Below are 45,188 nucleotides of genomic sequence, written 5' to 3'. Positions count from 1 at the left end.
CGTACCGCCCTGCAGCGTGATTCTCTCGATTCTGTGTGTCCAATCTATTGACAGTGGTCCAAGGTTTACACAGCAATAAGAGGAGAATTACATGAGCTTAGATGGTATAATACCCTTACATCTTACAGATGTTACCATGTGGCTTCGCGTTTTTGGAGTTCGTGTCTCCGAAGAAAAGAGAATTTGATATAACAAACCTAGCTTTAAGGGGAAACAAAATGAAAAGAATGCCCATTAAAATATTCTATTTTTTTGTGATTTGGTTTGGAATTCATATTCTTATAACAACTATCGATGGTTTACATGATGAAAAACATTACGCGGATGTGGGAATTGTTTTAGGTAATAAGGTTGAATCTGACGGGAAGCCATCAGACAGATTAAAATCTCGATTAGAAAAAGCTGTTGAGCTTTATAGAGAAGGTTATTTTACATGTGTAATTGTTAGTGGAGGTGTCGGAGTAGAGGGCTATGATGAAGCAGAAATTATGAAACAGTATTTAGTTAAGCAAGGAATTCCTACTGAAAAGATAATAACCGATCGTATAGGGATAAATACAATGGCAACAGCCAAGAACGCACCCAAAATACTAGGGGGAGTGGAAGACAAGTCTGTTATGGTAATTACTCAGTTCTATCACATCAGCAGAACTAAATTGGCTTTCTACAAAGCAGGATTCAAAAATGTCTATTCAGCCCACTCAGATTATTTTGAGTTAAGGGATCTGTATTCACTTTCTAGAGAGTTTTTGGCGTACTACAAGTATCTTATTTTTGAATAATGAAATCTAAAAAATATACTATGTAAACTCTCAATGCCTTCCGTTCTGAATTCGAGGATATGGGCATTCGAGTACCTCGAGATCGAGAGGGTAATTTTTTTTGAGTCGACAATTGTTTAAAAAGCATCAGTCCAATGTTTCAGGGAGCGAATATCAAATTTTGGCCGTATATGCCAAAGGCGAATCCACACGTGAGACCCAAGACCATTGAAGTAGACCTATAGCATTGAAGTCTCACCAACACTTATGTCTAATGTAACGAATAAAGTTGCTCCGATGATCATAAGAGATAATCCGAACTATACTAAATGTCGAAATTGAGTTGCCGTTTATGGATTTCGATGATTTCCGACTTATCACAGGCAAGGGAGTAGTCACTTGAGTTCGTACTGTAATTTAGTCATTAGGAAGAATATTCGGGATAAAACCGAACATTCTTTTAATATACACGAAGTTAGTATAGTCGTTTAATTTTGGGCCGAACTAAATATATTTGGAATATCTAACTCAGGAATATTAACGATTTCATAAACAACAGTTTCGTCAGTACTATAACCATAGATTTTAAATAGATTTCCAGATAGATAAATCATTTCTACCAGCTCACCATTATTCTCCATTTCTATAAAGTACTTTTGACTATTCTTGCTTTCACTACTGCTATCAGATTTTTGGACATCAGCTGCTCTTTTCCTTTTGCTTACTTCCATTTTAGAGAAATCGTCAAATATTTTGGATATAGTGCTTGAATCTGTCACGTGTACTTCTTTTTTGTTGCTTCTGATGTATATTGAGGTTATTTTTTCTTTGTCGAACGTAATGATTTCATCGAAAGACCAAACTTTAAATCCAGGAAAATAAATAAGGTTGCTTATCACGTATATTATGAGAATTGCGGAGATTGGAATTAGTATTTTTTTCAAGGTGGAGACCTCCATACTTTATTTCGTATAGTAAGGAAATCATATTTTCTAAGTCAGGACAAGTAAGTGGCGTTAATCCCCCTAAATGGAAGATGAGGAAATCAATAAGTGAGTTACCACCCCCCCGATAATTCAAGCATTGCGTGATCAGGGAGATACAATGCGCTCAGGTCGTCTTTCGGGAAGAAGGAAGGAAGTGCCAAGCAGCAGGAGAAAAACAATGTCGGTGGTCTGAAATAAAAGCCGAGCTTCAGGAAATAGTGTAAACGCCTTTTCTCAAAGCGAGAGAGGCGTTTTTTCATGGGGAAATCGGTGTGATCGAGCCACGCCTTCAGGCTTTCAAAGATGCTCGGTTTTTGGCATGGATACAAGGCGATCCGTATTGTCAGCCATCGTAAATCCCGTTATTTAACTGTCAAAATCACTTCTTTCGTTTTACTCCCATGTTGATTCCACTCCGCCAAAGTTTCAAACGAATAATCCGTAGTATCCGGTATCCCGGCTTTCAGTGTTGCATCATTTACCCAATTCAGCGAAACGATCGGGATGGTAAATTCAGAGGCAGTTAATTTGCCCGCCAGCTCACTGCTGTATTGAAACTCCGCAAACGAGAAAGGTTCTGTCCGAATAACGACCACGTTGTTTCTGACAATTTCCGCAGCTTCATTTCTCCCCAACAAGATAGCCATATAATTTTCGTCAGGAGAGAAAATATGCTGCATAAAGATACTGCCGGAATATAAGGGAATAGTTCTTATTTGATCGTTTTTGATCTGTACTAAAGCGTGATCGCAAAGCTTTACGCCGCAAGCATATCGAATATCACCGTAGATATCGCCAGACTTTGAAGTGAAAGCGTCTGTCCGTATTCGTTCGAGTTCAATTTCTCGTTCCGTTTGGTCAACCTGATTAAGGTAATCGTTGAGAGGATCGATTTTATGAATAGGGATGGATACGGTTTTTGCTTCAAGAGACAATGTCACGATTTCTTGATCTTCCGATTTGTTTACATTCTGAATGATTGCCTGCTTAGGAGGTTCACTGACAGTCGGAGCACATCCTGAGAGGAAAAGTACAACTATAGACAAAGACAAAGCAAAATATGATCGAGGCCGTTTTTTCATAAAAGTTCTCCTAATGAATTTGGACAAGGGACACTTCAATCGGTTTTGGAGAGTGCCTTTCACAAGCTTCTGGTCAGCCTGCTTTTTTATTTTTGGGAGCTTCTCGAATTTTTCTCCAGTAAATCGATAAATCGCTGTTTGAGTGTCAGTTTGAGACCTTTGAATCTGCTTGTCTTTCTCTTCTTGTTTGTAGGAATGAGACAGATAATACAATATATCGTCATCCAGGTGGTAGGTACCGAGCGTTACGAAGTTCACTCCCTGGAAATTTGCTTTCCGTTTTAAACGTTCCTTCCCAAGCGATGACAACCTTTCCGTTGTCCAGATACCATAGATGGGCAACCTCTTCATGAAGACCTGTTCCGCCGCCGTAGTCAATGGTTTCAAAGATATTCTTGTGGTCGAAGGTTTCGTACGGAACGAAGTCATCAAGCTCATCCGGGCGAATGAGGTGGCTTTTTGGCACGTGCCAGTCTTCTTCAAACACCAGTCTGTATGCGCCATTTTGTTTGTCGAGCACAAAGAAATTCCCGATATGGCTCCCGCCTCGGAAAACACTGCGATACGTGCCGAATTTTCTTCAATACGTAAAAAATATAGAAGAAGACGAAGCTTCTTGAAAGAGGACAGGTGCCGCATGTTGTTTGATCAGCCCATGCAGCACCGCAACGCGCGCTGGTAGAGGCACACGCTCAAAAGTTCACGCAACAGCGACCATACTGGCAAAATTCGAGGACTGCCGGTAACAGGCCTCCAGCTTGTCTGCGTTTGTTATTGAAGAGCGCTTGCTATTCTCTTGCTTTTTCATGGAATCTCACCGCTGCTTCTGTCTCCACAAATAGAGCGCATAAAGGCCGTAATACGAAATGAACAAGCCCAAAATGAAAAAGGCCATCACGACCCCGTAATCCTGGCTGGATACCTCGTAACTGACAAAAGTTTGTACGCCATACCTGATTGCCATATAGGCCAAGATGAACAACAGCAAAACTCCGTATCGAAGCAGTTTGCTCTTTTGCTCCATTTCCTTTCTCTTCATTTTCATGAAATAGCGGAAATACCCGACGATTGCGCCGATCAATAATATCGCCACAAACAAATAGCGCAGAGGGTGAATATCTATAAAGGTCTTGAACAATGTCGACACGGCAAACACCAATAGGATTACCGCGGCAATCAAGTAAAAGCCAAGTGAGCGATTCTGCATGGGCGGACCTCCTTTCGAAATACGTTGGCCGCCTATTATCGTATCATAAATTAGGTGAAAATATGAAACCTTCGCCCGGTTTGCAAATGGTCGGGTAAATCCTCGGAATTCTGGCTCACAGAGACCGGCGATTAAAAAACTTATAAACCAAAGTCTTCTTTGCGGTCTTGAGAACGATCTTATGATGAATATAATTCCCCTTCAATGGAAATTCTGGCTAATAGCAAGTCAACTTATAATTTTGGGGGGGTCCTTATGTTAAGGAAGATGAACGTTTTGATGTTGGCTATGGTCCTGGTTCTTGCCATGGCAGTAACCGTTTCCGCTGAAACTGGCGGTGCGGCGAACCCAGGAGGAACCAACGCTCCGGCTACAGGCAACGTCGGTGTCACCAATGCAAACCAAGGCTACGACGGTACGTACAGAACGACCGCAGCCCCTAACCGTAACTGGGGATGGATTGGATTGCTGGGTCTGGCCGGCCTTGCAGGCTTGACGGGTAGAAACAGGGATCGCGAGCCCCAAAGATAGCCTGAATCGTTCCCTCTTGCTGCATGGAAAACGCACCTCTTAAAGCTGATAGTGGGCAGATTGCAACTGTAATCCGCTCCTGCTTTAGGGGGTGCATTTTATTTTCAGCTTTTATCCAAAGCGAATCGCATCTGTTGGCGCAATTCGAAATGGTTCTTCTACAGCTGTTGAAAAGAACGCCTGAGCAATGGCTTTTTTTCATGCTTGATTTGACCCGGCAAAATCTTGTTTGCCGCGGAGCTTTTGACTGGCAGGCGTCCAGTTCACCATAAAGATTCCGAGAAAAATCAGCAAGCCGCCGGCGTAGACGTACCACTCGACGATCTCATCCAGAAGCAGCCAGCCTGAGAGCACTCCAAAAAACGGCGCCAAGAACAGAAACGCGCTGGTCTTTCCGGGGTCTCCTTTTGCGAGCAGATGAAACCAGGTGGCGAATTGGACGATGGAGGCCATGATGGCAAGCCACAACACAATCGTTACGGAAGCTGGGGTAATGATAAGCTTTGGCGTTTCCAGGGTGAAGCCCATGGCGAGCAGGAGCAGCCCTCCGAACAGCATCTGGAAAGCGGTCAGCACCCATACATGAAAATCAGCTCCCCATTTTTTGACCAAGACGGTGGCGACTGACCAGGAAAGAGCCGCTCCCAATCCGAACATGGTACCGATTTCCCACTTCAGATGAAAGCCAAGCGTGATGTAGACGCCAACGATACCGAGCAATACTCCCAGCCATTGACGAAAGCGGTACCTGGTTCCGAGAAACAGGGTGCCCAGCATGACGACGAGGAGCGGATTCAGGAAAGTGAGGATCGATGACTCGCCTGCCGTAATCGTCCGTAAGCTGAGGAAAATACAGCCCATTACTCCTGCCGTTTGAAAGAACCCGATGAAGAACAGCTTTCCCCATTTTTGGGCTGAATCAGGGAGTGGCTTCTTCAGGACCCACAAGCCCATAAGCAAGCCGGCAAGCGTAAAACGGCACCCTACGAGGAGGAGCGGGGAAATGTAGCTCAACCCCATTTTTCCGACCGCGAAAGAAGAGCCCATCAGCGAAGTGGTAATGACCACAAGAACGCCGTAAAAAAATGGATTCATAGTTCCCTCAACCTTTCTTCCTATCTAACATTCCTCCAAAGCAGCGGGTTCACCTCCTGGTTATTTTCCATCTTGTCTTGATTTTACAATTCGATTACTATCGAAGTATGAATGCTGTGCGTCTGACCTTTGGTGTTCGCTTCCAGCATAGTCTAAAATCGCTTCGGCCTGTGTCGAAGTATGCTTGCAAAGGAAAGGAGGAGCAGAAATGAATTCCAGCCCCAATATTGTGGAAGTCGCCACGCTGATCGGGGAACCATCCCGTGTCGTCATCCTGCTCAGTTTGATCGGAGGAAAAGCGCTGCCCGCGAGCGAATTGGCCCGTTCCGCCCGAATTACTCCGCAGACGGCGAGCTCGCACCTTGCCAAAATGGTGGAAGGCGGTCTCTTGATCCAAGAGTCTTACGGACGTCACCGCTACTATCGGCTCGCGAGTCCAGAGGTGGCCCATGCGCTCGAAGCCTTGCAAGCGATTGCCGCTCCGAAGCCAATTCGTTCGCTGCGGGAATCGGAACAGATGAGGGCCTTGCATTATGCGCGCACCTGCTATGATCACCTTGCGGGAAAAATTGGCGTCGCCTTGACGGATCGGCTTCTCGAATCAGGTTTTCTCCGGGAAGCGGGGAAGGACTTTCTTTTGAGTCCGGAAGGCAGAGAGAAATTGCTGGCACTCGGGGTTGAAGTCGATCCCCCGCAAAAAAGCCGCCGTCATTTTGCAAGGCAATGCCTGGACTGGAGCGAACGCCGCCATCACGTAGCAGGAAGCTTGGGTGCTGCACTGACCAACCGGCTGTTTGAGCTGGGCTGGATCGAGCGTCTTCCGGATGGGCGGGCTGTCCGTGTGACGGCTGCGGGAAACAGCGGTCTGTCTGAAGCATTTGGATTAAAGCTGTAATTTGGTGACTTTTTTCAATTCGTACACTTTTCGTAACTTGCCTCCGATCGGGTTGCCAATGTGTATAAATATGGTAATGTAGGATGAAGAATCACAAGCAATTGCTCGTGCAGACCGCTGGAGCTTTCTTTTTTGCACCGGCGCATCAATAAAAAGAATCGGTGATAAACATGAGAACGGATGATTTTTCTTTCAAGCAGGGGGAGCAAAAGCAAAAGGGGCTTTCGCAGGAACAAAATGACAAGCTGAAAGAGGTTGAGCGAGAGCTGGCAGATATCAAGTACGCTCTTGACCAGTCCTCGATCGTTGCGATTACAGATTGTCGGGGAGTCATTCTTCACGCGAATGATCAATTCTGCGTGATTTCCGGTTATCCGCAAGAGGAATTGATCGGCAAGGATCATCGCATCCTGAACTCCGGTTTTCACCCCAAGGAGTTTTTCAAAAACATGTGGTCGACCATCGGCTCGGGCAAGATCTGGCGCGGGGAAATCCAAAACCGGACCAAGGACGGCTCGCTCTACTGGGTCGATACGACGATCGTTCCGTTCCTGGATGAAGCGGGGAAACCGTATCAGTACATATCCATTCGGAACGACATTACCGCGCGTAAAAAGATGGAGGAGGAGTTGAGGCAAAGCGAGGAAAAATACCGGTTGATCACGGAAAATACGACGGACATGATTTCGGTGATCGATCGGGAAGGAAATTTTCTTTACTTGTCTCCCTCCCACGAATTGATGCTCGGCTATGATATCCGCAATGTCGGGGTGAACAATCTGCTTGCCTGGATTGAACAAGAAGACCGGGAGATTATGGCAGAAGCCATTCAGCATACGTTTTCCGCCCGGAAAAGCAGGCAGATCGAGTACCGTCTGCGCACACAGGAGCAAAAACGCATCTGGGTTGAAACGACAATCACGCCTGTTTTGAGCGAAGCGGGAAACGTTCGAAAACTCGTTTTGGTTTGCCGCGAAATTACAGAGCGAAAGAAGTCGGAGCAGACCATCCATCACCTCGCTTATCACGATACGTTGACCGACCTGCCAAACCGCAGGCTGTTCGTGCAATATCTCAGCAAGGAGCTTAGTCAAGCCAAACGGGTCGGCTCCAAGCTGGCCGTGCTGTTTCTTGATCTGGATCGCTTGAAGGACATCAACGATACATGGGGACATGACATTGGCGATCTGATTTTGCTGGAGGCGGCGAAGCGGCTGGCAAGCTGTACGCGCAGGCATGACATGGTAGCCCGGCTGGGCGGCGACGAGTTCACCATCGTATTGCCCAACATCTCGGGGCGCGAAGAGGTGGAAAGCATTGTCACTCGCCTGCGGAATGAGCTGAACAAGTCTTTGGAGGTGGCTGGACAGAGCTTTAGCTTGTCAATGAGCATCGGCATCGCCATGTACCCGGATCATGGAGAACAGACGGATGATTTGCTGAAGCGCTCGGACACGGCTCTCTACGTAGTCAAATCGAGAGGGCGGAACGGTTACGAGTTTTTTGATCCGACGATGGAAGTAAAGACGCTGGAGCGTATCCTGATGGAAAATGAACTGCGCAAAGCAATAGAGCAGGAGCACTTTGAAATCTATTACCAGCCGAAAAAGGATTTGTCTACGGGGAAGCTGACCGGCATGGAAGCGCTCGTGCGCTGGATTCACCCCGAGTTGGGGGTGATTCCGCCCAACCGCTTTATCCCGATCGCAGAAGAAACAGGAATGATTATTGAGCTTGGCGAATGGATTTTGCGAAGTGCCTGTCTGCAAAACAAGCGCTGGCAGGATGAAGGGTTTCCGCCGCTGAAGGTGTCGGTAAACCTCTCGGCTCGCCAGCTTCACCAGAAAAATCTGGCCCAGGTGCTCGAAGCGGTGCTTCAGGAAACGGGCCTTGACCCGCAGTGGCTGGAGCTGGAGATCACGGAGAGCGTGCTGGTCAAATTGGAAGAAGCCATATCGATTTTGCAGACGATCCGGGAGTCGGGCGTTCAAATTTCCATTGATGATTTCGGTACAGGCTATAATTCTTTTAGTTATATTAAACATTTGCCGATTGACACGATCAAAATCGATGCTTCGTTCATTCAAGATATTCATCAAAATCAGGAGAGCCAGGCGATTGTAAAAGCAATCGTGACCATTGCGGAGAGTCTCAATCTCAACGTCATCGCCGAAGGTGTCGAGCTGCTCGACCAGGTAGCGGCGCTAAGCGAAAACGGCTGCGACCAAGGACAGGGCTACCTGTTCAGCAAGCCTCTGCCGACGAGAGATTTCGAGCATTATTTGCTGGCTGTCCAAAACAGTTAGCGGCTGCCAGAGACAGCAGCCGTCACAGGCTGCCGGGCAGGAAACGGACGGGAAAGCCGTCAAGTCGCCTGCTTTGCGACGTGTGGCGGCGCTTCCTTGATAAACCGCTCGTATGGCAAATAAACGGCTAGAAAAAACGTTGCCCCGTATAACAGGAACTCGACAGCCTCAAGGAAGCTGGAGACAAACCCGGCTCCCATCATAACCCCTATGGCGTAATAAAGCCAGGGGACCAGCCAGGTGATTACGCAGGCGCTTACACTGACTTTAAATGGCGCCTGCTTTACTTTTTTTCCCGAGAGATGGACGATCAGGCTGAAGACGACAAAGTTGCAAAGAATGTTGAGCACAACGGTGATCAATTGGCTCGTTTGCTCAGGCGGCAGCGAGGCGGCTCGCCAGAACGAGTCGAGCAACGGAGCAAGGGCTGGCTCCATGGATTGATAGGCCAGTACGCAAGCGGTAAACAACATGGAGCTGAACACGATGCCCAAAAGGGAGTACTGAATCAGCTTGCCCCAGGCCATTTTTCCTTCGCGGCCCCAGTGCTCCTTGATCAGGCTGCAGGATCGTTTCATACGGTTTCCCTCCAACGGTCAAGAAAGTGAAAAGCTGCCGATCAGGCTCAAAATCATCAGGACAAGCAAAAGGTTTGTGACCACGTACGATTCACGCCGCGCGATCAGCGTCAGCAAGAGCAGCGTGAAGAAAGCGTTGCTGGCCGTATTGAGCCATTCCAGCCGGACGCCAAACAGCGACAGCCCATGATACAAAAACAGAAAGAGAAAGAACAGAGCAAAAGAGAGCTTTTTGATCCACAGTCCCCCCAGCGCCCAAAGCGAGGTTTCACCCACTCGCCAGGCCCCCATGTAGTCCTCTACGCCGTCAGGCTCAGGCTTTGCGAGAAAGCGCACATACGCAGGCTGCAAAAAGGGAGCCGTCCCCCCTTGAGAACGGTATCCCCAGGCGAGCATTTCTCCTCCCACCATGAACGATTGGTAATTCTCCGGGACAGGCGGTTGGTCGTGGTCCGGATAAGCCGGGAAGAGGGGAAGGTTGCAGTCGTAGCTGAAAATGACCCGTTTCCCTTCCAGATTGCCAAAGTAGTACCGGCGGGAGCTTCTCGTACCGTAGCGGGTAACGCAAGAAAGCTGCGTCAGGGGATTTTTCATCGCCGCGGCGGTGCTCGCGTCTACCGGAATCCAGCCGACTCCTGCCGCAAAAAACTCGTTCCAGGCGTGAGCCTGAAATTTCCCCGTCGCCCATGCGCCCATCGCGATGCGGCAAGGGATGCCAAGCGAGCGGCAGTAGGCGGCAAAAAGAAAGGCGAACTCCCCGCAATCCCCTTTTTTATTGCACTGCATGGCGGCAGCGCCGCGCTCCTTCGGGGGCGATTGGTAGCGATAGTGCTTGACCAGATGGTCGAACAATCGGCGGGCCTGCTCGATAGTGTCCTGGCTGTCTCCTGCGATTTGCTCGGCCTCCTTTCGCATCTCGTCGTTTACCGGCACGAGCGGAGTGGAGCGGAGGTAAAAGCGGCGCTCATCCTCCGACAGCTGAGCCGCTTCGAAAGGCTGCTCCGCTTTCTCTGCGGGAACGAGTCTGGTTTCATACGCGTCAAAAGAAAAAGAGAGCATAGCCCGCTGGCCGACAGCCAATTCGTAATAGGCGAGCCGGTTGCCGGTCGGCAATACGGAGGTTGTGGCGGCGGGCGTTTGGGACAATATCTGAATGCTGCGCTGCGTGGAACCCGGTTCCGGCAGGGCCAGCCACACGTCCACCCGGGACTGCTGGCGGTTTTCATAATGGTAGTCGACACGGCAGGTTTTGGTCTTCTTGTAAACAAGCTGATACCGTGGCTTCATGGAATCCCTCTCTTTCCAAGGTCAGGCTGTCTTATCGGGCCAAGGCTGTTTATAGCGGGCCGAGGTCCTTGCTGCGCTGCAGGTACGGCTAGGATTCATGTTTGGCTGTCTGGACCCTCGGCAGATAGCAGCTGTCGTCGCAGCCGCCAGTTGGCATGATCGTCCGGCGGGCAGCGATGAAGTCGTAGACTTTTTGTCCGATGCCCAGGCGATTGGCGAGGCAAAGCAACGGGCTGATGAGCCACATCGGCACGATCCGCTTGCTGATTTGTATGAAGGCGTGGATGCCGCCATGCAAATCAGTGTCGCCGATTCGCTTGCTGTGCATGCGCTGTTCCGCTTTTTGCGGGTCCAGTCCATAGGCTTCGCATACGCTCTGCTCCCGAAAGGAAGCATAACGGAGCAAACCAAACCAGTCGAGCGCTTTCAAGGTGCGTACAGATGCCTGGCACATCGGGCACCAGCCGTCGAAAAAAACGATGACCCGCTGCGAACGCAACGGCTGCATCCGGCCGAGCCGGCGCGTACGGGTTCGAAGCGCAAGGCTGATTTTGCGCGCGAGCCTGGACATGTCTGTGTAGAGACGCTGGTACTCTTTGTCGGTGATCAGCAAAAAGTCAATCATGCACATGATCAGCGAGAAGGTGACCAGTCCCATGACAATGGCAATTCCCGTATGAAAACCGATCACTCCGCAGACGACGGCGTATTTGGTGTAGCGGTTGAACAGCAGGAAAGGAAACGCCAGCTTCACGAGGATGGAGGCGTATGTAGCCAGCACGATGGCAAAGTCGTTTTGCAGCAGCAAGCTCTGGAAAAACGGATGGCTGTACTCGTCCACCTGCAGGATGTAATAGACAGCCGTCCCGTTGTTCCAGACCTCCCCCATCACCTGGTACAGACCGGAGCTGAGATACATGATGCACAGGTTGACAATGCAGAACAGCACGGCAAAATTGTGAAAGACGGACTTGATTTTGTATAGCACTGTATGTTCTACGAGCGGCCGGCGCTGCCAGTACTTGTCGCTGTCGGCGGAGAAGTAGGCGGTCGCATTGGCGAACAACAGATAGAACAGGATCAGCCGCATGATATTGTCCCCGCCGTCCGAGATAAGGACGTTCCGATCAATCAGGGAAATGGTGAAGATAAAGTTCAGGATGGAAATAAAGCGCCCTTTCCAGCCTATAAGGTATAGAATAGCGACAACGATTCCCAAATGGTAGATCAGGTCGAAGTACCCGAGCGAGGGACTGAGCATGTACAGGGAAAAAGCCCCGTCTTTGGTGGAAGAAGCCATGTAGGTGGCGTGATCGATCAGCCCTGCATCCGACCACAATAGATAACGCTGCGCGTAGTGGATCAGGTACATGTACAGGAGGATAAAGCCAAACCCGATCCTGGCCAGGGAAGCTCCGATCAGAAACTCCTCCCGATAGAGCCAATCCAGCAAGGGACGGCGTTTTACGGACGTTGCACTGCCCATGACGGACACTCCTTTCTGCGTCAGATCGAAGGTACGACAGGTTGGTACTTCTCCCATTCAAACTCGACGTACTCTTTTTCGTTTTCGTAATGGGGATTGTGCCGCTCGGAAAACGGCTTGCTGGCGCGAATCAGTACGCGCAGCCGGATCGAGTCGACATTCTGGGAGGGGAAGTACTTCGGAACGTGGGAAAAGCTGTAGCGATACAACAGCCGCACCCCGACTTTGCGGTATTCATCCAGCTGAGCAAGATCCTCTTTCATTAGATTGAGATCTTCTTTGTTGCGATTTTTCTTCTTTTCTTCAAAAAGATTGATCACGTCGTCCTGATGGAATGCCTGCGTAAAGGCGCCTACTCCAAAGCGCAGCACGCGGTTTATCGGCGAAATGCGGTGCTCCCAGTTGGCCGTGATCAATGGAGTTGTAATGTCTACCCAGTCGCTTTCCACTAGGTTGCCGCTGGCGTCCCTGCTCTTGGCCTGAATGAAGATGGTATGGGTATGGCTGACAGGATTGGGCGCAAAGAGATGCCAGTTTTGCGAAAAAAGCGGATTGACGTAGCCATTAACGAGATCACGGTACTTGTTGGTCAAAGGATTGAACGGAATGACGTGCAGCAGGATCATGCTGAAGTGCCACAGCATCACAGCAATCAGAAGCAAGGGAAGGGCAGCGAGCAGACGCTTTTGCCATTTGCCGGTCTCCACGCGGATCAGACCACCTTTCCTTGAGGGTATTGTTCGGATAAAGAAGGACAAGGAAAAGAGAGGGAGGATTCCGTCTGTGAATGCTCCGCTCTCTTTTTGTTTAAGGAAACCGTGGACTAGTTGTCGAATACAACCTCCAGGTTTTTGTTGGCATGCATTGGGAGCTGTGACCATCGCTCCTGATATTTTTTATGAGCCCATGCGGCAGCTTTCTCGCCAACGTATTTCCCGACGCCTGCGGCTACACCGGTGAGAGCAGCTACACCTACAGCCGGAAGTACCTGCGGCTGAACGGAGCCGGCTTTGTTAATCGATGCGAAATTTGCAGAGGTTTGGACATTGGTGGACTCAGCTCCGACAGAAGCAGAGAGCAAGCCACCGGAAACGACGGCAAGGGCAAGTGCAACCGTGACGACTTTTTTCACGTAAACGAGACCTCCTTATAAAATACGGATAGAATACTGTTCCTTCCACTTCCTTTGCTTGCTCCATCCCGGTTGGCGGGCGGGCTGGCCAGCCTTTTTCAAGTGGGTACAAGAAAAACGCCCAGTCCTGAGTTCAGGAAACAATTTCCAGAAATTTCAAGAACAACTTCATTATATTTTGGACAACCAAATTTTGTAAATCTACTTTGCTGAAAATTAATATATAATAGTTTCCATTTGCATATCATTATATGTTTATGAGTGAGTTTAGACCTGAATCGAAGCATAAGATTAATAGAGAAATATAACAAATTACCTAATTTATATGATTCTTTCTTCCTGTGTCAAAAAACGGGAGGGGGAAAATCGCTTCGGAGACGCTGCGAAACGGAGGACGACTGGGAACTTATTCTTCCGGAAGGATACAGTTGGGCGCACCACCTTTTGGGCGGAACATAAGCTGTGGTATAGACACCTATACCGTCTGGAGGAATTTGGCATGTACCGATACCCCACCCACTATGCTCACTGGCCCTTGCCCGTCCAGGATGGAGGAAGGCGCAAGGCTGTTGATACGGCAGATCGAACGCTGGCAGAGGAAGTACTGAAGGCAGTCCATCGCGAGGAGAGGGCAGGCAATTTCTACACGCGGCTGGCGGAACTGGCCCCCACGGAAAGCGTGAGAGTGTTGATTACCATCATCAAGGACGAACGGCTGAAGCACTTGCAAAACTTTTCACGGCTCTACTCGCAGTTGACCGGACGCGAACCGCAGTTGCTGCGTGAGCCAGTCCCGACACCTGAGTCATTTCAACGAGGAGTGGAGCTGGCCATTCGCGATGAACTGGAGGCAGTCGATTCGTATCGGGACTTTGCCGAAAGAACTGCCGATCCCAGCGTCAGAAAAGCTTTTCAGCGTGCTGCAGCGGACGAACAGCGACATTCCACCTGGTACGCCAATATTTTGCTTTCTCAGCAAAGCTGACATCGTTGCAGTATCGCGAGTGATGACTTGTTGGACCTGCCCGGTGGAGAAAAAACGGGAGCTTGTCCGCCCCGCATAAACAAAGGGGGGAGGGCATGCGGAAGAGACTTCCAGAGAACACTTTGTTGACAACCGGCCGAGAACTTTTTATAATCTGAGACATTCCCGAACGAAAAGATGAACACCACATATCGCTTGGAAAAGGAAGAGTAAAAGAGGGCTCTGACGCCCAGAGAGCTGCCTGTATGCTGTAAAGGCGGCCGTCACCTCTCTTTGAAGCCGCCTTGGAGCTCTGCTTTTGAACCGTCCAGTAGAAAGCAGCGGACAGGTCTCCGTTATCAGCCGCAAGTCTGCTTGCAGACTTCAAGAGTCTGTTTTTCGTGAGGAGAACAGAAAGCTGAGTGGTACCGCGAAGAGATCGCCTCAGCAACCGACAATCCGGATAGAGCCGGGTCGGTTGCCGGGGCGTTTTTTATTGCGGACTTACAACATGAATGGAATGGAGTGGAGAGGAAATGGATCGACAGAAGCAACGTGAACTGCTGCGGCTCCTCGAAGAGGACAGCCGGCGCAGCGCTGAACAGATCGCCAGATTGATGGGGGTGTCACAGGCGGAGGTGGAAGAGGCCATCGCCGCGCTGGAGGGCGAAAAGGTCATCGTGAAATATCCGGCCCTGATCAACTGGGAACTGGTCGAGGACGATCCGTACGTCACCGCTATGATCGACGTCAAGGTAACGCCGAAGCGCGATGTCGGCTTTGACGAAGTGGCGGATCGCATCTGTCGCTTTCCCGAGGTACAGGCCGTCTACCTGATGTCCGGAGCCAGCTACGATTTGTCTGTGGTGCTGGAAGGCAGAACGATGCGGGAAGTGGCAGCATTCGTTTCGCAAAAGCTGGCGACAATGGATTCGGTCGTATCGACCGCCACGCACTTTATTTTGAAAAAATACAAGCATGACGGCATCCAGTTTGAGGACAGGGATGAGGACCGCAGGATGGTGGTGACCCCATGAGTCAGCAAACTGCGGTACGAAACCGCTTGTCGGAAACCGTTGCCTCGCTCAAGCCGTCCGGCATCCGCCGATTTTTTGATCTGGCGGCATCGATGGAAGGCGTCATCTCGCTCGGTGTAGGAGAGCCGGACTTCGTCACCCCTTGGCGCGTGCGGGAGGCATGCATCTCATCGCTAGAGCGCGGGTATACGGCCTACACGTCCAATGCCGGGCTGTTGGAGCTGAGAAAAGAGATTCACAAATACCTGGAGGAACGCTTCGCCGTTTCCTATCATCCGGAGACGGAAATGCTGATCACTGTCGGAGCCAGCGAAGCGATTGACATCGCGCTGCGCGCCATCATCAATCCGGGTGACGAGGTGCTGGTGGTAGAGCCTTGCTACGTATCGTACGAGCCGATCATCCGGCTGGCCGGAGGGGTGCCCGTCTTCCTCCGCACGACGGCCGAGCAGCAGTTCAAGCTGACGCCGGAGGAGCTGGAAGCCCGCATCAGTCCGCGGACCAAAGCGATTATCTTCTGCTATCCGAACAACCCGACGGGCAGCACGATGACGGCCGAGGAGTGGGGCAAGCTGCTCCCGGTGATTGAAAAGCACGATCTTCTGGTCATCTCTGACGAGATTTACGCCGAGCTGACCTACGGAAGGATGCACGACAGCATCGCGGCACTGCCGGGAATGAAGGACCGGACCATTTTGATTTCCGGTTTTTCCAAGGCGTTTGCGATGACGGGATGGCGGCTCGGCTACGTCTGCGCTTCACCCGACCTGCTTGCGGGGATGCTCAAAATCCACCAGTATACGATGCTGTGCGCCCCGGTGATGGCTCAGATGGCCGCTTTGGAGGCAATGCGCCACGGACAGGCAGACATGGAGCGGATGGTGGAGAGCTACCGCCAGCGCCGCAATTTTGTCGTCCAAGGGTTTCAGGACATCGGCCTTGCCTGCCATGAACCGGAGGGAGCCTTCTACGCGTTTCCTTCCATTCGCTCTACGGGCATGGAGGCATCCGAGTTTGCCGAACGGCTGCTGACGGAGGAAAAGGTCGCGGTGGTGCCGGGGGAGGTGTTTGGCGACTGCGGCAGGGGCCATATCCGCTGCTCCTACGCGACTTCGCTGGAACAGCTGCAAAAGGCGCTCGAACGGATGGGGCGGTTTGTCCAAAAGGTTTCTGCCCGATAAGGTTGGAGTGCATGAAAAAAGGCCGGGAGCTGATCCCGGCCTTGCATGTTGGATTGAGGTTCGATTTGCAGCGGAGTGACCGCTCTACTTTTGCTGGTTGGTGAAATCGACTTTGTGAAGCGGAACGACTTTGGTTTTCCTGGCGTATTTGTAGCTCAGCCAGACGAGGATGAAGAGCGGCAGGCCGATGTACGACACCAGCGCGCCATTCCAGTCGATGGTTTCGCCGGTAAAGGCGGAGTAGTTTTGGCCGAGCACGACGATAAGGCAGATGATAAAAGCCAGGATCGGTCCAAACGGGAACCATTTCGCCCGGTAAGGAAGCTGCTTCAGGTCATGGCCTTGGGCCACGTACGCCCTGCGGAAGCGGTAGTGGCTCACTGCGATTCCAAGCCAGGCGATAAAGCCGGACATCCCGGAAGCGTTCAAGAGCCAGATATAGACGGTGCCGTCCCCGAACAACGAGGACAGAAAGGCAAACATCCCGATCAGCGTAGTCAGCAGGAGGGCGTTGATCGGCACGCCGCGGCTGTTGACTTTGGCAAACAGCCTGGGAGCCCTTCCTTCTTTGGCCAAGACATACAGCATCCGCGTAGACGCGTACATCCCGGAGTTGCCCGCCGAGAGGACAGATGTCAGAATGACGGCGTTCATGACCGAAGCGGCAAAGGCGAAGCCCGCTTTTTCAAACACCAGCGTAAACGGGCTGACCGCGATGTCCGTAATGTCGCTGTTTACGAGATTCGGATTGTCGTACGGGATCAGCATCCCGATGACGAAGATCGCAAAAATATAGAACAGCAGGATGCGCCAGAAAATTTGCTTGATGGCCTTCGGGATGTTGCGTGCAGGGTCTTCGCTCTCGCCGGCGGCAATCCCGACCAGCTCCGTGCCCTGGAAGGAGAAGCCGGCGATCATAAAGACGCCGAGAATCGCCATGAAGCCGCCGCTGAACGGCGCATCGCCCTTGGTAAAGTTGTGAAAGCCGACGGATTCGCCGCCCATGATGCCAAAAATCATCAAAACGCCGACAATGATAAAGATGATGACCGTACTTACTTTAATCAATGAAAACCAGTATTCGGATTCGCCATAGCCTTTTACCGACAACATGTTTAAGCCAAACATAAGCAAGAGGAAGAGCGCGCTCCAGAGAATGGACGGCGTGTCTGGGAACCAGTATTTCATGATCAGCGCACCGGCCGAAAGCTCGACGGCAATCGTGACCGCCCAGTTGTACCAGTAGTTCCATCCGAGGGCAAAGCCGAGGGACGGATCGACAAACTTGGCGGCATAGGTGCTGAAGGAGCCGGATACCGGCATGAACGCCGCCATCTCGCCCAGGCTCGTCATCAGGAAAAAGACCATCAGACTGATCGCTGTATAGGCAACCAAAGCACCGCCCGGACCGGCAGAGTGAATGGAGCCGCCGCTCGCCAGAAAGAGCCCTGTACCGATCGATCCGCCGATGGCGATCATCGTCAGATGACGGGCTTTCAATCCGCGTTGCAATTGATTGGAAGACATAAAATGATGCACGACCTTTCTTTTGATTTGCGGGAAGGAAGGCCGGAAATAAAATACCACCACAAGCCAAAACGGCAAAAGGGCGGTATGATCCAATCCCCACCAAGCCTTCACGGAAGATAGCACACCACGCTTGCTCGGCTGGCAAACGTGACAGTTCTGTCCCTTTTCGGGTACAGCCCCAGCCTGTGTGTACAGAGAATACACGGCAGACTTCGGCAGCTTTTCCTTCTCCTGGAGTCATTGATCTTCTCTGGATCTCGTTCAGAATAATATAAAAGCCGCGACCTCTATCCTCATCGTGTCTGATGAGGATAATTGCTATAAGATTATGTTATGGTTAAAGTATATGGGTTTTTCCTTTAAAATCAAGTGTGATTTTGTGGCAGGCAGGTTCCGTGATATTCAGAATCTACTGAATATTGGTTGATAATACCAACAGGGACACAAAAATGCAAGCATCCAGAAAAATGTGTAACAGATGCTTCAAAACCATCTGTCCTTCTGAGCTTCCAAAGAGGTGCAGGGGGTTTTTCCTGAAGCAAAAGAAGCAGTAACCAGCAGAACCAGCAAGCACAGCTTTACAAGTTTCCCCGCTAGGAGAGAAGCCATGGAGTGCCTTATCACGTCCACCCTGTTTCTATTCGGCCTTGTATTTGGTTCCTTTTTCAATGTCGTCGGCAAGCGAGTGCCGCAGGGGGAGTCTATCGTCTACCTGCCGTCTCATTGCAAAAGCTGCAAGAACAGACTGCGCCCCCTTGACCTGATCCCCGTGCTTTCTTATGTTTTGTGTAAGGGAGAATGCCGCCGCTGTCAGGCAAAGGTATCGCCGCTTTATCCGGTCATGGAAGGCATTTGCGGCCTGTCATTCGCACTTGTTTACCTCAAGCACGGATGGAGTGCCGAGATGTTGATGGGCTTGCTGTTTGTCTCGCTGCTCGTCATTGCCAGCGTTTCCGACATCGCCTACCGGCTCATCCCGGACAAGGTGACACTGCCAGCGCTGGCCCTGTTTCTCATCCTCCGGCTGTTGATCCACCCGACACAGCCTTATTGGATGTACCTGCTCGCCATGGCAGTCGGATTTGGCATGTTCTTCCTGCTCACAGTGCTGTCCCGCGGCGGAGTTGGCGGAGGCGATATCAAGCTGTACGCCGCAGTCGGCCTGTTTCTGGGCCTGCCTTTGCTGGCGCTTTCCATCTTTTTGTCGGCGCTGTTGGGGGCGCTCTTTGGCGTCATCCTGATGCTCTTTTGCGGAGCGGGGAGGAAAACGCAGGTTCCATTTGGGCCGTTCATCGCTGCAGGATCGCTGCTTGCCTATTTGGAGGGGGACGCGATCATCGGGTGGTATCTGCACATGTTTTTCTGACGGCAAAAAAGTTGTACCGCTTCCTCAAAAGAGGTGCAAGGATTATCCCGGTATTAGCAGGTAGATGAATTTACCGTCGCTACAGCGGAAAAAGAATTTATTATCCCAAAGGACAGCAGGATGACAGAGACGATTAAGCTGACCAGTTACTACGCCCCGGAATTCAGGCAGGTCGTCGGCAAACTGCCCCCTGTTGAGGTAGATGCTCCATCGGGAAAAGGCAATCCATTTCAGTATGGAATAACTCCAAAGCCTGACGATCCGATCAGCGAAGGGGGAACGCCTTGATGAGAAGAGTGCTGATTCATGGAATGGAAACGATAAATGAAGCCGTTGCTGTCATGAGCAACGGCTTTTCTTCATTTCTTAGTCTTTTCCTGCCGCTCCTGCACCAAGGCCAATAGCGCCAGAAAGTCTCCAATTAAAACGAATACAGCCGCTAGTAAAGCAAGATCGTCAGCAGACAAACCTCCCGATTGTTTACTCATGGAATCGCCTCGCTCCGATAATCTTCCCTACAATGTATGAGGGGACAGCCGAGCGGGTTTGGGTATTTGTCTAGAGACCGATTTCTTACTCAAAAGATCTGCGGGCAGGCCAGGAGCCCTGCAGCTTTCTGATCTGCACAATCTGCCCGGTATGAAACGCGTCGTGCATGATGATGCTGAATACGCTTACCCCCAACGTTTTGACGGGGGACGGCTGATCGAAGGAAGTCTCCGGAATAGCAGCGAGCACATCCCTAATCTCAGCGTGAAGGGTCTCCATCCGTTTTACGTCAGCCTGCCAGGCCTCTTCGTCTTCCGAGCCGCCTGATGGGATGAAGGTGTCGTCGTTGGTGGAGGCGGAAGCCGTCTGCTCAGTCCCCCGCAAACGGGAAAGCAGCCTTTCCTTGTAGTACAACAGGTGACTCAGGTTCTCCCAAATGGTGTTGGCAGCTTCGCCGGGCGGCCGCCAGCTTGCTTCGGCTGCGGTAAGTCCTGCCAACGCATCTTTCAGAGGCGGATACCAATCTTCTTTGGAAAAGGTACAATCCCACTCGTGCAACAGCAATTCCATACGGTTCATGCAAATCCTCCTCAACTGGGAAAGAGTGTTTGACGGCGGTATAATGAAGGGAGAGTTTGGTGAACACCGCCTGTAACTATCTATTTTAATTTAAGTGGTTACGATGAAATCATACCATATTTTAGCGAGCGGTTCAAGAGAGGAGATAAAACTCCGTGGAGTGGATATGCCTTGATTTTATCAATAGCGATTGCAGGAACTGGCGCGGTTCGGGACAGCGGGAGGACCGGCTGACCAAGCCTGAATGGTGGCAGTATTTTGCGAACAAGTGGGAGCTGCAGGTTCCGCTACCTTCAGACCCGAAGCTCCTCCTCGCCTTAAGAGAGCTGCGGCAGCAGATGCGAAACGTGGTAGAAGCAGTGGCAAAAGGGGAGCCGCCGGATGCGGGCGATCTCCACGGCATCAATCAGGCGATTGCGGCAGTGCCCAGCTACCGCCGTGTCGTGCATCAGCCGGATGGCTTTCGCGTAGAAGAGGTCGTTTTGGGCGAAGGATGGGACCTGGTCATGGGGAGAATCGCCGCTTCCTTTGCCGAGCTGCTCGCGGACGCAGATCTGAGGCGTCTGAAAATCTGCGAAAACAGAAGTTGCCTCTGGGTGTATTTTGACGAAAGCCGCAATCGCTCCAGCCGTTGGTGCGACGATAAAACATGCGGCAATCTGATGAAAGTGCGGCGTTTTCGAGAAAGGCAAAAAAACAAGGGCGAAGGCGACTGAATGCAATCTGTTGAACTCCTTAGAATTGCTTTTGGCTGTTGCTTCAAATATTCAAATCGAAAGCACACCAGGAGTAGCGTGAAGGATTGTGCGTCCGGAGCAAGTGTCAGGAATGGCCCAATGTGGTTCGACCACCGCCAGCAGCGCCGCAACGTGCCACGGGAGAGGCGCACGTTTCGCCAATCGAATCAATTAAGGATAGAGAGAGGGAGAAGAGAATGAATGCTGCCAAACAGCGTGGATTGCGGATGGACGAGCTTACCGCTGAAGATATTCCGGGACTGATCGAACTGTCCGCCTCAGTAGGGTGGGATTACCACGAAGCAGAGCTGGCGACCCTCCTTACCGCCGGAAGAGTTTTCGGACACCGGGATGACCAGGGAAAAGTGCGTTCAAGCGCTGCCATTATTCTATACGGAGAAACGCTTGCTTCCATCGGCATGGTCATCGTCCATCCGGAGTGCAGAGGGATGGGACTGGGGAAACAAGTCACACAGGCTTGTATCGATATAGCCTCCAGCAGCGCTTTGGCGAAGTCTCTGCCAGGAAACAGCGGGACCTCCGAAGAGAGCGGCTCAGGAACAGCGATTCGTATAAAAACAGTCACGGAAAAAGCTTCTCCTTCAGAGGAGACGGTCCTGATGCTGATCGCCACGCCGGAGGGAAAACCGATGTACGAGAGCATGGGCTTTGTGTCCGTAGATTGCGTGCACAAATACTTGTGCGAAGCGTATCAGCCTCCACAGCGTTTGCGGGGGCCGGAGAGCGATTTATCTGTTCAGGAGCTGACCGGAGAACATCTGGAGCAAGTCATTCGTCTGGACAGGGAAGCGGTCGGAGCCGAGCGCAGGAGATTTTTGCTTCATCGTATCCGGCAGGCGAAAAAGAGAGTGGTCCTGAAGGGCAAGGACGGGGCTATCGTCGGCTACGGCCTGGCAGTCGAGGGGCCGGTGAACATAATACTGGGCCCGATCGTCGCTTTCGATTCGCAGGGGGCAGAACAAATCGTGGAGGAGCTCGCCAGCGGATACCGAGGCAGACTGAGGATCGATGTGCCATCTGGGCAGGAGCAGTTTCTGGCTTTTCTTGAGCGGTGCGGATTTCAAAAAGCGGGCCAACCACCGATCATGATCCGAAATGCGGAAAAACTCCCCGAGAGGAACGGACAGCTGTACGCCATTGCTGCACAGGCATTCGGCTAGGCAAACATCCGAAGCGGAGCGCGGCAAGCAAAAAAACCACGCAGGAGCGTTCTCCGGCGTGGTTCATTTTTACGATTGATTAACTGGAAGCCTCTTGCCCTGAGCCTGCCTGCGAACGCAACAGCGGTACGATAAAGAGCAGACCGACAACGAACAGGGCAGCAGCCAGTTCAAAAACAGAGACCAGCGACAGCTGTTTTTTCAAAGGTCCGGCAATACTCATCGTAAGCACCATGGCTCCGGTGAAGAGCGGGCTCAGAATCCCCATAACCCGGCCGACAAAGGCGCCCTCCGTATACTTCAAGATCATCGTGTTGATCCCGATCTGGATACAAGGCAAAAACAGGCCGGTAAGCAGTTGAGCCGTCAGCGTCAGCCAGAGATTGGTCGAGACGCCGGCGATGCCCATGGCGATGGCATTGACCAGCATGCCGATGACCAGAAGCTTTTGCGGCGAGGCTTTTTTGGCAACCACCATCGTCAGAGCGCCGCCGACGATCATGCCGACCCCGTTCACTGTCATCAGCCACTTGAGTGCTTCCATAGGCAAGCCCAGTCGTTCAGTGACGAGAAATATGCTGAGAGGCTGGATCAATCCGATGCTCAGGCCCGCTGCCAAAAAGCATAAGCCCAGCTTTGTCAAAATGTTGCTTTTCAAAACATAGCGGATACCGTCGGCCATTTCCTGCCAAAGAGTCGTGGGCTGCTGCGCCTTTTCCTCCATGTGGTCGGCGGGCAGGCGTACGAGAACGGCGGCGGAGAGCAGGAAAGCAACGCCAGTCACGGCAATTGCAACGCCGATTCCGAATGTTTGATACACAAATGTGCCGAGGACAGGTCCAAGGATCATGAAAATGGCAAAAAGCGTCTGGTAGATGGACATGCCGGCCTGCATCTGTTCGGCAGGCAGGTGCAGTTTAAACAGCTTCATGCCGGACGGCTGCGAAAACTGGGAGAGGATCGCCGAGATCAGCGTCGCAAAAAATACGGCTTTCCAGGTTCCGAACACAAAAGCAAGCAAGACAGCAAATATCGACAGCGCACTTAAAATATCGCACCAGACCATGGTTCGCTTGGGGCGCCAGCGGTCAGCGAACGTACCTCCGATAAACGAAAAGATAAAGATCGGGGCGTATTCCGCCACGTAAATCATCGAAACAGCCAAAGGATCGCTGCTTGTTTGTTTCATGACAAACAGCAGAATGGCGAAGTTGCGGACCCATATCCCGATTTGCAAACAGGGCGGACAGCAGAATGGTCTGTATGACTTTATTGCGAAAGATTCCATTTTGCGGCATAAAAAAGCCTCCTCATCCAAGTTCCTGGACAGGAGGCGAGAGATCTTGATCGCAGGGAAGACATAAGCCCCAAAACAGAGAAAGCCGGGCTTGCTTCTGTCCTAAGGATGTGCCATGCTTCGGAGATTCCGGGAAGCAAGTTCACCCTTCAATAGCGCATCCTCCTTCCGACGACAAAGAAGCCTGTCAAGGCGGAAAAAAGATGCATGGCGACTATGAACACCCATACCAATCCTATCCAGAAACCGTTTCGTTTCCCACAGACATGGTTTTTTCCAAACGGTTGTTTTCATGGAGACAGGATTAGATGTCCATTGTTCATAAGTCACCCTTCCGATTTCGTATGGGTAAGATATTATCATGCTGAAAAAAGTGAGTCAAGACTGATTTAAAAAGCTTTCCGGACGCTCCCCAAACAGACCGGCCAGTATGTTGCGAGCAGACTTGACTGCCATTTTTCCCCGCGTCTCCCTCGTGGCGCTGCCGATATGGTCCCACCATTCCGCTGATCCCGTCGCAACGTGAACGTCCAATCGAGACATCTGACTGGGGAATCATTCATTTTATTGCAAGAGAGATGATTTGGAGCAGGGGGAAGCGATTCGGACCAACTTTCAGGGGTTCATGCACATAGGAACAGGAAAAGCGCATACTAGTGATAGGAAAAATAAGTAAATCCGAAAGAGCGGAGGACAGCGATGAGGAAAAACTTTATTCGCTACTTGACCTACGTATTTTTGGTCGTAGCTTTGCTTGTAGCTCTTGCTGCCTGGTATCTCGATCCGTATAACCCGGATGATGCTGCCATGCAAGCCATGCGGGCCGGGGATGGCGTCAGCGTGATCGAACAAGGAGGGCTGCTCGTCTTTAAAGGAGGCGAGACAACACCTCCCGGAATTATTTTGTATCCCGGCGGGTTGGTCGGACCAGAGAGCTATGCACCGCTTGCCAGGCTGCTCGCGATGTCCGGCCATCGGACCGTCATCGTCAAAATGCCGTTGAATCTGGCCTTCACCGGTGTTGACAGAGCAAGCGATGTGCTGAAGGCTTATCCGGAGGAGCCGTTTGTGATCGGCGGGCATTCGCTAGGCGGTTCGATGGCTTCCCGCTATGCCGCAAGCCACCCCGAGCGTATCCTGGGGGTTTTCTTTCTGGCATCGTATCCCGATCAGAAAGGGAGCCTGAAGGACAAAAAACTGCCGGTACTGTCTCTGATCGGGTCCAGAGACGGCGTGGTGAACAGATCGGAGTATGAAAAAGCCCGCCAGTATCTCCCCGATAACGCGATGTACATGACGGTAGCAGGGGGCAATCACGCCCAATTCGGAAGCTATGGCGCCCAAAAGGGGGACCAGCCTGCCGTGATTCTCCCGGGGGATCAATGGCAGCAGACTGTGGCAGTGATGAAGGAATGGATGAAATCGACCGTCGCCGGATTGGAGCGTTAAAGAAGGCAGCCGGTTCTTACCTAAGGGCAGTATAATGAATCACCGGTTCTGAAATGATCCCCGAAACCACTCCTGCAATGCGAATGTTTTCAGAGGGGAAGATCAGCGCAGGCTGTTCGTCTGTACAGGAAAAGACGCACTCGACCGGATTGACATCCTTCGCGATACGGATGATGTATTGTCCCTCTTGACGTATCAGGACGGGCCTGCCCTTGATCGGCTCCAGAGAAAAGTCCGAGATGAGCAAGGCGTCTCCGCTGGAAATGCCAAGACCGGCAAGGCTGTCGTCCCGCATCAGCAAGGCAAAGCGGGCTACATGATAGCTTGCTGCAGCAATCCAGGGCATCAGGGAAAGCTCTTCTTCATCCAAAGAAAGATCAAAAAAGCGGGAGCTGTAGGCGTCGCCGGCCAAAAAAACTTTTTTCATGTGGTACTCCTTTACAGCGAGGTTATGCTTCTTTTATACGAATGTACCGCTGGCGTCATGAAAGCGGACAAGTCTGAGTGGCAAAAATGCCTTGTACAAGAGAACAGGAGAACAAGAGAACAAGTGTAACAGGTGCACAAAGAGGCACCAGCGGCGTTCTCACAGTCCTTGCCGGCATACCTCTGCGATATTCCTCGCCATTCCGATTCCCCCCTCTGCATTGCGTACAAAATCATTCTGCGTTGTTTTCTTAAATCGCGTAAGCAACGTCTCTCCAGACAGAAACAGCCGTGGCGGCTTTCTGTCGGAACCCGTCGCTCACCAGCTGATGGGATGTCCCTTGGCGTAAAGCCTCCCCAGCAAACGGTCAAATCTCTTTTGCGCGAGGGAGAGCGGGACGCGAAAAATTTTCGCCAGCAGGAAAGGGGCCTCAAAACGGGTGCAGTTTTCCAGCAGCGGCACAAACATCGGAAACGGCATCAGCAGGTGCTCGGCGAAGTGATTCGCCTGCGCTTCCTGCCAATGGATCATCGCCGCGCTTCCGATGGGCTGGATTCCTTCATGCAGCAGCAAATGTCCCAGCTCATGCGCAATTTTTTCCCGCCGCTCGGGCAAAGAAAGGCGCTCGTTCACAGCGATAACATAGCGGTTGGACAGGTATGGGTGCGGATGAGCCCGGCTGCGTCCGCAGATGTCCCACACCTCGATCCCGTAGGCTGCACACAGCTCGGTTAGGCGGATCTCTTCCGGCTGCCGCATGTCGTGAAGCTCCAGTAGATCATAGACGCGCGACTCCAGCCAAGTCTGCGGCTCGAAGACGTCGGAGACAAGAGAGAACATGTGTGACGACCTCCTTGATCAGGAACGTTTGTTCGTTTTTTCGGCGGAAAGAATGCCCCTCGCCAGGGGCTTTTTTATTTTCCTCTTTTTCCTTTTTCCGTAATCGCATACAGGGATGGCGGGCGGGATTCGTTCACCTGATGAACCCGCATCTGTTTTTTCAGATCATACCAATATCGGCGAATTTCTTTTTTCTCTTCTTCGGACGCTTCCAGATAACCGTCGAGAAAATAATAGTCATCGGGATCATCGATTTTTTCCTGCAACAAATCCTCAAGCGAGCGTTTGTCGTTCTGGACGGCGGCAGCAGAGGATGAAGCAAGCTCATGGTCCACTCGGCCAAGCAGCCAGTCTGTAGAGACCTGGAGAATGTCGGCGAGCTGCGCCAGCATCTCATTTGGCGGTGAACTGTGGTTGTTTTCGTAATTGCTGATGGTGCCTTTGGTTGTCTGGACTTTTTCCGCCAGTTCTTCCTGCGTCAGTCCTTTTGCCTTGCGGGCTGTTCGTAAGCGCTGGGAGAGCATGAACGAACCAGTCCTTCCTGTTAGTGGGTACAAATATATTGTACATGATTGGTGATATTTAGGGAAGCGTGTATGAAAAAATTGTGTAAAATGACTTGACTAACAAGATACTTGTACTTTATGATCGGATTGTCCTGTATGAATGTGGAAAAAGTACAAAAATCCTGTAAGCAAGGAGTGAAGATGATGGAAACATGGTTGGCATTTTCTCCAGGAAAAGTAAATGGGCCGGCTACACAGAGGAGGGTGAAAAAAGCGCTCGATTTGGCGCGCGATTTCATCCGCATGGGCTTCCATCCGGGGTTTGAGGCACGGACGACTGCCGGCTGGCACACGACACCCGCCACGGCCACCAACAAGTTCCGCAGCAGCACAGAGGAGACAGCCGTCCGCAATGCGACGATCGAACAGGAGCGGCGGGAGTACGTCGAGCGTATCCTCACAGCCGTCAATCGCCTGTCCTCCAGAGAGCGGGAGCTGATCTTGACGCGCTGGTTTGACGGTGAGGACCGAACGGATATCGAGGCGTACATCATGCTGAATATGACGCATTCCTCGTACTACCGGACCCGCAACAGCGCGTTCCGCAAATTGGCGGGCGGTCTCGGCATGGAGGTATATGAGGAAGAAGAGAGTCCCGCGTGAAACGATTTCGAAACGGAAACGGAACACATGTTTTCTCTCCGCTTGTTACGATGGCAGTGTGACATTCCGTGAAAGGAGGGATAAGCGATGGAGGAATTGCATCTGGAATCGCTCTTGCAGCAGGGGCCGTTCGCGGCTCTTTTTGTTTGGCTCTTGTTCTACGTGATGCGAGCCAACCGGGAGCGGGAAAACCGCTTGCAAGACTTGCTGGACAAGTTCAGCGAAAAATACGACGTGATCATCGGCGAGCTGCGCGATATCAAGGAAAAGGTGGGAGAGTAAAGTGAGACCAGCACGCATCGGAGCGTGGAGGCGTCTGGCTGTTTGGGGATGCTTGATCCTGGTGATCATGACGATGCCCGGCTTTAGCCAGATGGCCCGCGCGCACGAAATCATCGAATTGTTTCAGAGGAGCTACAATCCAAATCCTGAGCCTGAAAGCCCCGAAAAGGTGCAAAAGGCGCTCGATTACATTTTCAAGAGAAAAAAGGACAGGATGTCGCACAACAAGGCCAGTACGGCACGGCAGTCCATGGCTGGTGCGGCTGCAGTCCGCGATACGTTTGAACCGAATGACAATTATTCCGACGCCTACCCGGTAAAGAACGGGTTTGCTTATTTGTCGCTTCTTTCGTCAGAGTCGGATATCGATAATTACCGCTATGACTACGGAAGCTATTCCGGCCCAATGTCGGTCAAGCTCACGGTTCCAAAGGACAAGAACTACGACCTGGTCGTCATGGAAGGGGGCAGCAAGCTTGTCGGCTCCAGCCTGAACAGCGAGCCGGGGGCGGCGGAGAAGGTCACGTTCCAGGCGAAAGCGGGCACTTCGTATTCCTTTGTTGTCTTTAGCACCAACAATGAGTTCAGCACGACAGACAGATACAACCTCATTGTCGGCAACCCGTCCGAGCTCGCGTGGGGCGATCCGGTAGATATCGATGTTCCGGAAGGCGTGGTGCCAGGTTATCGGATTACCGCCCCGGCGACGGGAAATTTCCGTTTCTTCACATCTCCTTACAAAAAGACGGGAGCGCCAAACGACACCATGCTTCTTCTGTTCGGGGATGAGCTCATGCAAAAGCTGGTGGGCGGAAATGACAACGCCTCGGAGGATACCGTCTTTTCGGAGCTTGACGTCAAGCTGACCGAAGGCGCGACCTACTACCTGTACGTAGCCCCTTCGGCAACCGACGGCCAGGTCCACGCCAGATTGACGGCAGCTTCCAAGCCAAATTTGACCGCAGAAGTCCCGATTCTGCACGAAACCGAAGCCAATGACGGCAGCGTGGCGGAGCAGCAGATCATAACAGTAGAAGGAAGCGTGTTTACTCCAAATGTTTCCTCGCGCCGAGTCAACTTCAACAACCTTCCGGAAGGATTGGAGACCGAGGTGGTCAGACTGAACGATAAACAGCTGGCAATCCGTTTCAGCGGAAAAGCGCTCTCGCATGAAAACAAGGATTCCGGCGAAGCATCCGTGACCATCTCCAGGGAGGCGATCGTCGGGGCCTTGGAGGAAGTGACGACGAATCCGTTCTCCTTTGCGTTTACGGACACGCCAGCTGTCACCCTGCAGACACCCCGGGACCTGGACGTCGCTGCCTCGCAGTATCAGCTCATAAAATTCACCCCGCCCGCGACGGGCACCTATGAGATTTACACCGACTATTTTTCGGGAAATCCGTCGGAGGGCACCAGCGATACGATCCTGTCAGTCTACGAGGACTATGAGCGGACCCGCCATCTGGCGACCAATGACGACGGCAAGAAGCCGCCCTTTTCCAGTGTCACTCTGCTTCTGAACGGAGGACAGAACTACTTCCTCAGCGTGTCAGGCTGGAACGGGAAAGCGGTTCACGCCAGGCTCGCCGTCCGCTACCTCGGCGTCGAGTACGTGTACAACGAAAAAGGGCTGCTTGTCCAGATGAAGCAGGACGGCAAAGTGCTCGTCGATTTTTACTACGACAATAACGGAAATTTGATACGAAAAGTCGTTCGCTAGAAGAACGAAAAGGAGGCAAACCATGAGACGAAACAAGTCAATCGGCATCGGCTTCAAGCTGCTTCTGTCGGCGGCTTTGCTGCTTCCAGGCGTCGTGCAGGCCCAAGGTGCGGCGCAAAACGGGCTGCTCCAAAGCGGCAAAGCGAATGCAGCCCCAGGCGCAACGAAGCTGCCGAGTACAAAGGAATGGCTGGCGCAATTCGCCAAGGCCGCCCAGGAGACAGCCGAAACGACGCTCGGACCGGCAGAAATTCCGGCATACAAGGACGAGGAGATCAGAGGAATGGAGTGGGACCCGTTTTCAGCCGACTCGATCATCCGCATGAAGTCCGAACGGGATCGCGCCAGTATGAAAGTTGTGGCCTGGTTCTATCCCCAGGTAGATCGGCTGCTGTCCCACAATGAAAAGGTGGAGAAGTACGGCTGGACCGATCGGGAAGTCATGGCCGTCATCGCAAAGCTTCCGGCTGATGCGTACAACCGGCTGGTAAAGGAAGCTCCGGTTATCGGAGAGCATTACAGCAAATGGAAAAGCGTACAGGCAAAGCAGGCCGAACCGAAACAGATGAAAGAAAAAGCGTCCGTTGCGAAGCAGGCGAAAGAAGCTGCTGCCGGGAAAGCGCCAAGCGCAGGGACCCTCAACTCCGACCTGCCGGATGCCGTGTACGATCCGACCGGGCTCACGTATCAGTACAAGCGCTCGGTTGATTCGCCGGTAGACGAGGTACGTCGTTCATCCACGATTTCGGAGACGGACCTCGTCCTCGAAGGCAAGCACGGGATGGATTTGAAGATCGTGCGGACGTATTCGCAGATGGACGCCATGAAACAACGTATTTACTACAGCAAGAGCGGCAACAAGACTGCTGCCAACAATCATTTGGATAAGTATCACCTGCCGCTCGGGTGGACATTGAACATCCCGATGGTAGAAGAGATGTACGAGGATGCTTTGGAGTGCGACTACCACGATAGCAGTGAGCCAACGTATTTTTGCGGGAGAACATCCGGAAAATTCCGTTATATTTTCACCCTGGATGACGGTACGGTACTGGAGTCTTCCTCATCCTCCGGTCAAGAATGGGTAAATTACCCCTACAAAGGTGCGGAGATGAGTTATTATCCAGTAGGCCGTGATCCGATAAATGGCGTCAAGTCGATTGCCTGGCTCGATTACAACGGCTACCACTACAGTTTCAAGAGGGAGGGAGTTTACGATCCTTCACCTGTTGACGTTATTACCAAACGAAACGTATACGGCGATACGATTGTTTACAAAATTCCGTATGACGGTCCGACACAGATTATCGATAGTGTCGGGCGATACATCGAGATAACGGCCAGACACATGAAAGTGTACGCCGATTCCTCCAAAAGCAAGCTGTTGAAGCACATCGAATATGATTGGGGAACAGGCAAGGACCCAGACCGGGTCATCGAGCATGATGTCAACGGCGGGGGCAGCAAGGTCATTGCGGAATACTCCTATCTTGATTCCGAAGTCTTTGGAAAAGCCGAGTTTAATCTGCGCCCCAACTACTCCCTTGCTGCGAGGAATAAAGAGGTTATCTTGGACTATAAAGGAATGGAGAGCTACGATTATCTGGATGTGGACGAGAAAGAGCGGGGGTACGTCTATTACGAACTCCTGCATCAAGTCAAGTACCCTGTGGAAGGCTTGACCATGACCTATGCCTACAGCCCCTATGATTCTAATGTGTCCAATTTCTTGAACCGAGGCGTCGTGCGCAATTACTTCGATAAGGAACAACTGACCTACGCCACATACCATCCGGTCACTTCCGTAAACATCAATTTTGCCAAGACGCCTCACCCGGACCGTCCGGCCGCCGAATCGTATTCGAAAACGATCTACTACCCCATGACGAGTAAAGAGATATGGAAAACGAAGAAGGATGAATCCGTCCGATTGAAAAATCAGACGAAGCGGGACGGGGGAGTGGCCGTCACCCGGATCGTACAGGACGGCTTGCCCAGCCAGGAAAAGACGTTTGCCGTCAATTCGGATAAAAACTTCTTGCCCCGTTCGGTCGAAACCTATATCGGTACGGGTGCAGACACTGACAGAATCGAAGGCCGTCTCAACTTGACCGCAGACGGAAACACGTACCGCTACCACCCGGTATCGTACGTAAGCCACATGTATCGCGGCAGGGAAACCAAGCCCAGCTACACCTACGAATTTTTGGGAAGGCCCGCTTCCATGACGAAAGACGCCGACGTGTATCAGTACCTGCTCGCGCCGGAGGCGAAGAATCTGGAACAGGTGAAAAACAGACTGGCCGATTACGCTCAGGTGACGGAATACAGATACAACGATTACGGCGATCTGGCAAAGCTCGTCGATCCGAAAGGAAATACGACCAGCTGGACGTATTTGCCGCCCGCAACATATTACTTGCGCCTGCTTTCGGAGATGAACCGCACCGCCGCAGACAATCCGAAGCATTTTCACAAGGAATCGTTTGCGTACAACAGCGACAAGCTGCTTGAGGGAGAATCGATCCTCGATTCCTACCCGGATGGTGCCGAAATCAAGACCGAGAGCATCGGACGATTCTATACCTACGAGAACATGCGGATTTCCTCGATTCAGCATATGACGATCGGGCTGGACAACAAAAATCTGGTCCAGAACTTCCCGGCCTATGACCGGTACGGTCTGAACCCTACGGAAATCAACATGCAGGCAGAGACTTCCCCCGGCGTCAAAACAAAGCTGACGTACCGTTTCGCCTACGACGAACTGGGCAGAGTCACACAGCGAACCTATCCCGACCAAAGCCAGGCCGCCTACGAGTACGATTTCCTCGGACGGCTCTCGCGCGAGCAGTTTGCCAATAAAGGAGAAACCCGCGCGATCACCTACAGCTACGACGACGACAAACGCAAGGTGACGATGACCCTGCCGGACGGCACGAAGAGGTTCACCCATTTTACCCCGGGCGGCGAAGTCGAATACGAAGGACAGATCGGGACCAACGGCCAAATCCGTCCGCTGCAGTACAACACCTACTCGCCGGATGGAGAGCGTTTGCTGTCCAGCGCCCCCTACGCCATGGACAACCGGGCGACCACGTATGTCTACAATGAGGACGGCTCGCTTTGGAAAAAAGAGGAACCCATCGGCACGACGATCTACCTGCGGGCAAACACTTTTGCCGATTCGCTCAAGAACCAATATCTCCCGATGGAGACGCTCAAGACCCTGGGGCCAAACGGCCTGGAAACGATCCAGTTTTACGACAGGCACGGACAGCTGGAAAAGGAAGTAAACGAGGCGTGGGCGAGCGGGCAAAAACGCACCACCGCCTATGGCTATAACGCATTCGGACAGTTGGCGAGCAAGACGGAGCAGGAGAAGGACGGGGCGAAGCGCACTTGGTCGTACCGCTACAACCCGAACGATAAGCTCGTTTATTTGCTCGACCCTGAAAAGAATGAGTACCGCTACGGCTACGACCCATATGGAAATCTCGTGCAGGTAACGGAAAACAACACCCAGACGACCAAGTACCACTACAATGCGCTTTCCTGGAAAATCAGCGAAACGGACGTTCCATCTGGAGCCGCGGAGACATTTGGCTACACCCCGAACGGCAAAGTTTCGGCGTTCACAGACAAAGCGGGGAACCGCCACGAGTACGCCTACACGCCGTTTTACGAACTGTCCGAGCTGACGACGAAAGACAAGGCCGGTACGGTGAAAAACCGGGAAACAAAAGAGTATTACCCGAATACGTCATTGGTAAAGAAAGAAACCAACAGCAACGGCCCCAACATCCAGTCCAGCAGCCCGCTGCATCGCGAGCTGTTCTACACCTACGATCCGTTCCTGCGGATGAACAGCTTCACGGCGTTTGGAAGACTCTACCAGATTCGCCATACGGACGCCGACGACCAGATGGATCAGTTGATCTATCCTGGCAATACAACGGTTTCCTACAGCTATGATGACGCGATGCGGGTAAAAGAGGTGACGATTCCGGGATCGAATGGTTCGACTCAGACTGTCCGCTATGACTACCAGCTCAGCGACGCGGGAGACACCTACACCCTGACCTATCCAAACGGCGTAAGCCTGGAGCGCAAGCGGGATTCGTTCGGTCAGGTGGACACGTTGAATCACTTCAAGAACGGCACGTCTGTATGGCAAGAGAAGAACAATTACTCTTTTGGCAACGTGACGAGCATCGAGCGAAACGGCACGACCTACCGCTACGAGTATGACAAAGTGGACCGCTTGACGAAGGAAAATGTGCCAGCGGGAGAGAATCGTTATTCGTATAACGGCCGGGGAAGCCGAATGACCTTTGAGGGCACACTGCCTACAATGCCGAACACGGCCAGCTACACCTTTGACGAGCGCAACCGTCTGAGAGGCGTCACCAATGAGAAAACGGGGGCTAAAGCGGAATATACGTACTATCCGGACGGGCTTCGCGCGACCAAGACAGCGGATGGCGGCGAAATCCGTTACGTCTACCTGAACGGCAGAGTCATCGAGGAGCTGGACAAAAACGGCCAGCTGAAAGCCCAGAATATTTGGGGGAATGAGCTGCTCTCCCGAAAGGATGTTGCGGCGAACAAGCGTGGCTACTATCTGTACAACAGCCACGGCGACGTCGTGAAGGTTGTCGAGGAGAACGGCGAAGAGCTGAACCGTTACGAGTACGACACGTGGGGAAATCTCACGGCGAAGACGGAGGGGATGTCCAACCCGTTTACCTATAGCGGGGAGATTTTTGACGGCGAGACCGGGTTTTCCTATCTACGGGCGAGGTATTACGATCCGACGGTGGGGCGGTTTATTTCGGAGGATACGTATAAGGGGCAAGTGGATAATCCGCTGAGTTTGAATCGGTATGCGTATGTGAGTAATAATCCGCTGCGTTACGTTGATCCATCCGGTCATAGACAACTCGAATTTTCGGATGGCGGATATGAAAGAATTAATTCGGCAGGTTTAAAATTTGAAGATGCGGCGCTATACTGGGCGAAAAAGACAGTAGAATGGGCAGACGCAACGGGTGCGGTCCCTTATGATGTTGTACATGAAGTGGTGCCAGCAGAATATGTAGAGGAAGTAAAAACGATTGTCGGTTGGGTTGGGGCTGCGAAATGGGGCCGTGAAGCCGGAGATATGCATAATCTGGGAACGGGAGCTGCTGGAGCGGGGGCAGCAGCAGGGGCAATTAGAAATACGGGTAAAAATGCTTCAAAAGGAACTGCAAATGTAAAACGTTCTCAACATTCTCTGGAGAGAAAAAATCAAGGAAGGCCGACAGGAACTGCATTTAATGATGTACAAAAAGCAAGAGACGCAGATATACTCATTCAGGACGATGGACGGTGGATTGTGAGAGGGCAAAACGGAAGAATACATGTATTTGAACCAAATGGACAACATCTTACGACATTTAAAAATCCTGATAATAATACAAAGATGAGGATTCAAAGAGGGCAGTGGACGAGACCCTCACATGAACAGATCAATCAATTTAGAGACATCATAAACAACTTACTGAAATAGGGGTGAGTAGGATGGAGTATAAAGGTCATAAAGAAATAGCCAGCGTTACTCTTTTTGATCTAAGACTCTCAGAAGGAGAACTTATGGTATACGAGGGTTGTATTGAATACGTATTGAAAAACTGCGATGAAAGTGAAATTCATAAAATAACAGGCTGTTCATCTAAAGAGGAATTGCAATCGTATCAAGACGACTTGAAAGATTTGATAAAAGCATATGTTTGGAAAGAGTATTTACCAGATAAATTCAAGGAATAAAGAGCTAATTATCAAGGTTTGTAATGTATTACCCCAAACGAGATGATCTACTCGTCTGGGGTTTCTTATTGCCCTTGTAGCCGCCTACGAGGGAGAGAAGTTAGGGAATGTAAATTTTTTTGTGTAAATGGGTTTTTAACAAGTGAATGGTTACGTCAACGGCTTTACATGGAGGGGCGGGCATGATAGGCTCGTTTGCCATGCGATGCATGTCTTACTGGCATCGCCCAATCGTAAGAAATCATGCCCGCAGAGGCTCCATGTCAAGCCGACATATCAGCTGGAATTATGCGGACAGTTCTCCTTGCAAGCGGTCTCCAAAATGGATCGCAAGTTGTGATATACATTCTTTCCAGCTCCGAAGCGGCATAGTCCACTTCTTCGACGCCTCAACGGTAGCCAGATAGATGATTTTCCGTAGGGCATCGTCGGTGGGATACGCCGTTTTTGTCTTTGTGACCTTACGGAGTTGTCGATGATAGCCTTCGATAATATTCGTTGTGTACATCATTTTGCGGATCTCTGGGGGATAGCTGAAATAGGCGGTCAGTTCAAGCCAGTTGCTTTCCCAGGAGCGAATAATAATGGGGTACTTCTTTCCCCATTTGTCTTTGAAGGCGGAAAATGCCTGTTCTGCTTCTTCCAGTGTAAGAGCTTGATAGACCTTCTTTACATCTGTCAAGACAGCCTTTTCTTCTTTGAACGGTACATATTTCATCGAGTTGCGAATCTGGTGAATCACGCACAGTTGAATCTGGGTTTGTGGAAACGCAGCGTTGATCGCTTCCGAAAAGCCAGAGAGTCCATCTTTGCAGGCGATCAGAATGTCTTTTACGCCACGGCTTTTCAGCTCTGTACACACATTGAGCCAAAAGCTGGCACTCTCATGCTCCCCGATCTAGATACCCAGGATATCCTTATGTCCAGACATGGTAATGCCCAAAACACTGTAAGCTGCTTTGTTGACAATCCGATTTTCTTGCCGAACTTTAAAGTGAATAGCATCAAGGAACACGATAGGATAGACTCGATCAAGCGGTCTGCACTGCCATTCCGTTACCATCGGCATGATCTTGTCCGTCACTTTGCTGACCATCGTTGGAGACACGTCAATCCCGTACAAATCCTTCATGTGCTCCTCAATGTCACGGGTGGACATCCCTTTCGCGTAGAGTGCAATTATCTGCTCTTCTAAGCCATTTACAGTGGTCTCATGTTTTTTCACAAGCTGAGGTTCAAACTCACTGTTTCGGTCACGAGGAACACGCAGTTCCGTATTGCCGAACTTGGTCTTTACTGTCTTCTTGCTATATTCGTTGCGACTATTCCCTGTGTGATCGCCATCAGCACTATGTTTGGCATAGCCCAGATGGTCGTCCATTTCTGCTTCAAACAGCTGATGGATGGTGTCACGGAAGAGGTTCTTGAGCATCTCATGAACATTCTCGATGGTTCGGCAATCCTTTGCTAACTCCTTGATCGTCATGTCTCTTTTGTCTTGCATAAATGATCATCTCCTTAATGGAAAGTTTAACCATATTTACTCAAAACTTTTTACGCTCTCTCCCCATTTGTTCCGGTAGTAGAAGATAACGAGTAAATGTTCATCATTATTTTCGGCAACGTGACGAGCATCGAGCGAAACGGCACGACCTACCGCTACGAGTACGACAAAGTGGACCGCCTGACGAAGGAAAATGTGCCAGCGGGGGAGAATCGTTATTCGTATAACGGCCGAGGCAGCCGGATGACCTTTGAAGGCACGCTTCCCGCCATACCAAGCACAGCCAGCTACACCTTTGACGAGCGCAACCGCCTGAGAGGCGTCACCAATGAAAAGACGGGAGCCAAAGCGGAATACACGTACTATCCGGATGGACTCCGCGCGACGAAGACAGCAGATGGCGGCGAAACCCGCTACGTCTACCTGAATGGCAGAGTCATCGAGGAACTGGACAAAAACGGCCAGCTGAAAGCCCAGAATATTTGGGGAAATGAGCTGCTCTCCCGAAAGGACGTTGCGGCGAACAAGCGCGGCTACTATTTGTACAACAGCCACGGGGATGTCGTGAAGGTTGTTGGGGAGAATGGAGAAGAGCTAAACCGCTATGAGTATGATACGTGGGGGAATATCACCGCGAAGACGGAGGGGATGTCTAACCCGTTTACCTACAGCGGCGAGGTATTTGACGCAGAAACCGGGTATTACTATCTGCGGGCGAGGTATTATGACCCGACGGTAGGGCGGTTTATTTCGGAGGATACGTATAAGGGGCAAGTGGATAATCCCCTCACACTGAATCGGTATACGTATGTGCATAATAATCCGGTGAGGTTTGTGGATCCGAGTGGACATTTAGCTGCTGAAGGAGCAGGCGGGTATTTTGGTGGCAGTTACGAAGATCTGATGCTGTACTGGTCAGATGTAGCCGTGACCTATGCTGATGCTAACAGATTAGACTTTATTGATGCTGTCGATATTGTTGTGCCAGTAGAACATAGGGCGGAAGTTAAAACCATTGTAAGTTTTAATGGTGCTGTGAGGGCAAACTATCAAGCAGGGGATGTGCCAGATTTAGGATTGGCAGCCCCGTTTATGGGGATAGCGGCAGCTGGTACGACTGTTTCTAAAGGGACGAGTAATTCTGGAAAGATACCAAGAACAGGTGCAGAATGGAATGAATACTACAAGAGCAAGTACGGAAACGGAAATGTTGAATGGGTTACACAGTTAAAATCTTATGATGATATTGTTAGTAACCCTAAAGCTTTATGGGGAAAATCAGCTGATGAAGTTGGAAAGGCTCTTGGAGCTGGATGGACGAAAGGCAAATATGGATCTGCCGGTACTGGTTGGAAATTTACAAACGGTGATAAGTCAGTATTCTACCATCCAGGAGAAGGGGTGCATGTGGGGTCTTATGTAGGATTCTCAAGTGGGCAAACAGGTAAAGTCAAGGTAGTGGGTTCTGACTATAAACCGCTGCCCGGTGATAAAGCTATAATTATTTATAAGTAAAGGGGATTTCTTTGGTGGAGAAAATTTCTATAGGAAAACTTATGGAGCTATATGTTGATACTATTGGTAAATGTGGGTTATATTTACTATCTGAGGATGATGAAGTGATTGGGTATAACATTTTTGAGGAATTTGATATTGGGGTAAATTCATTCTTACACACTGATAACTTACAAAAGCTTAAGGATGCAGGACTTATCAACGATGAGATCATGCAAAAAAGTGTTACTTTAAGAAATTTAGTTCAAACAATACAACAAGGAGATAACTGGAATATTAATGCAGTTAGGAATTCCCTTGAATGGAAGAAGATACTTGAACTCGCTGATGAAATCCAAACAATGTTAGAACGTAATTTTTGAACGATAAGGTGGTGTGGCTGACCGTCAGTAGAATCGGTGATGAGAAAGAAACACTGTAAGAATTTGTGCAAACTACTCTCAATTTTAACAACAAGACGGTAAACCAAACATTAACAGTTTGACAAACTCTTTAATATACTTTCAAAGGCTTATTCCAACTTGAAATATGAAGGAATAAGCCTTTTTTCATGTCAATTGGTACGACGATTTACCTGCAGGTAAACGCTCGCATTGATTCGAATAACAGCCGCTACCTTCCTGCGGAGACGAGTAAGAGCCTGGGACCAAATGGACTTGGAACGACCCAGTTTTACGATAGACACGGCCAACTGGAAAAAGAGATCAGTGAGACGGCGGACTGACAGCAAAAGCGCACGCTGCCTTTGAGTACAACGCATTCGGACAGCTCTCGCGTAAGACCGAGCAGGAACAGAGCGGAGCGACGCGCTCCTGGTCGTACCGCTACAATCCAAACGATAAGCTCGTCTATTTGCTCGACCCTGAAAAGAACGAATACCGCTACGGCTACGACCCATATGGAAATCTCGTCCAAGTAACGGAAAACAATACCCAGACGACCAAGTACCACTACAATGCCCTTTCCTGGAAAATCAGCGAACAGGACGTTCCATCCGGGGCCACGGAGACATTCAGCTACACCCCGAACGGCAAAGTCTCGGCGTTCACGGACAAAGCGGGGAACCGCCACGAGTACGCGTACACGCCGTTTTACGAGCTGTCCGAGCTGACGACGAAAGACAAGGCCGGTACGGTGAAAAACCGGGAAACAAAAGAGTATTACCCGAATACGTCATTGGTAAAGAAAGAAACCAACAGCAACGGCCCCAACATCCAGTCCACCAGCCCACTGTATCGGGAGTTGTTCTACACCTACGATCCGTTCCTGCGGATGAACAGCTTCACGGCGTTTGGAAGACTCTACCAGATTCGCCATACGGACGCCGACGACCAGATGGATCAGTTGATCTATCCTGGCAATACGGCAGTTTCCTACGTCTACGATGACGCGATGCGGGTAAAAGAGGTGACGATTCCGGGATCGAATGGTTCCTCTCAGACTGTCCGCTATGACTACCAGCTCAGCGACGCGGGAGACACCTACACCCTGACTTATCCAAACGGCGTAAGCCTGGAGCGCAAGCGGGATTCGTTCGGACAGGTAGACACGTTGAATCACTTCAAGAACGGCACGTCTGTATGGCAAGAGAAGAACAATTACTCTTTTGGCAACGTGACGAGCATTGAGCGAAACGGCACGACCTACCGCTACGAGTACGACAAAGTTGACCGCTTGTCGAAGGAAAATGTACCAGCGGGAGAGAATCGTTATTCGTATAACGGCCGAGGCAGCCGGATGACCTTTGAAGGTACGCTGCCGGCAATGCCGAACACAGCCACCTACACCTTTGACGAGCGCAACCGCCTGAGAGGCGTCACCAATGAAAAGACAGGAGCAAAAGCGGAATACACGTACTATCCGGACGGGCTTCGCGCGACGAAGACAGCAGATGGCGGCGAAACCCGCTACGTCTATCTGAACGGCAGAGTCATTGAGGAACTGGACAAAAACGGCCAGTTGAAAGCCCAGAATGTTTGGGGTAATGAACTGCTCTCCCGAAAGGATGTTGCGGCGAACAAGCGCGGCTACTATCTGTACAACAGCCACGGCGATGTCGTGAAGGTCGTTGGCGAGACCGGCGAGGAACTAAACCGCTACGAGTATGATACGTGGGGGAATATCACGGCGAAGACGGAGGGGATGTCCAACCCGTTTACCTACAGCGGGGAGATCTTGGATGGCGAGACTGGGTTTTCCTATCTGCGGGCGAGGTATTACGATCCGACGGTGGGGCGGTTTATTTCGGAGGATACGTATAAGGGACAAGTGGATAATCCGTTGTCGTTGAATCGGTATACGTATGTGGAGAATAATCCTTTAAGATATAAAGACCCAACAGGTCACTGGAAAGATGGAGACGGATATATTAAAGGCTCAACTAGAGATACTATTACTTTTTGGACAGATGTTTGGGAAAAGGCAAATAAAGCTGGAGACAAACAACGTATGCAATTTGCTGAGACCCAAGCAGATAATGCAAGGACTGCATACTGGAGTAATTTAGGTGCTTCTATTGCAAAAGACCTTGAACTAAGACCCACCGCTGTGTTTTTTGCAGGAACTACTGCAACGATGCCAAGGTCTGGTTCTGGTTCAGTATCAGGTGGTGCAATAGGATGGGCGGGTGTTGTGGCAACGATATTGACTATTGCTACGCAGGACACCTCGACAATCACTACGACTTATAATTATAATGGACAGACCCTAATATTCCGTGATGGTTCGGGTACAAACACTAACCTTACCCCAAGACCAGTGGATACAACAGGATTATCATACTTTTTAGTACCAGGGTCTAACAAATATACATTCACTTCTATAGATGCAGTAAACGCAACTGGAGTTTTAAAGGCTGTGGTTGACAACCCTGCCACTGGGCACGTCAGTGTCTTTGCAACAAACCCTGCCCACCACAAAGCGTGGATTGCATCAAGACCTGACGCAGAATCAAATCCTTATTATTTAACCATTGTGCTAAAATCTATCTCAATTAAGGGAAGGTAAAGAAAGGGGGGAGAGAATGAACGAGAAGACTCTTATTACTAAACTAATTAATGGTAAGGGACAAAGTCAGGATGCGAATCTTTATGTCCGATTTAGAGAAAATGATACTGTTCATATGATTCTAATAGGAAAATCTCTGTATATTGAAAGCGAAGCAGGAACATATGTCCAGAGTCTGCTTGAGTTGATGACGAATTTACCAGAGAGTTATTCACTAAAGTTCTTAAATAGTGTACAAACCACAAATGGTAATTCCATCGAAATTGTAACGGTAGAGGAATACATCGTCGTTACCAGACAATACGACCCTGATGAACCTCAACTGAAATTCAAACTCGTATGTGAATACAGAGGTAAAACCTTTGAAGCCAATGCTGTTGAGGATTTCTCCATAGCATTACAAGCACTTCAAGACAAAATGGACGTATCCTTTAACATTTGTGCTTATTGCTCAAATGCTGATTTCAGGTCAACTGGTGGAGAAGACTTGAGACAGGGGTGGTTCTGTTTACGAGATGTATCAAATCGTCATCCTGATTTACCTTGGTTTCAGCGAGAAGATGAATTTCAAGAAGCGTATTCAAACGTCAATGCTTTCCACTGGTGTCCAAGTTATATAAAAGCAGTGAATAGAATGTTATAAACGTGTTAGCAAAGAACCCCAACGAGTAATTAATGCTCGTCTAGGGGTTCTTTTTGTCCTTGTATGTGTTGTCCATAGAATAGGGAGGAAGAGTAATCATAAAAAATGATAATTGGGGGATTCCCCTTGTAGTACCTCCTAGGGAATGAACAATCCTGCTCGATCCCGAAAAGAACGAGTACCGCTACGGCTACGACCCATATGGAAATCTTGTTCAAGTAACGGAAAACAACACCCAGACGACCAAGTACCACTACAATGCGCTTTCCTGGAAAATCAGCGAAACGGACGTTCCATCTGGAGCCGCGGAGACATTTGGCTACACCCCGAACGGCAAAGTTTCGGCGTTCACGGACAAAGCGGGGAACCGCCACGAGTACGCCTACACGCCGTTTTACGAGCTGTCCGAGCTGACGACGAAAGACAAGGCCGGTACGGTGAAAAACCGGGAAACAAAAGAGTATTACCCGAATACGTCTTTGGTAAAGAAAGAAACCAACAGCAACGGACCGAACATCCAGTCCACCAGCCCGCTGCATCGCGAGCTGTTCTACACCTACGATCCGTTCCTGCGGATGAACAGCTTCACGGCGTTTGGCAGACTCTATCAGATTCGTCATACGGACGCCGACGACCAGATGGATCAGTTGATCTATCCTGGCAATACAACGGTTTCCTACAGCTATGATGACGCGATGCGCTTGACGGAGGTCACCAGTCCGGGACTGGACGGCACCCCGAAGACTGTCCGCTATGACTACAAGCTCAGCGACTCCGGAGACACCTACACCCTGACCTATCCAAACGGCGTAAGCCTGGAGCGCAAGCGAGATTCGTTCGGCCAGGTGGACACGTTGAATCACTTCAAGAACGGCACGTCTGTATGGCAAGAGAAGAACAATTACTCTTTTGGCAACGTGACGAGCATTGAGCGAAACGGCACGACCTACCGCTACGAATACGACAAAGTGGACCGCTTGACGAAGGAAAATGTGCCAGCGGGGGAGAATCGTTATTCGTATAACGGCCGGGGAAGCCGAATGACCTTTGAGGGCACGCTGCCTACAATGCCGAACACGGCCAGCTACACCTTTGACGAGCGCAACCGTCTGAGAGGCGTCACCAATGAGAAAACGGGGGCTAAAGCGGAATATACGTACTATCCGGACGGGCTCCGTGCGACGAAGACAGCAGATGGCGGCGAAACCCGTTACGTCTACCTGAATGGCAGAGTCGTCGAAGAGCTGGATAAAAACGGCCAGCTGAAAGCCCAGAATATTTGGGGGAATGAGCTGCTCTCCCGAAAGGATGTTGCGGCGAACAAGCGAGGCTACTACCTGTACAACAGCCATGGCGATGTCGTGAAGGTTGTCGGGGAGAACGGCGAAGAGCTGAACCGCTACGAGTACGACACGTGGGGAAATCTCACGGCGAAGACGGAGGGGATGTCCAACCCGTTTACCTACAGCGGGGAGATCTTGGACGGCGAGACCGGGTTTTACTATCTGCGGGCGAGGTATTACGACCCGACGGTGGGGCGGTTTATTTCAGAGGATACGTATAAAGGGCAAGTGGATAATCCGCTGAGCTTGAATCGGTATACGTATGTGCATAATAATCCGTTGCGATATGTTGACTTTAGTGGGAATGTGATCAGTGAGCCGTGGGGGAACGGCGGAATTCGGAAAGACTCAACAGGTATTTTGAGGACTAACGACGGTAAAGGTAATGTCTATTGGGAGTTTTATAGGAATGCTTCTGTTGATGAAGTCCCCGAGGAAATCAGATGGGAAGTTCACGGAAACACGCGGGAGCCAGAATGGTATGAAGATCCTTTTACCTACGTAGCTGGTGCTGGAGGAGTAGTAAAAGCTGTAGCTGGCAAAGTGGTAGGATCAGGAGCGAGAACCGTTGAGAAGGGGATAGTGAAAAAGCTTTTTGGATGTAATTGCTTTACAGCAGGCACAAAGGTTCAAACAGACGAAGGGGAGAAACCTATCGAGGAAATCGAGGTGGGGGACAAAGTTCTAGCCAAAGACGATGAAACGGGAGAGATGGCTTACAAGGAAGTCGAATGGCTCTTCCAACGTGATGTTGAGGAAACGTATAATATTACAGTTGGCGGTGAAGTCATTACGACTACTGATGAGCATCCGTTTTGGATTGTAGGAAAAGGTTGGGTGGAATCCAAGAATCTTGTGGTGGGCGATGTTCTGACAACTTCGGATGGCAAAGAATTAGTCATTGAAAAGATTGAGGTTAAAAAGGAACATAAGACTGTCTACAACTTTAAGGTAAAGGACTTCCATACGTACTTTGTCTCCAATCTTGGAGTTTGGACGCATAACAGTTGTGGTTATAAAACTAATGATAAAACTAAAGGTGGACTAGTTTTCACTGAACACGGTGCAGAGAGAGCAAATGAGAGAGGTTTTACTGCAGATATAATTGACAGTATCGTTCAACACAATAAAAAGAACAGAGTTAGCAAAGTGGATGCTCAGGGAAGAAAAACGTGGGAGTATGTTGATTCTCGAGGGAATAAAGTTGTATTGAATGAAAAAGGTGGAATTGTATCTGTTCATTCACCTGCTGAGGGTGGAGTATACATCCCAAAACCGAAAAAGAAATAAGTAGGGAGTTGAAGAAAAACGACATGAATAAACAACTGCTTTTAGAAATTGCTAAATCAATTAACTGCGAATATGAAATTGGCATTTGGTCAGAAACAACTGATTTTTTAGAACGTCAACAAAATATATCATTCTTTGAAATTAAGTATAATGATGGACACTTTCAATTGAATATCAAGTTAAGTAATTATAACTTGAATGAAGTGAAGTCAATATTTGCATCTTTAGTAAGGTTTCTCGAGTATAATTCAACGTTCTACGTAAGAGAAGATAAAGATTCTTCTACTGAGTATTATTTTCTTTCTTCAATGCTAAACAAGAAGGGATTCTTGTTTCACATTACTTTTCACTAACAATTTTGAGGCTTGAAGGACTACCCTCCTTCAAGCCTTTTTTCATTTACCCCACACAGTACGGAATGAAATGGGTGGTACGCCCTAAAAGAACTTTACAACTTTACCCTTATCGTCCCTTTAGTG

40 protein-coding genes, 3 pseudogenes, 1 riboswitch and 1 other annotated feature are annotated in these 45,188 nt (G+C 50.4%); of the genes and pseudogenes, 24 read left to right on the top strand and 19 right to left on the bottom strand.

Going from position 1 to position 45,188, the window contains the following annotated elements; genetic code table 11:
* Positions 1 to 161: 161 nt before the first annotated feature.
* A complete protein-coding gene (locus Q3F21_RS23010; RefSeq protein WP_340258254.1) occupies positions 162 to 782 on the top strand; it encodes a YdcF family protein in 621 nt (206 codons plus the stop codon).
* Between the two features lie 41 nt (positions 783 to 823).
* A pseudogene (locus Q3F21_RS27535) lies at positions 824 to 1,064 on the top strand (transposase); the annotation flags it as partial.
* Between the two features lie 185 nt (positions 1,065 to 1,249).
* On the opposite strand, the gene Q3F21_RS23005 reads toward Q3F21_RS27535, so the two are convergent.
* The 4 genes from Q3F21_RS23005 to Q3F21_RS22990 all read right to left on the bottom strand — a co-directional run bounded on the left by Q3F21_RS23005 (position 1,250) and on the right by Q3F21_RS22990 (position 4,036).
* The gene (locus Q3F21_RS23005; RefSeq protein ID WP_340258252.1) at positions 1,250 to 1,705 is read right to left on the bottom strand and encodes a hypothetical protein; all 456 of its coding nucleotides are present in this window, start codon (positions 1,703 to 1,705) and stop codon (positions 1,250 to 1,252) included.
* A 404-nt stretch (positions 1,706 to 2,109) separates the two neighbouring features.
* Positions 2,110 to 2,829, bottom strand: a complete 720-nt coding sequence (locus Q3F21_RS23000) for a hypothetical protein (RefSeq protein ID WP_340258250.1) — start codon at positions 2,827 to 2,829, stop codon at positions 2,110 to 2,112.
* Positions 2,830 to 3,049: 220 nt separating this feature from the next.
* Positions 3,050 to 3,349 carry a hypothetical protein gene (locus tag Q3F21_RS22995; RefSeq protein WP_340258248.1) on the bottom strand — a complete coding sequence of 100 codons (300 nt, stop codon included), beginning with the start codon at positions 3,347 to 3,349 and terminating at the stop codon, positions 3,050 to 3,052.
* A 294-nt stretch (positions 3,350 to 3,643) separates the two neighbouring features.
* On the bottom strand, positions 3,644 to 4,036 hold the full coding sequence (locus Q3F21_RS22990) for a hypothetical protein (protein ID WP_340258246.1): 393 nt from the start codon (positions 4,034 to 4,036) through the stop codon (positions 3,644 to 3,646).
* A 255-nt stretch (positions 4,037 to 4,291) separates the two neighbouring features.
* Here Q3F21_RS22990 and Q3F21_RS22985 point away from each other — a divergent pair, with 255 nt between their 5' ends.
* Positions 4,292 to 4,567 carry a WGxxGxxG family protein gene (locus Q3F21_RS22985; RefSeq protein ID WP_340258244.1) on the top strand — a complete coding sequence of 92 codons (276 nt, stop codon included), beginning with the start codon at positions 4,292 to 4,294 and terminating at the stop codon, positions 4,565 to 4,567.
* 198 nt (positions 4,568 to 4,765) lie between these two features.
* On the opposite strand, the gene Q3F21_RS22980 is transcribed toward Q3F21_RS22985, so the two are convergent.
* Positions 4,766 to 5,662 carry a DMT family transporter gene (locus Q3F21_RS22980; RefSeq protein WP_340258242.1) on the bottom strand — a complete coding sequence of 299 codons (897 nt, stop codon included), beginning with the start codon at positions 5,660 to 5,662 and terminating at the stop codon, positions 4,766 to 4,768.
* 208 nt (positions 5,663 to 5,870) lie between these two features.
* Here Q3F21_RS22980 and Q3F21_RS22975 point away from each other — a divergent pair, with 208 nt between their 5' ends.
* Positions 5,871 to 6,557 carry an ArsR/SmtB family transcription factor gene (locus Q3F21_RS22975; protein WP_340258240.1) on the top strand — a complete coding sequence of 229 codons (687 nt, stop codon included), beginning with the start codon at positions 5,871 to 5,873 and terminating at the stop codon, positions 6,555 to 6,557.
* 170 nt (positions 6,558 to 6,727) lie between these two features.
* The gene (locus tag Q3F21_RS22970) at positions 6,728 to 8,863 is read left to right on the top strand and encodes a sensor domain-containing protein (protein WP_340258238.1); all 2,136 of its coding nucleotides are present in this window, start codon (positions 6,728 to 6,730) and stop codon (positions 8,861 to 8,863) included.
* A 59-nt stretch (positions 8,864 to 8,922) separates the two neighbouring features.
* Here the strand turns inward: Q3F21_RS22970 and Q3F21_RS22965 are convergent, their stop codons facing one another.
* The 5 genes from Q3F21_RS22965 to Q3F21_RS22945 all read right to left on the bottom strand — a co-directional run bounded on the left by Q3F21_RS22965 (position 8,923) and on the right by Q3F21_RS22945 (position 13,346).
* Positions 8,923 to 9,441: a hypothetical protein gene (locus Q3F21_RS22965; RefSeq protein ID WP_340258236.1), complete on the bottom strand. Its 519-nt coding sequence runs from the start codon at positions 9,439 to 9,441 to the stop codon at positions 8,923 to 8,925.
* Between the two features lie 18 nt (positions 9,442 to 9,459).
* Positions 9,460 to 10,728: a transglutaminase-like domain-containing protein gene (locus tag Q3F21_RS22960; RefSeq protein ID WP_340258234.1), complete on the bottom strand. Its 1,269-nt coding sequence runs from the start codon at positions 10,726 to 10,728 to the stop codon at positions 9,460 to 9,462.
* 88 nt (positions 10,729 to 10,816) lie between these two features.
* Positions 10,817 to 12,214: a DCC1-like thiol-disulfide oxidoreductase family protein gene (locus Q3F21_RS22955; RefSeq protein ID WP_340258232.1), complete on the bottom strand. Its 1,398-nt coding sequence runs from the start codon at positions 12,212 to 12,214 to the stop codon at positions 10,817 to 10,819.
* A gap of 20 nt (positions 12,215 to 12,234) precedes the next feature.
* Positions 12,235 to 12,921, bottom strand: coding sequence for a DUF5819 family protein (locus Q3F21_RS22950; RefSeq protein ID WP_340258230.1), 687 nt, complete (start codon positions 12,919 to 12,921; stop codon positions 12,235 to 12,237).
* A gap of 116 nt (positions 12,922 to 13,037) precedes the next feature.
* On the bottom strand, positions 13,038 to 13,346 hold the full coding sequence (locus Q3F21_RS22945) for a hypothetical protein (protein WP_340258228.1): 309 nt from the start codon (positions 13,344 to 13,346) through the stop codon (positions 13,038 to 13,040).
* Positions 13,347 to 13,845: 499 nt separating this feature from the next.
* Between Q3F21_RS22945 and Q3F21_RS22940 the strand changes: the two genes are divergently transcribed.
* From Q3F21_RS22940 to Q3F21_RS22930, 3 genes are all read left to right on the top strand, one after another.
* Complete coding sequence (locus tag Q3F21_RS22940; protein WP_340258226.1) at positions 13,846 to 14,331, top strand: ferritin family protein; 486 nt, start codon at positions 13,846 to 13,848, stop codon at positions 14,329 to 14,331.
* 187 nt (positions 14,332 to 14,518) lie between these two features.
* Positions 14,519 to 14,760: a binding site (T-box leader), on the top strand.
* 86 nt (positions 14,761 to 14,846) lie between these two features.
* Entirely contained in the window at positions 14,847 to 15,347 is a 501-nt protein-coding gene (locus tag Q3F21_RS22935) for an Lrp/AsnC family transcriptional regulator (RefSeq protein ID WP_340258224.1), read from the top strand.
* Positions 15,344 to 16,528, top strand: coding sequence for an aminotransferase (locus Q3F21_RS22930; RefSeq protein ID WP_340258222.1), 1,185 nt, complete (start codon positions 15,344 to 15,346; stop codon positions 16,526 to 16,528). The genes Q3F21_RS22935 and Q3F21_RS22930 overlap by 4 nt, the downstream gene beginning before the upstream one ends.
* Before the next feature lie 84 nt (positions 16,529 to 16,612).
* Here the strand turns inward: Q3F21_RS22930 and Q3F21_RS22925 are convergent, their stop codons facing one another.
* Positions 16,613 to 18,055, bottom strand: a complete 1,443-nt coding sequence (locus tag Q3F21_RS22925) for an amino acid permease (RefSeq protein WP_340258256.1) — start codon at positions 18,053 to 18,055, stop codon at positions 16,613 to 16,615.
* 112 nt (positions 18,056 to 18,167) lie between these two features.
* Positions 18,168 to 18,356: riboswitch (Lysine riboswitch) on the bottom strand.
* Positions 18,357 to 18,665: 309 nt separating this feature from the next.
* Between Q3F21_RS22925 and Q3F21_RS22920 the strand changes: the two genes are divergently transcribed.
* Positions 18,666 to 19,424: a prepilin peptidase gene (locus tag Q3F21_RS22920; RefSeq protein WP_340258220.1), complete on the top strand. Its 759-nt coding sequence runs from the start codon at positions 18,666 to 18,668 to the stop codon at positions 19,422 to 19,424.
* Positions 19,425 to 19,544: 120 nt separating this feature from the next.
* A complete protein-coding gene (locus tag Q3F21_RS22915) occupies positions 19,545 to 19,712 on the top strand; it encodes a hypothetical protein (protein ID WP_340258218.1) in 168 nt (55 codons plus the stop codon).
* A 71-nt stretch (positions 19,713 to 19,783) separates the two neighbouring features.
* Here Q3F21_RS22915 and Q3F21_RS22910 read toward each other — a convergent pair whose 3' ends face one another.
* Together Q3F21_RS22910 and Q3F21_RS22905 are read right to left on the bottom strand one after the other, a co-directional pair.
* Positions 19,784 to 19,912 (bottom strand): hypothetical protein, encoded by a 129-nt coding sequence (locus Q3F21_RS22910; RefSeq protein ID WP_340258216.1) that lies wholly within the window; start codon positions 19,910 to 19,912, stop codon positions 19,784 to 19,786.
* Between the two features lie 85 nt (positions 19,913 to 19,997).
* On the bottom strand, positions 19,998 to 20,492 hold the full coding sequence (locus Q3F21_RS22905) for a DinB family protein (RefSeq protein ID WP_340258214.1): 495 nt from the start codon (positions 20,490 to 20,492) through the stop codon (positions 19,998 to 20,000).
* 155 nt (positions 20,493 to 20,647) lie between these two features.
* Between Q3F21_RS22905 and Q3F21_RS22900 the strand changes: the two genes are divergently transcribed.
* Both Q3F21_RS22900 and Q3F21_RS22895 read left to right on the top strand, forming a co-directional pair.
* A complete protein-coding gene (locus Q3F21_RS22900; RefSeq protein ID WP_340258212.1) occupies positions 20,648 to 21,208 on the top strand; it encodes a CGNR zinc finger domain-containing protein in 561 nt (186 codons plus the stop codon).
* 218 nt (positions 21,209 to 21,426) lie between these two features.
* Positions 21,427 to 22,410 carry a GNAT family N-acetyltransferase gene (locus Q3F21_RS22895; protein ID WP_340258210.1) on the top strand — a complete coding sequence of 328 codons (984 nt, stop codon included), beginning with the start codon at positions 21,427 to 21,429 and terminating at the stop codon, positions 22,408 to 22,410.
* 79 nt (positions 22,411 to 22,489) lie between these two features.
* Here Q3F21_RS22895 and Q3F21_RS22890 read toward each other — a convergent pair.
* Together Q3F21_RS22890 and Q3F21_RS22885 are read right to left on the bottom strand one after the other, a co-directional pair.
* Positions 22,490 to 23,708, bottom strand: a pseudogene (locus Q3F21_RS22890) (MFS transporter).
* A 377-nt stretch (positions 23,709 to 24,085) separates the two neighbouring features.
* The gene (locus Q3F21_RS22885) at positions 24,086 to 24,250 is read right to left on the bottom strand and encodes a hypothetical protein (RefSeq protein WP_340258208.1); all 165 of its coding nucleotides are present in this window, start codon (positions 24,248 to 24,250) and stop codon (positions 24,086 to 24,088) included.
* A 156-nt stretch (positions 24,251 to 24,406) separates the two neighbouring features.
* Between Q3F21_RS22885 and Q3F21_RS22880 the strand changes: the two genes are divergently transcribed.
* Positions 24,407 to 25,156, top strand: a complete 750-nt coding sequence (locus tag Q3F21_RS22880) for an alpha/beta fold hydrolase (RefSeq protein WP_340258206.1) — start codon at positions 24,407 to 24,409, stop codon at positions 25,154 to 25,156.
* Between the two features lie 16 nt (positions 25,157 to 25,172).
* On the opposite strand, the gene Q3F21_RS22875 is transcribed toward Q3F21_RS22880, so the two are convergent.
* The 3 genes from Q3F21_RS22875 to Q3F21_RS22865 all read right to left on the bottom strand — a co-directional run bounded on the left by Q3F21_RS22875 (position 25,173) and on the right by Q3F21_RS22865 (position 26,947).
* Entirely contained in the window at positions 25,173 to 25,583 is a 411-nt protein-coding gene (locus Q3F21_RS22875; protein WP_340258204.1) for a hypothetical protein, read from the bottom strand.
* Between the two features lie 318 nt (positions 25,584 to 25,901).
* Positions 25,902 to 26,423, bottom strand: a complete 522-nt coding sequence (locus tag Q3F21_RS22870; protein ID WP_340258202.1) for an ImmA/IrrE family metallo-endopeptidase — start codon at positions 26,421 to 26,423, stop codon at positions 25,902 to 25,904.
* 74 nt (positions 26,424 to 26,497) lie between these two features.
* Entirely contained in the window at positions 26,498 to 26,947 is a 450-nt protein-coding gene (locus tag Q3F21_RS22865) for a helix-turn-helix domain-containing protein (RefSeq protein ID WP_340258200.1), read from the bottom strand.
* A 186-nt stretch (positions 26,948 to 27,133) separates the two neighbouring features.
* Between Q3F21_RS22865 and Q3F21_RS22860 the strand changes: the two genes are divergently transcribed.
* The 5 genes from Q3F21_RS22860 to Q3F21_RS22840 all read left to right on the top strand — a co-directional run bounded on the left by Q3F21_RS22860 (position 27,134) and on the right by Q3F21_RS22840 (position 35,408).
* A complete protein-coding gene (locus Q3F21_RS22860) occupies positions 27,134 to 27,592 on the top strand; it encodes an ArpU family phage packaging/lysis transcriptional regulator (protein ID WP_340258198.1) in 459 nt (152 codons plus the stop codon).
* 87 nt (positions 27,593 to 27,679) lie between these two features.
* Positions 27,680 to 27,874, top strand: a complete 195-nt coding sequence (locus Q3F21_RS22855; protein WP_340258196.1) for a BhlA/UviB family holin-like peptide — start codon at positions 27,680 to 27,682, stop codon at positions 27,872 to 27,874.
* Position 27,875: 1 nt separating this feature from the next.
* Positions 27,876 to 29,597 carry a hypothetical protein gene (locus tag Q3F21_RS22850; protein WP_340258194.1) on the top strand — a complete coding sequence of 574 codons (1,722 nt, stop codon included), beginning with the start codon at positions 27,876 to 27,878 and terminating at the stop codon, positions 29,595 to 29,597.
* Between the two features lie 22 nt (positions 29,598 to 29,619).
* The gene (locus Q3F21_RS22845) at positions 29,620 to 35,151 is read left to right on the top strand and encodes an RHS repeat-associated core domain-containing protein (RefSeq protein WP_340258192.1); all 5,532 of its coding nucleotides are present in this window, start codon (positions 29,620 to 29,622) and stop codon (positions 35,149 to 35,151) included.
* A gap of 11 nt (positions 35,152 to 35,162) precedes the next feature.
* Complete coding sequence (locus tag Q3F21_RS22840; protein ID WP_340258190.1) at positions 35,163 to 35,408, top strand: hypothetical protein; 246 nt, start codon at positions 35,163 to 35,165, stop codon at positions 35,406 to 35,408.
* 286 nt (positions 35,409 to 35,694) lie between these two features.
* On the opposite strand, the pseudogene Q3F21_RS22835 reads toward Q3F21_RS22840, so the two are convergent.
* A pseudogene (locus Q3F21_RS22835) lies at positions 35,695 to 36,912 on the bottom strand (IS256 family transposase).
* A 96-nt stretch (positions 36,913 to 37,008) separates the two neighbouring features.
* Here Q3F21_RS22835 and Q3F21_RS22830 point away from each other — a divergent pair.
* The 6 genes from Q3F21_RS22830 to Q3F21_RS22800 all read left to right on the top strand — a co-directional run bounded on the left by Q3F21_RS22830 (position 37,009) and on the right by Q3F21_RS22800 (position 44,709).
* On the top strand, positions 37,009 to 38,427 hold the full coding sequence (locus tag Q3F21_RS22830) for an RHS repeat-associated core domain-containing protein (RefSeq protein ID WP_340258188.1): 1,419 nt from the start codon (positions 37,009 to 37,011) through the stop codon (positions 38,425 to 38,427).
* A gap of 14 nt (positions 38,428 to 38,441) precedes the next feature.
* The gene (locus tag Q3F21_RS22825) at positions 38,442 to 38,789 is read left to right on the top strand and encodes a hypothetical protein (RefSeq protein WP_340258186.1); all 348 of its coding nucleotides are present in this window, start codon (positions 38,442 to 38,444) and stop codon (positions 38,787 to 38,789) included.
* Positions 38,790 to 38,977: 188 nt separating this feature from the next.
* A complete protein-coding gene (locus Q3F21_RS22820) occupies positions 38,978 to 39,151 on the top strand; it encodes a hypothetical protein (protein ID WP_340258184.1) in 174 nt (57 codons plus the stop codon).
* Between the two features lie 128 nt (positions 39,152 to 39,279).
* Positions 39,280 to 41,433: an RHS repeat-associated core domain-containing protein gene (locus tag Q3F21_RS22815; RefSeq protein ID WP_340258182.1), complete on the top strand. Its 2,154-nt coding sequence runs from the start codon at positions 39,280 to 39,282 to the stop codon at positions 41,431 to 41,433.
* A 16-nt stretch (positions 41,434 to 41,449) separates the two neighbouring features.
* A complete protein-coding gene (locus tag Q3F21_RS22810; RefSeq protein ID WP_340258180.1) occupies positions 41,450 to 42,076 on the top strand; it encodes a hypothetical protein in 627 nt (208 codons plus the stop codon).
* A gap of 437 nt (positions 42,077 to 42,513) precedes the next feature.
* Positions 42,514 to 44,709 (top strand): polymorphic toxin-type HINT domain-containing protein, encoded by a 2,196-nt coding sequence (locus Q3F21_RS22800; RefSeq protein WP_340258178.1) that lies wholly within the window; start codon positions 42,514 to 42,516, stop codon positions 44,707 to 44,709.
* The last annotated feature ends 479 nt before the right edge of the window (positions 44,710 to 45,188 follow it).

The organism is Brevibacillus borstelensis (assembly GCF_037834415.1).
Taxonomy (GTDB): Bacteria; Bacillota; Bacilli; order Brevibacillales; family Brevibacillaceae; genus Brevibacillus; species Brevibacillus borstelensis_A.
Note: the sequence above shows the minus strand (reverse complement) of the source record. Positions and strands in the feature narration are given on the sequence as shown.

Excerpts from the sequence above, each read along its gene's own strand:
- Q3F21_RS23000 (WP_340258250.1), bottom strand. The coding sequence starts at position 2,829 with ATGAAAAAACGGCCTCGATCATATTTTGCTTTGTCTTTGTCTATAGTT.
- Q3F21_RS22990 (WP_340258246.1), bottom strand. The coding sequence starts at position 4,036 with ATGCAGAATCGCTCACTTGGCTTTTACTTGATTGCCGCGGTAATCCTA.
- Q3F21_RS22985 (WP_340258244.1), top strand. The coding sequence starts at position 4,292 with ATGTTAAGGAAGATGAACGTTTTGATGTTGGCTATGGTCCTGGTTCTT.
- Q3F21_RS22980 (WP_340258242.1), bottom strand. The coding sequence starts at position 5,662 with ATGAATCCATTTTTTTACGGCGTTCTTGTGGTCATTACCACTTCGCTG.
- Q3F21_RS22975 (WP_340258240.1), top strand. The coding sequence starts at position 5,871 with ATGAATTCCAGCCCCAATATTGTGGAAGTCGCCACGCTGATCGGGGAA.
- Q3F21_RS22970 (WP_340258238.1), top strand. The coding sequence starts at position 6,728 with ATGAGAACGGATGATTTTTCTTTCAAGCAGGGGGAGCAAAAGCAAAAG.
- Q3F21_RS22965 (WP_340258236.1), bottom strand. The coding sequence starts at position 9,441 with ATGAAACGATCCTGCAGCCTGATCAAGGAGCACTGGGGCCGCGAAGGA.
- Q3F21_RS22960 (WP_340258234.1), bottom strand. The coding sequence starts at position 10,728 with ATGAAGCCACGGTATCAGCTTGTTTACAAGAAGACCAAAACCTGCCGT.
- Q3F21_RS22955 (WP_340258232.1), bottom strand. The coding sequence starts at position 12,214 with ATGGGCAGTGCAACGTCCGTAAAACGCCGTCCCTTGCTGGATTGGCTC.
- Q3F21_RS22940 (WP_340258226.1), top strand. The coding sequence starts at position 13,846 with ATGTACCGATACCCCACCCACTATGCTCACTGGCCCTTGCCCGTCCAG.
- Q3F21_RS22935 (WP_340258224.1), top strand. The coding sequence starts at position 14,847 with ATGGATCGACAGAAGCAACGTGAACTGCTGCGGCTCCTCGAAGAGGAC.
- Q3F21_RS22930 (WP_340258222.1), top strand. The coding sequence starts at position 15,344 with ATGAGTCAGCAAACTGCGGTACGAAACCGCTTGTCGGAAACCGTTGCC.
- Q3F21_RS22925 (WP_340258256.1), bottom strand. The coding sequence starts at position 18,055 with ATGTCTTCCAATCAATTGCAACGCGGATTGAAAGCCCGTCATCTGACG.
- Q3F21_RS22920 (WP_340258220.1), top strand. The coding sequence starts at position 18,666 with ATGGAGTGCCTTATCACGTCCACCCTGTTTCTATTCGGCCTTGTATTT.
- Q3F21_RS22915 (WP_340258218.1), top strand. The coding sequence starts at position 19,545 with ATGACAGAGACGATTAAGCTGACCAGTTACTACGCCCCGGAATTCAGG.
- Q3F21_RS22910 (WP_340258216.1), bottom strand. The coding sequence starts at position 19,912 with ATGAGTAAACAATCGGGAGGTTTGTCTGCTGACGATCTTGCTTTACTA.
- Q3F21_RS22905 (WP_340258214.1), bottom strand. The coding sequence starts at position 20,492 with ATGAACCGTATGGAATTGCTGTTGCACGAGTGGGATTGTACCTTTTCC.
- Q3F21_RS22895 (WP_340258210.1), top strand. The coding sequence starts at position 21,427 with ATGAATGCTGCCAAACAGCGTGGATTGCGGATGGACGAGCTTACCGCT.
- Q3F21_RS22885 (WP_340258208.1), bottom strand. The coding sequence starts at position 24,250 with ATGTCTCGATTGGACGTTCACGTTGCGACGGGATCAGCGGAATGGTGG.
- Q3F21_RS22880 (WP_340258206.1), top strand. The coding sequence starts at position 24,407 with ATGAGGAAAAACTTTATTCGCTACTTGACCTACGTATTTTTGGTCGTA.
- Q3F21_RS22875 (WP_340258204.1), bottom strand. The coding sequence starts at position 25,583 with ATGAAAAAAGTTTTTTTGGCCGGCGACGCCTACAGCTCCCGCTTTTTT.
- Q3F21_RS22870 (WP_340258202.1), bottom strand. The coding sequence starts at position 26,423 with ATGTTCTCTCTTGTCTCCGACGTCTTCGAGCCGCAGACTTGGCTGGAG.
- Q3F21_RS22865 (WP_340258200.1), bottom strand. The coding sequence starts at position 26,947 with ATGCTCTCCCAGCGCTTACGAACAGCCCGCAAGGCAAAAGGACTGACG.
- Q3F21_RS22860 (WP_340258198.1), top strand. The coding sequence starts at position 27,134 with ATGGAAACATGGTTGGCATTTTCTCCAGGAAAAGTAAATGGGCCGGCT.
- Q3F21_RS22855 (WP_340258196.1), top strand. The coding sequence starts at position 27,680 with ATGGAGGAATTGCATCTGGAATCGCTCTTGCAGCAGGGGCCGTTCGCG.
- Q3F21_RS22845 (WP_340258192.1), top strand. The coding sequence starts at position 29,620 with ATGAGACGAAACAAGTCAATCGGCATCGGCTTCAAGCTGCTTCTGTCG.
- Q3F21_RS22840 (WP_340258190.1), top strand. The coding sequence starts at position 35,163 with ATGGAGTATAAAGGTCATAAAGAAATAGCCAGCGTTACTCTTTTTGAT.
- Q3F21_RS22830 (WP_340258188.1), top strand. The coding sequence starts at position 37,009 with ATGTTCATCATTATTTTCGGCAACGTGACGAGCATCGAGCGAAACGGC.
- Q3F21_RS22820 (WP_340258184.1), top strand. The coding sequence starts at position 38,978 with ATGTCAATTGGTACGACGATTTACCTGCAGGTAAACGCTCGCATTGAT.
- Q3F21_RS22810 (WP_340258180.1), top strand. The coding sequence starts at position 41,450 with ATGAACGAGAAGACTCTTATTACTAAACTAATTAATGGTAAGGGACAA.